We start from the raw sequence: 57,671 nt of genomic DNA, 5'->3' as shown, positions 1-57,671 counted from the left end.
TAGGTTGGTTTATTGAGATTCTGAAACCGCGATTATTGGTATGTATGGATGGATGCCAGTCCGAATATCGCCTTGCCGCAGCTTTCTGTAACGAGAAGCATATTCCTTCTGTTTGTTTGCAATTAGGATGGCCCTCGTATCTCCATACGGGATTTCGTGACTTGCCGTACACCCATTTCCTCACATGGGGTGATAAGTTCAATCCTTTGTGGGAGAAATATAACAAGCATACCTGCTTTGTAGCTGCTGGGTACATGGATGAGGCTATTCGAAACGGTCAGCATCGGGCGATAACATTTTTTCTTCAGGCACCGGTTTACTTAAATACAGAAATATATCTTGACAGGATGAGTGATTTAATTCGGGTTACAGCAACGCATTATCCTGACATTTCTATTTTGGTGCGGGAACACCCCGAGTATAGAGGTAACACTAGATGGTTATCTCGTTTTCTTCAATGTAGTAATGTCAGTATAGTTAATAACGATAAATTGGCGGATGTGTATGCTCGGACTAAAGTGGTAGTCTCTCACTTCTCTTCGGTGCTGATGGAGGGACTAATGTATGGTTGTACCCCCTTGGTGTTTAACCCAACACCGGGTTCAAGCTATTATCCGGATATTGAAGCAGAAGGGATAGGGTTTATTTCTAAAAATGAAGTGGAATTTTTTTCCAAACTGCCTAGTTGTCTCCGACAAGCACCTTTGGAGGAATTGCCACAATGGTTTAAGGCAACAGGAAAAGAAGCCGTAGATCATATAATTAAGATAATTGATGATATATTGGTTGAATATGAACTATAATATAGCGTTTGTGCCTGTTAGAAAAGGCAGTAAGGGAGTTTCAGGGAAAAATACCCGGTTGTTGTGTGGAAAACCTCTGTTATGTTGGATATTAGACACATTGGTACAATCTTCGTTTTTTGATGAAATTTGGCTTGCTACTGACTGTGACGAGACTGAGAAAATAACTATTGGCAGATATGGTGAAGAAGTAAAAATTTATCGTCGATCTGATACTTCCGCTACGGACAAGTCATCAGTGATGGAGGTGATAAAAGAGTTCATTTTTTGGCGTGAACCGGCGGATTCTGATTGGTTTTGCCTTTTTCAGTCCACATCTCCTTTCACTACTTTGGGCGATATAAAGAAAATGTTGGAAATGGCAAATTCTGGAAGGTATGATTCAATAGTGTCCTGTGTAAGGTTGAAGAAGTTTAGGTGGTCTGAGACCGCTACTCCTCTTGATTACTCTTTTGCTAACAAACCACGTAGGCAAGATTATAAAGGTTTCTTGGTGGAGTCCGGAAGTTTTTATTCGGCTTCCGTTCGGATTGTCTTGTCCGAACCTTATATCCTTTCAGGGGAAGTAGGAATCGTGGAAGTAGATTCAGAGTTGGCTATTGATATAGATGAACCGCGCGATTGGATGGAGGCTGAGTACATCGCTGCAAATACGATTCTAAAATTATGAAATTTTCATTGGTTCGCCAACGGGATGCGATGCAGTGTGGTATTGCATGCCTTACCATGATATGTCGCCATTTTGGCAGTAATGTAGATATTTCGCAAGTGGAGCAGTATTGCTGTGCCGCCAAACGGGGAGTAAGCATGCTCAGCCTTGTCCGTGCGGCAAAAATATTGGGACTGGACTCCAAGCCCATGCGTCGTACATTGGACGAGCTGGCACAAGGTCCGTTTCCATGTATATTGCACTGGAATCAGAATCATTTTGTTGTGCTTTATAAAGTGGATCGGAAAGGCTCGCGCTTTTGGATTGCCGATCCGGGTAAAGGGCTGATGAAATATTCTATGGAGGATATGCGGAAACATTGGACGTCAGTTTCCTATAATGGTAAAGAATGCGGTGTGGTTATGTTTTTGGATTCTACAAGGGATTTCAACGAAAATCTTAAGGGTAAGACGAAAGAACAAAAGCAGATATTTCACTTTTTAAAAAGATATATTAAACAATATCATCATCATTTTGGTGTCATTATATTGTGTCTCGTAATCAGCTGTGGATTGCAATTGTTGTTACCGTTTTTGACCCAGTCAATTGTGGATGTAGGCATCGTTCGGAAAAATATTGGATACGTATGGCTCATTTTGCTTGGACAGCTGATGATAGTGACCGGTCGTACGATAACGGATTTTGTGAGGAGAAAAATATTGTTGCACATATCCCTGCGTATTAACATCTCGCTTGTAAGTGACTTCTTTACAAAGTTGCTTAAACTTCCAATGAGCTTCTTTGATATTAAGCTTTTGGGTGATTTGTTGCAACGAATCGGAGATCATAACCGTGTACAGCAATTCCTTACTACACAGGTGCTCAACATTATGTTTACGATGGTCAGCTTTGTGGTGTTTGGGGGGATACTTCTTGTTTACAATCAGTTGATATTTATGGTATTTATATTTGGAAGTGTTATGTGCGGACTTTGGATAGCCACATTCCTTAAACGTCGTCGTATCATTGATTTTGAACTGTTTGAAAAACAAGGAATGAACCAGGACATTACTTACGAATTTATAACTACGATACAGGAAGTTAAACTACAGAATTGTGAACAGCGACGCTGTGATGAATGGGAAGAAAATCAAAATGATCTCTTTGCTATCCAGATGAAGTCTCTCAACCTGCAACAGACACAGGAATCCGGCAGTGTTCTTATCAACGAGGTGAAGAATATCTTCATCACTGTGCTTGCTGCTACGGCGGTGATAAACGGACAAATGACTTTGGGAGCTATGCTTGCTGTACAATATATAATAGGCCAACTCAATTCACCGGTGCAGCAACTCATGAACTTTCTGTATTTTATGCAAGATGTGAAAATATCTCTTGAGCGCATTAATGAAATTCATTGCTCACGGGACGAACAAAAGGTCGCAGGTAAACTTATAGGCTTTGCCAATGCTGACAAATCTATTTCCATATCCAATATGAATTTCAAATACAACCGTCATGCGTTGGAATATACGCTTAAAAATATTTGTCTTGATATTCCGGAAGGAAAAGTTACGGCCATTGTTGGGGCATCGGGCAGTGGAAAAACTACATTGATGAAATTGTTGCTTGGCTATTATGAAGTGCTGGGCGGAGAGATTACCATTGCTGGGTATAATATTAACGACTACAATCTCAAATGGTGGAGGAAGCAGTGTGGCGTGGTGATGCAGGATGGTGTGATTTTTTCGGAATCCATTGCCCGAAATATTGCTGTGGCAGATGGGGAGATAGATGTAGGACGGATGGAGGAAGCTGCTAGAATGTCCAATATATATGATTTTATCATGTCATTGCCTCTACGTTTTTATACTAAAATAGGACGTGATGGCATCAGTCTCAGTCAAGGGCAGCGACAACGTATTCTTGTGGCCAGAGCTATTTATAAGAATCCTGCATTCATCTTCTTGGATGAGGCTACGAATTCTTTGGATGCGAATAATGAGCGTGCTATTGTAGAAGAACTCCATAATTTTTATCGTGGTCGTACCGTGGTGATTGTGGCTCATCGGTTAAGTACTGTGCGCAATGCCGATCAGATAATTGTGCTTGAGCATGGTGAAATATCAGAATGCGGTACTCATTCAGAATTGATAGCAATTCGTGGCAGTTATTTTGAGTTGGTTAAAAATCAATTGGAACTGGCCGTTGAATGACTAAATGCCTAGTTATTGCGGGATTATTTGCCATTCTTTCACTATCTTTGCTGCCTTGAAGAGATGAATCATGAAATGTTGTAAAGGCTATGAACTTATATACTTCCGTTGAGTTGCCTGCCGGTTTGCCCCGGCTGACGCATGCCGACCGACTGCTATTGCTCGGTTCTTGTTTCGCTGCCGAAATGGGGGAGAGGTTACTTTCCGCCAAGTTCCGCTGTGACGTCAACCCTTATGGTGTACTTTACAATCCTCTTTCCATCTCTGTCGCATTGCGGGAAATAGAGGCGGGAAGAAGTTATGGAGCAGAAGACCTTTTCCTGTTTCGCGAACTTTGGCATAGCCCGATGCATCATGGGGACTTTTCTTCTGCCGATAAGGAAAAAGTGTTGGAAACCATCAACACCCGGTTGCAGGAAGCACATGCCGTTTTCTCTCAATTGGACTACCTTTTGCTTACTTTTGGCACGGCATGGGTCTATGAGTCCAAAGAGACGGGGCGGGTGGTATCCAACTGTCACAAACAACCGGAGACAAAGTTCACACGCCGTAAACTTTCTGTCGATGAAATAGTGCTTGACTATAAGGAATTACTGTCGGATGTATTGCTGCGGAATCCTAAACTGAAAGTATTGTTCACCGTCAGTCCCATCCGCCATGTCCGTGACGGGCTGCATGCCAATAACCTTAGCAAAGCAACTTTACTGTTGGCTGTCGAACAACTTCAGATGCTTTTTCCGGGGCATGTCTTTTACTTTCCTGCATACGAATTATTGCTGGACGAGCTGCGCGACTACCGTTTTTATGCCGAAGATATGGTACATCCTTCCAAGCTTGCCGTTGACTATGTGTGGGAGCGGTTTGTGCATTCCTGTATCTCTGCCGATGCGTTACAGATTATGGAGGAAAGTGAAAATATACGTAAATCATTAGCACATAGACCTTTTCATCCGGAATCTGATGAATATAAGCGTTTTTTAGGACAAATTGTGTTAAAAATAGAGCGACTTAACGGAAAATACCCGTACTTAGACTTCAAAAAAGAGAGAGAAATATGTCGTATTCGATTGAAAGCATAACCGAAAGCATGGGTGCACGGCGTGTGGGAAGTGTACCGGCTACCATTGATTGGCTGCTTACCGACAGCCGTTCCTTGAGTTTTCCCGAGGAAACATTATTCTTTGCCTTGACTACCAAACGGAACGACGGTGCCCGCTATATCCCGGACCTGTATGCCCGTGGTGTCCGTAACTTTGTCGTCAGCGAGGAAAGTTATAGGGACATTGAGAGTGGAAAATTGAAGCCGACTGCCAACGACCAGTCGCCGGTTGTCAATTATCTGATAGTGCCTAATCCGCTGAAAGCTTTGCAAAAGCTTGCCGAACAGCACCGGGGGAAGTTCCAGATTCCTGTAATCGGTATAACGGGCAGTAACGGAAAGACTATAGTTAAGGAATGGCTGCACCAGCTTATCAGTCCCGAACGGGCGATTGTACGTTCTCCGCGCAGCTATAATTCCCAAATAGGAGTACCTTTGTCCGTTTGGCAGATGAATGAGCAGTCTGAACTGGCGATATTTGAAGCCGGTATTTCCGAGCCGGGTGAGATGCGTGCCTTGCAGAATATCATCAAACCCACGATCGGTATCTTGACCAATATAGGCGGAGCCCATCAGGAAAACTTCTTTTCCTTGCAAGAAAAATGTATGGAGAAGCTTGTCCTGTTTAAGAATTGTGATGTGGTGATTTACAACGGTGATGATGAATTTATCAGCAACTGTGTGGCAAAGTCCATGCTTTCTGCCCGCGAGATAGCGTGGAGCCGGAAAGACATGGAACGTCCTTTGTATATAAGTAAGGTAGAAAAGAAAGAGGAGTGTACGGTGATCTCCTATCGTTATCTGGATATGGACAATACATTTACCTTGCCTTTCATTGACGATGCTTCCATTGAAAATTCGTTGAACTGCCTTGCCGCCTGTCTGTACCTCATGTTGCCTGCCGAAAAGATTACGGAACGTATGGCCAAGCTGGAACCCGTTGCCATGCGTCTGGAAGTGAAAGAGGGCAAGAACGGCTGCCTGTTGATAAATGACAGTTATAATTCCGACCTGGGCTCATTGGATATTGCACTCAATTTCTTGTATCGCCGTTCGCTTGTCAACGGGCTGAAGCGGACACTGGTACTTTCCGATATTCTTGAAACGGGGCAAAATACTCCTACCCTTTACCGGCAGGTGGCGCAACTGGTGAACAGCCGCGGCATTGAACGTATCATAGGTGTGGGCAATGAAATAGCTACTTGTGCCGCACGTTTCGATGTGGAGAAATCGTTCTATCCTGATACGAACACCTTGATACGGGCCATTGAGCGTGGAGAACTCCGGTTGGAAAACGAGATCATACTTATTAAAGGGGCACGCAAATTCGGCTTTGATGCCTTGACGGAGGTGTTGGAGAAGAAAGTGCATGAAACCATCCTGGAGGTGAATCTCGGTGCCATGATTGCCAATCTGAACAGCTATCGCAGCAGGCTGAAGCCGGAGGCCAAGACTGTATGTATGGTGAAGGCGTCTGCATACGGTGCCGGTTCATACGAAATTGCCAAGACTTTGCAGGAGCATCACGTGGATTATCTGGCTGTAGCTGTGGCTGATGAAGGTTCCGAACTCCGCAAGGCCGGGATTACGGCAAGCATCATCATCATGAATCCGGAAATGACGGCATTCAAGACGATGTTTGACTACAAGCTGGAACCCGAAGTCTATAGTTTCCACTTGTTGGAAGCCTTGATTAAGGAAGCGGAGAAAGAGGGGATTACCAACTTCCCCATTCATGTCAAGGTGGATACCGGTATGCATCGTCTGGGATTCGCTCCCGAAGACATGCCCCGTCTGATTGAACGCTTGAAGGGGCAGAATGCGGTTATCCCACGTTCCGTCTTCTCTCATTTTGTAGGCAGTGACGCACCGCAGTTCGATGCTTTCACACGTCAGCAGATCGTAAACTTTGAAAAGGCATCCATGGAGTTGCAGAATGCTTTCCCGCATAAAATACTTCGCCATATCTGTAATTCCGCAGGAATAGAACGTTTTCCGGGTGCGCAGTTTGATATGGTGCGTCTCGGCATCGGGTTGTATGGAGTCAATCCGGTGGACAATTCTATCATGAACAATGTAAGTACCTTACGTACCACCATTCTGCAGATACGTGATGTGCCCGGAGAAGATACCGTAGGCTATAGCCGGAAGGGACATTTAAGCCGTCCTTCACGTATTGCCGCCATTCCTATCGGGTATGCCGACGGATTGAACCGCCATCTCGGCAACGGCCATGCCTATTGCCTGGTAAACGGGCAGAAAGCACCCTATGTGGGCAATATATGCATGGATGTCTGCATGATTGATGTAACGGACATTGACTGCAAGGAAGGGGACATGGTAGAGATTTTTGGTGACCACCTGCCCATCACGGTGCTTTCCGATATACTCGAAACCATACCTTATGAAATATTGACGAGTGTTTCCACACGGGTGAAGCGAGTGTATTATCAGGATTGAATAAATGCTGAATCATCAGTCTAAAATTATAAATCTTGCTATATTTGCATCAAATTAATTCGATACGACTATGACAAACTTACTTTTATTAGGCTTTCTGCCCAGTGGTTCCGAATGGATTATCATAGCACTGGTTATTCTGTTGCTGTTTGGCGGCAAGAAGATTCCCGAACTGATGCGTGGTTTGGGCAAAGGTGTGAAGAGTTTCAAGGATGGAGTGAACGAAGCCAAGGAAGAAATTGACAAGGCCAAAGAGGATTTGGACAAACCGGCTGAAGAAAAAAAATAAGGCGGTGGATTAATGGCAGAAAAAGAACTTACTTTCTGGGATCATTTGGATGAACTTCGCCGGGTGCTGTTTCGTGTCCTCGGGGTGTGGTTCGTATTGGCGGTAGGTTATTTCGTTGCAATGCCCTATCTGTTTGATAATGTGGTGTTGGCTCCTTGCCATAATGACTTTGTTTTCTATGATTTATTACGCTGGATAGGACGAGAACTGGATTTGCAGGATGAGTTCTTTACGCAGGAATTCCGGGTGAAACTGATTAATATCAATCTGGCTGCCCCGTTTTTTATCCACATGTCCACAGCCTTCTGGATGTCGGTGGTGACGGCTGCCCCTTATCTTTTTTATGAGGTCTGGCGTTTTGTGAGTCCGGCTCTCTATCCCCATGAACGCAAGGGGGTGAAGAAGGCGTTGGGCATCGGTACGGTAATGTTCTTTATCGGGGTGTTGTTGGGCTACTTCATGGTTTATCCGCTTACATTGCGCTTCCTTTCCACCTATCAGTTGAGTGCGACGATTGAGAACCAGATTTCTCTGAACTCATATATAGATAATTTTATGATGCTGGTGCTTTGTATGGGACTGGCATTCGAACTGCCGTTGGTGACTTGGCTGCTGTCCTTGTTGGGAGTGGTGCACAAGTCTTTCTTGCGCAAGTACCGCCGTCATGCTATCGTGGTTATAGTCATTGCTGCCGCTATCATTACACCTACGGGTGATCCGTTCACTCTGACGGTGGTGGCCGTTCCTCTTTATCTGCTCTATGAGTTGAGCATCCTGATGATAAAGGACAAAAAGAACGGTGAAGAAGATACGGAAGAATGAATGAGGTAGAGGAATATTTTGACGTGTTGCTGGCGGTTTGCAAGGAAGGTAATTTGTCCTTGGATATGGCTTACCGCCAGATGCGGGAACTGTTGGAACGTTTATGCCGTACACAGATGGCGGACAGCAGTTTGCAGATGACAGACCTTTCTGCACGAATCAGTTTCGTGGCTTCGAAGGCGGGGCTTTCCATGGTTGAGCAGAATCGCCTGCATACTTTCCGGCTGACTTCCAATGCCATACTGAACCGCCAGGCGGAACCTTCCCGGGAACAGCTGCTGCGTGATGCCAAGACGCTGGCATTTTTCATCAGGCGCCTGACAGGGGAAGACATACCCGCCGGGCTTTATCGCCTGTTGCCGCATGCGGATGCTACCTATGTGGTGTCTCCTCTTGCCAAGGAACGGATACGGCGGATGCGTGTCTGTTTCCAATACGCCGATGATGCCTTTCTATATGTATTGCCGGTAGATAGGCTTGCCGATGAACCGTTGCGCGTCCGTTACAATGTGCCGCAAATCAATGAGGAATTTGCAGAAACCTGTCAACTGCTGTGGCGCCATGCCCAAGTCAATCTGCTTGATGTGGCTGTGGATGACGCCGGTATATTGACTCCTTCTTTTATCATACTCGAACCGGATTACTTGATAGATATCAGTGCGCTGGCAGAATGTTTTAAAGATTACGGACACCATCCCGCCAATTATATGCTGGCGCGTTTGCAGTCACCGGATAATACCCGTCCGCTGTTGCTGGGTAATATAGCCAATCTTTTTCTGGATGAGTGGATTCATTCCGAAGAATCACCCGACTATTTGACGTGCATGAAGAAAGCTTTCCGTTCGTATCCTATCGAACTGGCTGCTTGTGCCGATTTGAGGGACAGGGAGAAAGAAGCGGAGTTCTTTGCCGACTGCAGGCGGCATTTTGATAATATCCGCCAGACCGTGACGGAGACTTTCCGTGCGCCGGGGTATGGGCTGGACAAAACGGATGCGGTGTTGGAACCCTCTTATATCTGTGAGGCTTTGGGCCTGCAGGGACGTTTGGACTATATGCAGCGGGATATGTCTTCGTTTATAGAAATGAAGTCCGGCAAGGCGGATGAATACGCTATCCGCGGCAAAGTGGAACCGAAAGAAAATAACAAGGTGCAGATGCTGCTCTATCAAGCGGTGCTGGAATACTCGATGGGAATGGATCACAGGCGGGTAAAGGCTTATCTGTTTTATACCCGTTATCCATTATTGTATCCGGCACGCCCTTCATGGGCTATGGTAAGGAGGGTGATGGACGTCCGCAACCGGATAGTGGCAAATGAGTATGGCATACAGTTGAGAAATAGTCCTCAATATACGGCGGAACGGCTGAAGGAGATTCATCCGGACATACTGAATGAACGGCAACTGGACAATGTCTTATGGAAGCGTTATCTTTATCCCTCCATTAATGCCGTGACGCAACGTATCCTCGCCCTGTCATCCATAGAGCAGAGCTATTTCTACACGCTCTATAATTTTATAACGAAGGAACTCTACACTTCCAAATCGGGAGATATAGATTACGAAGGACGTGCGGGAGCTGCGGCATTATGGCTTTCCACGTTGGCGGAGAAGTGTGAGGCCGGCGAAATCCTGTACGACCTGGCTATCCGGGAAAACCATGCCGCGGATGCGCATAAGCCGTATTTGCTTCTGCGACGGACAGTATATGGTGAGGCTGTTGAAAACCAGGTACTTCCCAATTTCCGGCAAGGGGATGCCGTAGTACTCTATGAACGGAACAAGGATGGTGACAATGTGACCAATAGAATGGTTTTTAAAGGAAATATAGAGCGCATATCTGATGACGAGGTCTGCATGCGTCTTCGTGCAGCTCAACAGAATGCGGGAGTGTTGCCTGCCGGAAGCCGTTATGCCATAGAGCATGACTATATGGACACTGCCTTTCGCGGAATGTACTTGGGACTTTCTGCCTTTCTTTCCGCAACGAAAAGCCGGCGTGACTTGCTTTTGGGGCAGCGTATGCCGGAATTTGACCTTTCTTTGGATGCCCGTATCGCTGCTGCCCCGGATGCCTTTGCCCGGATTACCTTGAAGGCGCAGGCTGCCGGAGATTATTTCCTGTTGATCGGACCTCCTGGTACCGGCAAAACTTCACGTGCCTTGCGTGGGATGGTAGAGGCCTTTTACCGGGAAGGAAAACAGATTTTGCTGCTTTCCTATACCAACCGTGCGGTAGATGAAATCAGCAAGGCGCTTGCTGCCATTACCCCCGAGATTGATTTTATCCGTATCGGCAGCGAATTATCCTGTGACGAGGCGTATCGCGGGCATCTGATTGAAAATGTGCTGGAAAGCTGCTCTACCCGTCGTGAAGTGCAGGAGCGCATTGCGCGTTGCCGTGTCTTTGTGGGGACGGTTGCCACCTTGTCTGCCAAGACTGACTTTTTCCGGCTGAAAACCTTTGACGTGGCTATTATAGATGAAGCTACCCAGATACTGGAGCCTCAGCTTTTGGGGCTGCTTTGCATCCGGAATGCTGCCGGTGCAGATGCCATCGGTAAATTCATACTGATAGGCGACCATAAACAGCTTCCTGCCGTTGTTCTGCAATCTTCCGAACAGTCGGAGGTCTGTGATGAGGCATTGCAGGCTATCGGCTTGTACAATTTGAAGGATTCTCTTTTTGAACGGTTATACCGGAATATTACCCGGAAGAATCTGCAGGCTTTTACAGGTGCTTCATCATGGGTGCCCGGTCGTTGTTACGATATGCTGTGTCGTCAGGGACGTATGAATGTGGAGGTTGCTTCGTTTCCTAACCATGCCTTCTATGGAGGGTTGCTGGAACCGGTGGGATTGCCGCATCAGCAGGGCGAACTCAGCCTTTCTCCCGGGTTATGCGGTTGTGAGTTTGCCGGACTGCTGACACGTCGTGTGGCGTTTTTGCCTTCTGTTCCCGAAGCATTGTCCCGGTCTGTCAAGATGAACCATTCGGAAGCGCGGATCGTTGCCTGTTTGGCTGAGGCTGTCTATCAGCAGTATGCTGTAAGTTCCGGCTTTAACTCTGCTTTAACGTTAGGGATCATTACTCCTTATCGCAGCCAGATAGCTTTGATCAAGAAAGAAATTGCCGCTTTAGGAATAACGGACTTGAATGATATATTAGTAGATACGGTGGAACGTTTCCAGGGAAGTGAACGTGATGTCATCATCTATTCTTTTTGTGTCAACCGTGTCTATCAGCTGAAATACCTTGCCAATCTGACGGAAGACAATGGAGTGCTGATTGACCGGAAACTGAATGTTGCCCTTACCCGCGCGCGCAGACAAATGTTTATGACGGGAGTACCACAGTTGCTGAAACTTAATCCCATTTATGCCAGACTGTTGGAGTCTGTAGCGGTGAAATAATGAAAAGGAATCGTTCATTACCTCTTGTTTAGTAAATATTAAGCATTTTCTATTTCTTTATAGAGTTTATTAATAGCATAATGTGAGATAAATCAGTATATTTGCAGCACGTTTTTTTCATAGAGATTTAGATTTAAGGTTAGAAGAATTGTGGAAGTCGTGAGACTTCCCTTTTTTTGCCTTAAATTGTTTCCTCCTTACGCTTGATCTTTGCTTAGTGAGGGGGAAAATAAAAAGCGCTTTCGTGAGAAAGAGCTTTTTTTATTGTATGGGGTAGAGGATGCCGTACCCCTGGATTATCATTCCTTAATACAGCGTATGGAGATTACTTTCAGATAGTTTTTTCCGCTGGCTTGGCTGTCGCTGAATACAAATTGGGGAGCATCGGCTGTGAGAAATATAGTTTGTGCGGGGATGACTTTTCCGCCCTCTTCCTCGTCCAGGGTCCAATAGCCTGTCATATAATTATCTATCTTGTGACCGCTTTCTCTCCACATGCCTATGGGATAGGCGTTGAATCCGGTCAAATTAGATACAGCGGCTAATGTCCCTTTTCCTTCCAGCAGTTCCCAGGTACCGGCTTTTAATAATGCGGCTTCGTCTTTTAGATAGGTTTGCATTTTTTTCCAATCCTCGGTTTGAGGCACTCTCCAGCCTTGGGGAGCAAGATTCCCTTTCAACAAGGTTTCGCCATTGTAGAAGTAGAATCCATATTCGTCTGATAGGTAGTAGCCTGTTTCACTGTGGTCGGTCAGTGTTGTTTGGCGTTTGATTTCCGTACCGTCTTGATAGCATGTTGCTTTTAGTTCTTCTCTCATCCAATATTGGGTTCCTATTTTTACCAAGGCATAGGCTTGTGATTTGCTTTGCCGCACATCGTGCAATACATATTTGCTGATGTTGACGCTTTGGGTCTCTTCAAGGTTGGTGGCGGTGATGATTTTTCCGCTTTTACTGATGTAAAACTTTTCGATGGGTGCCGATGTACCGGCTGTGTAGGTTAGTGTGTTGGCTGCCGTGTCCCAAGACGCCGTTCCTCCGTGCAGGTTCCGGGATTCACCGCACAGCTGCAGGACGGTTCCTGCGGTCAGGTCTGTCCTTTCGTTCATTACCGGATAGACAACAATGGCTTGTGAAGCGATAGGGGCATTTTCTGCCTGTAGGTATTCTTTGCATATCTCGGCGATGGCTCTTCCCTGATGGTATATTCTATATATGTTTGAAGTGTTGAATGAGAGTGCGGAGGTGTGTATCTCGTTTGTCTGCAAGTCTCCTTTTCCGTCTTCTTGCGTTGTTTCGGTGCCCCAGGATTCTATTTCTCCTACAATTCCGGCCAATGTATGGTCTGCTTGCGAGATGGCTATTTTAATGACACGCTGGGTGTTGCTTTCCAAATCTATTTTGGATATCGGGCAGGTATAGATTCCGCCATTCCACTCGATGATAATGGATTGGTTGTCCGCGTCGGCGTGTTGTGGAATGACTATTATTTCCTTGCCTACCAGGGTTTCGTCTGCCTGGGCCCATTCTCCTGAAGCTATGATATCGGCGGCTGCGGAAGTATTGCTGATTTCACCGCTGATTAAATCATAGTCGGCCTTTGTAAAGAATCCGCTTGCCACAATTTTGGGAGAAGATTTCAGCATCTCTTCCAGGTTCTCCCCTTCTTGGGGAACCAGTGTGACTTTTAGTTTGGACAGGCGGTGCCGGAAACTGAGTGACACTACTTCATTGCTGCTGGATATATTGTTTTGGGTGGCTACGAGGAAGTCGGATGCTGAATGGTTCTTGGCGGTACTTTGATCTGTCTGTACAGAGATGGGAAGGACTGTGCTTCCTATTTGGAGTCCGTCTTGCTGGTAGGGATAGTAGGCTGTGAAGTCAAGTGCAGCGTTTCCTTCTGGATAGAAGACTGTCTTTTCGGGGACAAGGATTGAGTTGTATTCCAGACTGAGGTTGTCTATGTAGCGTTCTGTACCGAGGCTTGTACCGGTAAGTGTAGCGAACAGTCCGATTTTGTCACCGTTCTCAAATCCTGCGTCGGTAACTCTGGTAGAGACTGCCTGTTTTATTCCGGCGGAGAAGTTGATGGGGATACTGCTTTCTTTTACAATCTCTGTTTCAATCTGGTTGACACAGGCTGAAAATAGTACGGCGATAAGGAAGGATTGGCTGGATAGCGTTTTCAAGTGTTTTTGTTTGTCCATATTCAATTTATATTAAAGCTATAAACGTTATAGCTTGGGTGTGCTCATAACCAGTGTTCTGAATTTATATTGAGGCAGAGCTGTAATTGGTATGGAAAAGTACTGTAACTTTTGAATGCTAATTGACGGTATTCCGCTGAATAATCCGTTGTTCTGTGTTTTTCTTTTCTTTGCACTTGTCTTAAACGGAGGCAAAGGTAATTTGATTTTTTAGAATACAGGTGTAAAACGGGAAAAAGTTAAAAAAAATGTATCTGAAGTAAGCCTTAAGAGTGTTTTACTCGATTTTTAAGGTTCACTTCAGATACAATTTATTTGAAAGTCTTTCGTTTTATCAATCCAAAACAATAGGCTTATATTTCGGAACTAACGCCTTCATGACAATCCAGCCTAATAAGTAGGCTACTGCACAAATACAGAAAATAATAAAGTAACCGGCAGGTTTACCGGAGAATCCCATGAATTCCATTGCGGGACGTGCGTATTGTGCTCCTTGTTGCAACAGTTCTTTGGTCATTTCCACTTCTGTACCGTCTGCCATCGTAGTACCTGCTGCATAAGTAAACAGCATACCGGATCCTTTATTGATAAGGAAAGAACCCACACCACCGGCCATACCTCCGATACCGGTAACGGTAGCGATAGCCGATTTTGGGAACATGTCACCTACGGTAGAGAATATATTGGCAGACCAGGATTGGTGGGCGGCACCGGCAATACCGATGATGATGACCGGGAACCAATACGAATAATTACCTAAAGGTTGTGCGAATAATGCCAGCAACGGGAAGAAAGCGAATATCAACATGGCTCGCATACGTGCTGCGTACGGATTCATGCCGGTTTTGTTGATAATGATGGTTGGCAACTTTCCTCCGTAGATGGACAGCATGGTAATTGCGTAAAGTACAAAGATAAGCAACATGGCTGTGGGGCTGTCGGAAGAGAAGCCATATACATCGCTGATGTAGGCAGGGGTCCAGAAAAGGAAGAACCACCATACACCGTCTGTCATGAACTTACCGAAAACGAATGCCCATGTCTGCTTGTAGCAGAAACTTTGCAGGAAGCCCATTTTCTTTTCTTCTTTGCCTTCTTGGGGAACAGCGGCAGCACCGTCCTCATGCTTGTCCTGTTCAATGTATTCCAGTTCGGCCTGATTGACATGCTTGCTCTTGCGAGGGTCGGTATATAGGAATACCCACATTCCCATCCAGATAAAGCCAAGTGCGCCAATCACGATGAATGCCATTTCCCAACCGTTGCCGACACCTATTTCCTTGAAATACTTGGCAAGCAAAGGAATGGTAACCGGAGCGGCAAGCGCACCTACCGTAGCGCCGGCATTGAAGATACTGGTAGCGTAGGCACGGTCTTTCTTGGGGAAATATTCTGCCGTAACCTTGATGGCTGCCGGGAAGTTGCCGGCTTCACCTAATGCCAGGACGAAACGTGCGGCAATAAAGAAGTAAACGCTGACGGTGGCGATGGTCAGTGCCATTGCAGAGCCGGCTTCTACTGCAATCAGTGCGTCGGAACTGTCCAATCCTACCCATAATTCAGTGGCATAACCGCAGACGGCATGGAGGCAGGCGCCAAGTGACCAGATACCGATAGCCCATAAATATCCTTTTTTCGTACCCATCCAGTCAATGAAACGACCGGCGAATAACATGCTGACGGCATAGATAATGGAGAAAATGGAGGTAATTGTACCGTAATCGTTATCGGTCCAGTGGAATTCAGGAGCGATAAAGTCTTTCCACGTCAGGGAAAGTACTTGCCGGTCAAGGTAATTGACAGTTGTCGCGAAAAATAACATGGCACAAATTGTCCAACGGTAATTGGTCATTTTGCCCAGTGTGTTTTGAAATGTACTCATGATAGTAGATTTATTATTTTGGATGCAAAAATACGGGTTTGTGTTCTGATTAAGGTGTAATATTTGGTGGAAATGCTGTAGAAAGTGATAAAAACAGGCATGGATTAGAACAATCCATGCCTGCTAAATATGGGAAATCTTTTTATTGCATATCAATGTATTTGATTTCGTCCTTGTCGCTGTACTTCAGGTTCTCGCCCGCCATACCCCAGATGAAGGTATAGTTGCTTGTTCCGGCGGCAGCGTGGATGCTCCATTCGGGAGAAGTGATGGCTTGTTCGTTGTGCAGCCATACCAGGCGTTCTTCTTTCGGTTCGCCCATCAAGTGGCAGATAGCATTGCCTTCGGGCAAGTTGAAGTAGAAGTAAGCTTCCATACGGCGTGTGTGAGTGTGGGCAGGCATGGTGTTCCATACAGAACCGGGAGCCAGTTCGGTAAGTCCCATCTGCAACTGGTTGGTACCGCCGTCTTTCACTCTTTCCAGAACGTCTTTCACAATCAACTGGTTTACGATACGGTCGTTGCTGTCTTCCATTTTTCCGTAATGATCGGAAATACCTAAGGCATATTTCTTGGGATTGGCCTTTTGAAGTTTGGCGTCCGTAGTAATCAGCTGAGTGACAAACTGCTTGTAGGCGGGAGCGGAGTTGATGTAAAATTTAGCCGGTTTGGTAGCGTCGTTGCTCTTGAAAGTCACTTCTTTATTGCCGCAACCTACGTACAGGGCTTCCTTGTATTTCATGGGGTATTCCTTGCCATCTACCGTAACTACACCGTCACCGCCAATATTGATGACACCCAATTCACGGCGTTCCAGAAAGTAAGTGATTTCCGGACCCAGTTCGCGGAATGTTTCCAGTTTAAGGGTTTTGTTTACCGGCATGGCGCCTCCGTAAATCAGACGGTCATAAAGGGTATAAGTTACGTTGATTTCGTCCGGAGCCATTACTTTCTCCATCATGAAAGAACTACGCAAGCGTTCTGTGTCATAGTGCTTCACGTCTTGCGGATGGCAAGCGGTCTGTACTTTGTAGTTTACTTGGGCGGAAGCTGTCAATGCAGCTGTACCCAACATTAAGGCAATTGCTAATTTCTTCATTTTTAATATAAACTTTTAAATATAAATATTACATACTAGTCTCTTTTGCTGCTTTTTCACTGCGGATGATGGCACGGCGGTTGATGAGCATCAGTGCGATTGCCACTAAAGTCAGCAGTGCGCCTCCCAGATACGAGAGTTTGATACCTCTATATATAGTCCAGCCAAAGAAAGAGGAAGCAAAATCGAGCGCACCTCCGGAGAACCCCTCGGGAATGCGTGCTGCCGGATCATGAGTTTCGGCATATACATTGTTGGCTGCCAAAGTAAAGTCGGGAGCCATGTCAGTTACGAAGTATAAACCGATGATCAGTGTGACAAGGCCTACTATCAAAGTTTTCAGTACATTACCTTTGGTGAAGGGCAATACCATGGGGAACAGATAAAACATTCCTGCCAGGGAAGCTAACGGAAGGAACTGGTTACCGGGGAGGAACACCGCCAGTGCCAGGCTGACAGGGATCAGGATGACTGATGCTACCAATGTAGTGGGGTGTCCGATGACTAAGGCGGGACTCATTCCGATGTGTACTTTCTTGCCATTGAATTTGGATTTCACCAGTTCGGATGTCTTCTCGGAAATGGGTTTCAATCCTTCGATAAACAGGGAAGTGATGCGGGGGATGAGTTCCATTACAGCTCCCATTGTAATGCCCAGGAAAAGTATCTTCTTGATATCCAGTTGTGCGGCCCATCCAATCAGCATACCTACAATGACACCCAACACCAGCGGTTCGCCGATTACGCCGAACTTCTTTTTCATTCCTTCGGCATCAATGTCCAATTTAGAGAAACCGGGTATCTTGTCCAATACTTTATTGATAATGATGGCGAAAGGCATAAAGCTTTGGCAGAACGGTTGGGGAATGGAAATACCGTTCAAATCGTAGTATTTCTGAAATTTCTCGGCGGTGAGGTCTGCACACACCAAGGTGATGACATAGCAGATGATGGCGGCAAAGTACCCCCAAGCCAGATTCTCACCGGTGACAAAGTAGGCCACGGCTCCGATAAATGCAAAATGCCAGTAGTTCCACAAGTCGATGTTGACTGTCCGGGTAGTCTTGGTGATAAGCATCAGGAGATTGACTCCCAGACATACCGGTATGATTAGTGCACCTACGGCTGTATTGTATGCTACGGCAGCAGCTGCAGGCCATCCCATGTCAAATACGTTCAGTTGCAGATGATACAAGTCGGATATGGCTTTTAAGGGGTTGTCGAAGTTGGTTGTTAACAAGGCTGTAACTACACCCAGACCCACGAAACCTACTCCGACGAAGAGCCCCGATTTTAGTGCCTTGCTAAATTTCATTCCTATACACATGCCAATAATTGTAAAAATAATTGGCATCATTACCGACGCTCCCAAAGCGATGATGTAACTGAAGATTTGTCCCATTCTCTTGTGATTTAATTAGATAATTGATTATGTTTTACAATGGTATGAACTAAAAACCGGGGTCAAAAATAAGACCTTTTCTTTATTAATCAAATTCGAAAAGCATAAATCTTAGTAAAAAGGACGATTTTAGACAAAATTGGTCGTTAGCGTGCACAAAATTGTTCGTTTTCGTACACGAAAATCAAAAAATACACTCTCTCCGTTGAAAAGTACACACTTGTTTGGAAACAAACCGCTACTTTTGTTCCATGAAATAAAGTAGGTCTAATACCCAAAAATGAACGACTTCATGAAAAAAAACTCTATTTGTAAATTTATTGTATCTGGTCTGTTGTTGGCTTTCCCTTTGGGAATGTTTGCGCAACGGGTAAGTTGTGAACAACCCTGGTCTGTGCGCATGGCAGAATCGGAAATGATTCGTTGTCCGGAATCCTGGCAGCTGGACTTCCAACCCAAATTGAAATGGGACTACTGCCATGGCTTGGAACTTCAATCCATGCTTGATGTATATGACCGTTACGGAGACAAGAAATTCTATGATTATGCTTTGGCGTATGCCGATACGATGGTAAATAATGACGGGACCATCAAAATGTACAAACGCGAGGAGTTCAGCCTCGACCGTATCAATTCCGGCAAGTTCATCTTCCGCATTTATGAGCAGACTAAAGATGAAAAGTACAAAAAGGCGTTGGCGCTGATGCGCAGCCAGCTTGATGACCATCCGCGTAATGCCGATGGGGGCTTCTGGCATAAGAAGGTTTATCCGAACCAGGTTTGGTTGGACGGTATCTATATGGGGGCACCTTTCTATGCGGAATATGCTTTCCGTAACAACCGGGTGAACGATTATGCGGATGTCATCAACCAGTTTCTCATGGCAGCACGCCATACATACGATCCGAAAACGGACCTGTTCCGCCATGCATGCGACGTAAGTCGTACGGAGCGCTGGGCCGATCCGGTGACGGGGCAGTCAAAACATAGTTGGGGACGTGCCATGGGATGGTATGCCATGGCATTTGTAGATGCCCTCGATTTCATTCCGGAACACGAGGTCGGACGTGATTCCATGTTGATGGTTCTTAATCAGCTGGCAGCTATGGTGAAGCGTGTACAGGATGCCAAGACGGGCTTGTGGTACCAAGTGTTGGACAAGAGCGGTGAGAAGGGCAATTATCTCGAATCTTCCTGTTCTACCATGTTTGTCTATACTCTGTTCAAGGCTGTACGTAAGGGATATATTGACAGGTCTTATTTAGATGTGGCAATCAAAGGCTATAAAGGTATTCTTGATAATTTCATTGAAGTGGATAAGGATGGGGTAGTTTCCATTACCCGGGCATGCGCAGTGGCCGGATTAGGAGGAAAGAACTATCGTTCGGGCGACTATGATTACTATATCAATGAAACCATTCGTAGCAATGACCCGAAGGCTGTGGGGCCGTTTATCCTGGCATCATTGGAATGGGAACGCCTTCAGGAGGTAAAGAAAAACTCTACACAGACGCAATGGAACCGTAACATTGTCGTGTCACGTGACGGTACAGGTGATTACCGTACACTGACAGAAGCCATGGAAGGTATCCGTGCCTTCATGGATTACAAGGTGACCGTGTTTGTTAAGAATGGCATCTATAAGGAAAAGGTGATTGTCCCTTCCTGGATCGAGAACGTGGAATTTGTTGGCGAAAGCGTGGAGAATACGGTTATTACCTACGATGACCATGCCAATATCAATAAAATGGGTACGTTCCGTACTTATACCGTAAAGGTGGAGGGAAACGGAATCACTTTTAAGAACTTGACGATAGAGAATAATGCTGCCCGTCTGGGGCAGGCTGTAGCCCTCCATACGGAAGGTGACCGCCTGGTATTCATCAACTGTCGTCTTCTGGGTAACCAGGATACAGTTTATACAGGTGTGGCAGATACCCGCCTCTGTTTCTTGAATTGCTACATAGAAGGCACTACGGATTTTATCTTCGGTCCTTCTACGGCTTTGTTTGAGGGTTGCACTATACACAGCAAAACCAATTCTTACGTAACTGCCGCTTCCACTCCTGCGCATATCGCAGTAGGTTATGTATTCAAGAAGTGTAAACTGACGGCAGCTTCCGGTGTGGATAAAGTCTATTTAGGCCGCCCATGGCGTCCTTATGCTGCCACTGTATTCATCGATTGCGAATTGGGTAAGCATATCTGTCCGGCAGGATGGGATAACTGGCGTAATCCCGGAAATGAGAAAACCGCTCGTTATGCTGAATATGGAAGCACGGGAGAAGGTGCTTCCGTGGACGGTCGTGTAAACTGGGCCAGACAGTTGACCAAGAAAGAAGCTGCAAAATACGATGATATGAAATATATCTTCGGCATGTGCAGTGACTGGAGTCCGTTATAAGAAACTCTCTCTCATCGGGCTGAAGCAGTCAATCAGGATTCCTGCTTCCAGACAAGTACATCCGTGCAGTGCATCCGGTTCGATATAAACTCCGTCACCGGCAGAAACAATCTGTTTTTCGCCGTTGACGGTGAATTCGAATTTACCGCTTGCTACGTAAGTGGTTTGTGTATGGTAGTGGGTATGCGGGGTACCTGTGGCACCTTGTTCAAATTTTACCTTGACAAGCATAACCTGTCCGTCATAACCCATGATTTGGCGTACGACTCCTTCGCCTGCCGGTTCCCATTCTTTTTCTTGCTCAAGAATAAAAGTTTTGCTTCTTGTCTTTTCCATGTGGTCTGTTTTTTATCTGATTTCAAGAGGGCAAATATACGATTAAAATTAAATTTTCTACTGATTGCACCTTTTTTTACACTGAAAACGGCAGGCTTTTGGCTAATATTGCAGCCTGAAACTTAAACATATTTTATATACGGAACCATGAAACATAAATTGATTTTACTTTTAGGCTTGTTTTTTCTGTTTTCGGCTTTCAAAGCAGATAAGCCGGTGATTACTGTTTTTATGATCGGAGACTCTACAATGGCTGATAAGAACCTGACCGGAGGGAATCCTGAAAGAGGGTGGGGACAGATGCTTCCCGGTTATTTTTCCGAGGATATCCGGGTTGACAATCATGCCATGAACGGTCGCAGTTCCAAAAGTTTTATTGATGAGGGTCGTTGGGACAAGGTACTTTCTCTGGTTAAGAAAGGTGACTACGTCTTTATCCAGTTCGGTCATAACGATGAAAAACCGAAAGCCGACCGTCATACGGATCCCGGAACAACATTTGATGCGAATCTGCGTAAATTCGTTAACGAGACACGTGCCAAAGGGGGGATTCCGGTATTGTTCAACTCTATTGTCCGTCGTAATTTCGGGGTAGCTGCCGATGCGCAGACAGTGAAAGCTGCCGTCAATCAGGATGATTTTCGCAAGGATGCCAAGCATGAACCGTCTGCTGCGGTGAAACCGGAAGAAGGCAAGAAGCTGATAGATACGCACGGAGCCTATCTGGATTCCCCACGTAATGTAGCCAAGGAGTTGAATGTTCCGTTTGTGGATATGAATAAGATTACCCACGATCTGGTGGAAGGCCTGGGTCCCGATAAATCTAAGGAATTGTTTATGTGGGTGGCTCCCAACACAGTTCCTGCCATGCCTAAGGGCCGTGAAGACAACACACACCTTAATGTATATGGTGGTCGTGTAATAGCGGGGCTGACGGTAGGTGCGATAGCGGAAGTTGTGCCCGGACTGGCAAAATACGTACGCCACTATGATTTTGTGGTAGCCCAGGACGGTAGCGGTGACTTCTTTACCGTTCAGGAGGCTATTGATGCCGTACCGGATTTCCGGAAAAGTGTCCGTACCACCATATTGGTCCGTAAAGGAGTATATAAGGAAAAGATTGTCATTCCCGAAAGTAAGATCAATGTTTCGTTGATAGGGCAGGAGGGAGCTGTCCTTTCTTATGACGATTATGCCAACAAACCCAATTGTTTCGGTGAGAACAAAGGTACCTCCGGTTCTTCTTCCTGCTATATTTATGCTCCCGATTTCTATGCGGAGAATATTACTTTTGAAAATACGTCCGGTCCGGTGGGGCAAGCGGTAGCTTGCTTTGTCAGTGCTGACCGCGTTTACTTCAAGAATTGCAGATTCCTCGGCTTTCAGGATACGCTCTATACTTACGGGAAGGGGTGCCGTCAATATTACGAGGATTGTTACGTAGAGGGGACAGTCGATTTCATCTTCGGATGGTCCACGGCGGTGTTCAATCGTTGCCACATCAACAGTAAGGGAAATGGCTATGTAACCGCTCCCTCAACCGACAAGGGGCAGAAATACGGCTATCTTTTTTATGACTGCCGATTGACAGCCGATGCCGGAGTGAATAATGTGTATCTTTCCCGTCCCTGGCGTCCGTATGCGCAAGCTGTCTTTATACGTTGTAACCTGGGGGAACATATCCTTCCGGCAGGTTGGGACAACTGGGGCAACAAGGACAATGAAAAAACGGCTTTTTATGCGGAATATCAGAGCCAGGGTGAAGGGGCCGATCCTGAGGCGCGTGCTTCTTTCTCTCATCAGTTGAAAGACTTGAAAGGCTATGGAATGGAAACCGTGCTTGCAGGAGAAGACGGCTGGAATCCAGTGAAGAACGGGAATGAATTGCTGACTATAAAGAGATGAAATACTAATTAAACATATTGTCGATGAAAAAGATTTTTTTATTTACGCTGCTGCTTGCCATGGTGTTTCCGTTTTCTGTTTTGGCGGAGAACTATCCCTACAGGAGCGATGTACTTTGGGTAACCGTACCCGATCATGCCAATTGGGTCTATAAAACAGGAGAAAAAGCAACTGTGGAGATCCAATTCTATAAATATGGTATTCCGCAGGACGGGGTTACCGTCAATTATGAACTCGGAGGTGACATGATGCCGGCCGATTCCAAAGGTTCTGTGGTCTTGAAAGATGGAAAAGCCACCATCAAGATAGGCACAATGAAACAGCCCGGTTTCCGGGATTGCCGCATGACGGCTACCGTCAACGGCAAAACCTACAAGCATCATGTGAAGGTAGGGTTTTCTCCAGAGAAGATTCAGCCTTACACCAAGATGCCTGCCGACTTTAAGGAATTCTGGGACAACAACAAGGCCGAACTGGCCAAGTGTCCATTGAAATATACCAAGAAACTGGCTGAGGAATATTGTACGGATAAGGTAGATTGTTATCTTGTGAAACTGCAGGTAAACAGCCGTGGGCAAGCTATTTATGGCTATCTTTTCTATCCGAAAAATGCAAAAAAAGGTTCTTGTCCTGTAGTCCTTTGTCCTCCGGGTGCCGGAATCAAGACCATTAAGGAGCCTTTGCGCCATAAATATTATGCCGAACAGGGCTGTATCCGTTTTGAGATAGAAATCCATGGGCTGAATCCCGAGATGACTGCCGAAGAATTCAAGGAGATCTCCAATGCTTTTAACGGTAGAGAGAACGGGTATTTGAATAACAGCCTCGAAAACCGCGACAACTATTATATGAAGCGTGTCTATCTGGCATGTGTCCGTAGTATCGACCTGCTTACTTCGTTACCCGAATGGGATGGAAAGAACGTGGCTGTGCAAGGTGGCAGCCAAGGTGGTGCTTTGGCCTTGATAACTACCGGACTTGATTCCCGTGTGACGGCTTGTGTTGCCAACCATCCGGCACTCAGCGATATGGCAGGTTATATGGCGGGACGTGCAGGCGGTTATCCTCATTTCTTCCGCGTGCCGGGCATGGATACTCCGGACAAGCTGAAAACCATGGCTTATTATGATGTGGTGAATTTTGCCCGTCAGATTAAAGTTCCTACGTATATAACGTGGGGATACAATGATGACGTGTGCCCTCCTACCACAAGCTATGCCGTTTATAATGTATTGGACTGTCCTAAAGAGGCCTTGATTACTCCTATCAATGAGCACTGGACTTCGGGAGATACGGAATACGGGCAGTTGGCGTGGATATTGAGACATCTGAACAAGTAAAAGCTTTATCCTTCCTTTTTTGAACCTGTACGGTTCGTATGCACAAGATGCCGTCTTGAATATAACAAGATGGCATCTTGTGTTGTATAAGGTAGTATCCTATACATGCCTATGGGAAGAACAGGGCATCGGAGGGAGGGGAAATATATTTTATAATGAGTGGAATAATTATCGCACATTGCCTGTAGAGTACTTTCTGGATGGGGTAAATCTATTTTTGCACTTATTTGAGCATATTTTTCACCTCAAGAAATAATATATTTCCCTCCTTTGCAGTGCGAGGTCGGACCATGAATCCTTGCATTGAGAAACTTTGAATCTTTATTTATTAACCAAATGTAGTGATATGAAAAGCATTTTGAATTTCAATGTCAGAAGTTTATGTTTTGTTCTTGCCATGCTGGTGGTGCAATGTGCCTTTGCACAGAACAAGACTATTACCGGAACGGTGACTGACAACAAGCAAGAACCTTTGATTGGTGTGAATGTGGTTGTAAAGGGGAATACTTCCGTTGGTGCAATTACAGACTTGGACGGTAAGTATTCACTATCGGTGCCTGAGGGAAAATCTACCCTTGTGTTCTCTTATATAGGATATGTTACACAGGAAGTTCCTGTGGAACAACAACCTGTTGTCAATGTAATTTTGAAAGAAGATGCACAGGCATTGGATGAAGTAGTGGTTATTGGTTATGGTACTGTAAAGCGCCGTGACTTGACCGGTGCTATCGCTTCAGTAAAAGGAGATGAAGTGGCAGCTAATCCCGTATCGAATGTTGCGCAGGCTTTGCAAGGGCGTTTGCCAGGTGTAAATGTGGTGTCCCAAGATGGACGTCCGGGAGCTTCAGTTACAGTGCGTGTTCGTGGAGGAGGTTCTATTACTCAGTCTAATGATCCACTTTATGTAGTTGATGGTTTTCCTGTGGGCAATATTAGCGATATACCGGCATCTGAGATTGAGTCGATTGATGTATTGAAAGATGCGTCTTCCACTGCTATTTATGGCGCACGTGGTGCAAATGGTGTAATTCTGGTTACAACAAAGGGAGCCAAGGAAGGTAAAATCAAAGTGTCATACGATGGCTATGTTCAAGCAAAACATGTATCAAAGACTCTTGAAACCCTTTCTGCTCAAGAGTATATTCTTCATAACTGGAGTTATGCCGCTTCTCGAGGAACAGCTAATAAAGATGCAGTTGAGAAATATTTTGGGTTAGGAAGTAAATATGGTAATCATTATGCAGAATATGGAAACATTGCGGCGCACGATTACACAGACGATATTTTGCGTACTGCATTGGCCCATAACCATAATTTAAATATTTCAGGTGGTACGGACAAGACAAGAGTCGTATTTACTTTAGGATATATTAATGATGAAGGTATTAAGATAAATTCTGATTACCACCGTATGAATGCTTCATTTAAACTTAAGCAGAAAATAACGAAGAGACTTGATTTGGATTTAGATGTTCGTTATACAGAATCAAATCTGAATGGTAATGAAGGGGTAACAAATGGTAAAGGTTCCAATGTATCTGGAGCTTATCGTTATCGTCCGATAGATAATCCGTTGGGCGGTGTTTCCTATTCAGAAGTTGCTTCGGGATTTAGCTTTGGTGTTGCTAATATTGACGATAAACACAATCCAGTAGAGTTGATAAACGATATTAAGAATGAGTCGTACAGTCGTTCATTGAGAGGCTCAGCTGCATTGTCTTGGGAGATTATAAAAGGGATGACTGCTCGTTCTGAGATTTCTTTAACTCGTGGAACTTCCAAAAATTCTTACTATGAGAATGGGTATACCAATGGTGATAAACGTGCTACGCTTTCACGAGGTATGAGTGACGGTGTCCGTTCGGTAACTACTGTAAATTATTTGTTTGATTTGGGAAAGCATCACTCATTCAATGTACTGTTGGGTAATGAAATCTTGACATCTGATTCGGAATCTTCTTCTTTGTCCGGCCGTGGTTATCCTGATACATTCGACTATGACCGCACAATGGGAATGATTCATACGGCTACTACTACAAGCTCCATGTCCAATTCAATCGGTGTGCCTAATCGTACAGTTTCTTTCTTTGGGCGGTTAAACTATACATTGATGGATCGATATCTATTTACAGGAACATTCCGTTCCGATGGCTCGTCCAAGTTCTCACCTGATCATCGTTGGGGATATTTTCCAGCGGGAGCTTTTGCTTGGCGGGTATCCGAGGAACCATTCATGGAAAATACTAAAGATTGGCTTTCTAATTTGAAATTGCGTTTATCTTATGGTACCTCTGGTAGTGATAATATCAGTTCTAATCTTTGGCGCGAAACATGGTCTAGCCAAGGTTCTGGCAATAATCATACTCCTATTAACGGTATAACAGGTTCCTTTTATCGCCCTGATGGTTTGCTTGCAAACAATAAACTGAAATGGGAAACGACTATCTCCCGTAATCTAGGTATTGATTTTGGTGTATTTGATAATCGTTTTAATGGTAGTGTAGAGGTTTATTGGAATACAACGAAAGACTTGTTGATGGCTGTACCCGTAGACAACACTACTGGCTATTCCCATCAATTCCAAAATTTTGGAAAAACTTCCAACCGCGGTGTTGAACTTTCGTTGAATGTAGATGTCATTAATAAAGGTGATTTTCGTTTTAGTATAGGAGCAGTTTACAACTACAATCGTAATAAACTGGATCAACTTGCTAATGCAGAGCAATATCTCTATTCTTCGTATTGGGCATCTTCGGCCCTAGTTCCTTCTATGGACTATATGCTTCAAGAAGGGCGAGCTATTGGTTTGGTGCGGGGATTTATTAGCGAAGGTCATTATGGTGTGAACGATTTTGATTATCAAGATGGAAAATATATTCTGAAGAAAGGTATTCCTGATTTGACTAAGGCTCTTACTGCCACTTATATGCATCCATTTGATTTGCCTGAAGGCCAGACTGCCTTTCCTGGTGCGCCTAAGTTCCGTGATGTAGATGAAAGTGGTACGGTTGATTTGGATGATGCTACATGCTTGGGTGAAGTAATGCCCCGCCATACAGGTGGTTTCCAGTTTAACTTTGGATATAAGGATTTTGACCTTTCTGCAAACTTCAATTGGACAGCCGGTGGAAAGGTATATAATGTAAATTCGATGATTAATGCTTCAGGTCAGGAATTTGATGGTATCGGTGCACAACGTTCGGCTTGGGTGGCAGATGCTTTCAAAGTATACAATGTAGATGCTTCCGGGAATCTTTACGCAGTTACTGATCCTACAGAACTGAGTACTTTGAATGCTCATGCTAAATACCATCTTCCTTATCACCAGAGTGGCATTACTTCTTCCGAATGGTTAGAAGATGGTTCCTATCTTCGTTTACAAACGCTGACTTTAGGATATACTATACCTAAGAAGTTGACATCCAGAGCAAATATTGAAAGAGTACGGTTCTATTTGACAGCAACCAACCTCTTTACCATAACTGGTTATTCTGGCATTGATCCTGAAGTAAACTCCAATCCTACTGGTAGTACTGGATTCACTAGTGGATTACGTATCTTTCCGACATTGAATATGGACTTTGGTGCTTATCCACGTGCGCGTTCCTTCACTTTAGGAGCTAATATTACTTTTTAATTGGAACTTGATGTTTAACAAATAATAAATAAGATATGAATAAGGTATTAAATATAACTCTTGCATCCGTTATGGCTTTTACTTTGGCTGGTTGTCAAGATTTTTTGGATACATCTTCCTCTAGTGTAACAGATCGTGACTTTGTCTTTTCAAGTGAAGAGTCTGCTCGTGGTGCTCTATACTATGGATATGAAACGCTACGTGCTAACGGAAGTTTACATTCTGTAGGTTTCTTCTGGCATCCGGTATGGGGATCAGATATAGAAGATTCTCAAGATATTTATAATGAAGGTAGTGCAGGCATACAGGAGAAGTGGTTTTATCCATCAGGTACTAGTAATTACAATATTAATACTGGTGAAGGGACCGAAGTGTTCAGTAAGGTTTATGAAACGATTGCTGTGGCCAATTCCTTAATTAACAGTTTTGAGAAGCTTCCTAATTTTCAGGAACTGATGACAGGAGAACCTAATAATCTTTCGGATATTTATGGTCAGGCAGTAGCTTTGCGTGCTACTTGCTATTGGGAGTTGTGCCGTTGGTACGGTGATGTGCCTCATGTCTTGAATGCAGGTGAGGCCGCACAGGGACTTAATTCCCGTTATGCTATTTATGATTATCATATTCGTAAACTTATGGAGGTAGAGCCACACATGTTCCGTCCTGGTGAAGGCACTACTCGTGCTGATGTAATGAACCGTACATATGTACAAGGACTCATTGGGCGTCTTTGTCTTTATAATGGAGGATATGCTACTCGTCGCACAGATTTAGGGGCTGATTTCTACGTGGATGGTGACGGCAACAAACTTTCCTTTGATGATTGGAGCGTGGAGAAGAATAATGCTATTTATGGCCGTCGCAGCGATTGGAAAGAAGTTTTTCAGATAGCTGTAGAATATCTTGAAGCGTGTTTATATAATTCAGGTTCAGTGGGGTTACGTTTTACAGACCCACGCACTAAGGGAGCAAATGGTGAAGAATATGGCAATCCTTACCAATATATTTTTCATCAGATGCATGCTAATAATAGTATTGCTTTGGCTGACGAATCCATTTATGAAATTCCTTTTGAATATAACGGTGGTTCACAACGTCCTGCTTATATAGGCCGTCCTTCGACAGGAGGAAATGGACAGGCTCCTTGTGTAGCTTGTGGGCAAGATCGTATTCAAGTGCATTTCTATTATGGCTGGTTTGACAATAATGACTTGCGTCGTGATGCATCGGTTTCTGTAACAGGAAGTACCGGTGGTGGACAAGAACAGATACAGTCTTTTGATCGTAGTGCATGGGGCAAGGGTTGCGGTCCGGGTACTAATAAATGGGATTGGAACCGTATAGAGAATCCGGATACGAAGACTTACGGAAACTCTGCCATTAACGTTTCTTATATGCGTATATCAGATATTTATCTGATGTTGGCCGAGATATACGCTGCATTAGGACAGGATGGTAAAGCTAAGCCTCATCTGGCTACTGTGCACAACCGTGCTTTTCCTGGAGGAGTGGATCCTAATTTTGATAAATATATTGCAGATTGCGGTTCAGTATATGATGCAGTGTTAAAAGAACGTGCGTTGGAGTTTAGTGGTGAAGGGGTACGCCGGTTTGATATTATCCGTACAGGAATCTTGCCAAAGGTAGCTGTAGAGACACGCCGGACAATGAATGCTATTATTGATGGAGTAGTAACAAAAGGTTATTATACTTTTGAGAACGGTAATCAGCTTCCCGCTTATATCTGGACCAAAATGGTAGATGCGAAGAAAGAATATGGTTATCGTCTGACTACCGAGACACCTGCTGATAAGAAAGAAGATCCGGTTCTTTTTCCTGGATGGCGTGGACAGCATAATGATTGGGGAAGTGTGGTTCCTGCCTATGCCGATCAGAATTTGACAAATGTTGCTATTAAAGGATTGTTTAAGTATATAGCTCCGGGAAGTCCTGAAGCAAAAGCATTGGAGGCTGAAGGGTATATAAAGACTAATTGGGCTGTAGACATGGATGCTTATAGGGATTCTTATGCAACTAAATTATTTGCGGGTTATACTGATGAAGATTATGTCGCCAAGAATCCGCCTATTCATCTGTTGCCAAATACTTATCAAGTGCTTCTGAATACCGGTATTACTAATGGTTATGGTTTCAAACAACAATAAATGCTACTTAAAAGAATGCTAAAAAAAATATTTCTTTGTATGTTAGGGCTGGTCACTTCGGTGACCGCCCTTTCCCAGTCTGTAAAAGGCTATGAGTTGGAACGGGAAATGCCTGTTTTTCTGGATGAGTTGAAAAAAGAACTTACTTATCCCATGGCTTGGGGGAATAGTCCCATAAAAGAGTTTGATGAATGGCGCACACAAGCGCGTGCCACAGTATTGGATGCCATGTTGGCTCCCCCGCCTTATACTGCTGACTATAAGACAGAAGTATTGGCTGAGGAACAACGAAACGGTTATCGCGCCCGGAAAATCCAGTTCAACCTTTCGGGATATTCGCGGGTAAATGCCTATATGCTGGTACCCGACGGGGAAGGTCCTTTTCCGGCTGTAGTGCTCCTTCATGATCACGGAGGGCATTATTCTATCGGTAAGGAAAAGATGATACGTCCTTTTGGAGTGGAATCTGCCGTGCTTGAAGATGCTGATGCGTGGGCAAAGCAATGTTACGGTGGTCAGTATGTAGGCGACTATCTGGCAGCCCATGGTTATGTCGTGATTTCTATAGACGCCATTTTTTGGGGAGAACGCGGACGTAAAGAGGGTATAGACGGAGAAAAACACATGTGGATAGCCGGACATTTTCAGATGTTGGGACGTTGCTGGAGTGCTTTCATGAATTATGAGGATGTATATACGACTGATTTCCTGGCAAGTCAACCCGAAGTGGATGTAAACCGTATCGGCTGTATGGGATTCTCTATGGGGGCATATCGCACTTGGATGTTGGCTGCCCTTTCAGATAAGATAAAGGCGGGGGCGGCTGTCTGCTGGATGGTGACTACAGATTGCCAGTTCTCCTGGAAGTATGGTAGGGAAAACGGTGGTTTTGCGAATACATTGCCCGGGCTTCGCCGTTATCTCGATTATCCGCATATTGCTTCGATAGCCTGTCCCAAACCGATGTTCTTTCTGAACGGAAGATTTGACAAATTGTTTCCACCGGAGGGTGTCAATGATGCCTTTTCAATAATGCATAATGTATGGAAGAGTCAGAATGCAGATGATAGATTGAAAACTGAAATCTGGGAGATGCCGCACGATTGTGGTCCGAAGGTCCAGGAGGCTGTACTGCAATTTTTGGATAGATGGCTATAGAGAGATAACATCTCGCCTTCTCGGAAGGTAGCCGGTTATAGCTGCTGTATAAAAACATCAAACTTATCAGTAATCATTAAGCCAAACTTCTGTTTCAACCGTTGTTTGGCTTTTATTACTGATTGAGTGGTGATATTGAAGAGAATGGCAATTGAGTTATTCTTGATTCGGGCACGTATCAGGTAGCATACCTTTAGTTCTTGAAGTGTAAATGTATATTTCTGAAGAGAAGCAGCAAGAGAATTCCCATAAAGCGCATCAATCATTGCAAACAGATTGTTCCATTCCTGCTCATCTCTGATAATGCCATAAGCAGGGGATGTCTGTATTCTATATAGCTGGCTCATGGCTAAAAGTTGTGCAGACGAGCAACCGGTGATAGTAGAAACTGTACGGAACTCTTTTAATTCTTTTGTCAGTTGCTTGTTTCGGGACACTAAGTAAGCATTCCACTCTTTCTGAGCCGGATTTGTGTTTTCAATGATTGGTTTACTCATACTTTCCTTGTTTGTGATTACGCAATTTCTTTATTTCTTCCCGCATCTGCCGTACTGCTGTAGAATTTACTTTCGGTTCTTTCGTCAATACTATGCGCTTCATTTCTTCGAACTTGTCCGGTTGCCTGAATTCCTGTTCCGCATAAAGCTTCGCAAGGAGATAATAGGGATAAATACGTCCCGGCAATCTATGAGTGGAACGGATGAACCACTCCTCCGCCGACAGGTAATCACCCGCCTGCCAGTAGTTCTTGCCTATGACATTCAGTATCATCGGATCATTGCTCCGTCGCAAAGCCTCCTTCAGGATGCGGTTGGAGTCCTTGGCTTTTTGCTGTCTGTGCAGGGCATGCCCGTATTCAAACAGGAAGGAGGCACGGTCTTTCAGCAACGGATAAAGCCGTCCGTAATCCTTTTCCGCAGATTCGTAGGCTCCGGCATTATACAGTACCTTGGCATTCATCCATTCCCGGCAGGCGTGTTCCGTTTTCAAGTCATTCTCCAGACGAAGACCACCGACGCTTCCCGCCAATACTGCCAAGGCCAGCCATTCCCTGCGGCTGCCCTCGGAAACACAGGCCAGCAACAGTCCCCCGAAAGTTACCATGAACACAGGAAGCTGCAAGGGATAAGACGAAAAGGAGAAAACCATCAATGAAAGGACGGCACCGCAAACGCCATACCGCCTTTTTCTGATTCCTATGTGCAGGCATGCCATGACAACCGCCAACAGGCATAAGGCCAAAGGAACCCCAAGTTCAACCGCCGCCTGCAAGTATTCATTAAAGGCATACTCGGGACTTCCCGCCACGCGCTCTTCCCATGGTTCATAGTCACCCGCAGCAAAATAGGTTTCCTGCGCGTCGCCGTATGCTGCTGCAAAGTTGCCTGTGCCATGTCCTTCCCAAGGCTTCCCCGCAATGGCATTGCAAGTAATCTTCCACATGAACAGACGCCCCCTTGCAGAATCCGGCTTCAGTGCAAACAACAATCCGCCGGCCAGTAATAAAAGGCATGACATGCCGATGGCAATCACCGCTGTCCGTCGTCTATGCAGCCGCCACTGTCCGCGAATACGATTTCCCCATCCGGCATAGCAACCATATACCCATAGGCAAGAGATACCCGCAGCCAGCCAGGCCGAACGGCTCATGCCGGCAGGAAGCACACAGAGGACAAGCAGCATGGCCAAACTTGTTGCCGCATACCCCGCCTCCCGTACAATCGCCTCCCGGGACCACCGGTCTTGTCGGGGCTGCCGAAGCGTCCGCCTTTTCTGCCTGCAAAGCAGCCATTGATACAGGCATACGGGAAGCGTCATCGCCAAATATCCCGAATAAGGACCGGGATTGAAGAAAGAGCCTGTCAAGGCATAGAGCGGATGATTGGATGATGTGAAACCATAAAGTTGACGCAACCCCCAAACAGCTTCCGCACTTCCCTGGACTATCAGTACCCATGAAATGGCACTAACGTAAGATAAGGCAACTTTGTTTGAGGAAACCAGCAAACTTAACAGAATGCCGATCGGAACCACAATAGCCGCCTTGTCAAACCATCCCCATTGTCCTACGGTTTCACCCATTGGAAGAGTGGAATGTGAAATGCAAACAAGTGACAGCGGCACAGCGACGGCAGTCCATTGCAGAACAACAGCAATTCCGCATCTTATCTTATTTATCCTATCTTTTTCCATATTCTTTCCCAACGAGTGGTTCCGGTACTTTTATCTATGGACTTCCATATTCTCCAAACCTTGCCTACGATATATTCTTCGGGTAACAATCCCCAATATCGGGAATCTCTGGAGTTTTCCGTTTTATCTCCCCCCATGAAATAGTAATTCTTTTGAAAGGTATAGTTTGTAATTTCATTCCCGCCCAATTGATAGCATCCTTTCTGTTCTGTTAATTTAGCCCCTTGTTCCCATTCTATCAGTTGCCTGTAAAGTACTACAGAAGAATGCTCCAGATGTATCTGGTCACCTGCACGGGGAATATAAAGCGGACCTAACTCTTTAATATTCCAGTTCAACAGAGAATCAAAAGGATAGGCATAGTAGCAATTCTGCTTTATCAACCATTGCACCCCCTGCTCTGTACTCATTATGCGTGCCAGCTCATCCTGAGATTCTATATTCCCGAGGCTGCCGCCGTAGCCGCTCACCCGATAATGTCCATTCTTTATTTCCAGTGTATCACCCGGTAGAGCTATGCAACGTTTGGCATAATAGAGCATCACATCAAAACCAATGCTGTCCCAACGCTCGGGGTAAGGGAAGTTGAATATTACCACATCATTATGGAGAATATCACTTGTACCGGGCATCCGTCTTATATGCAGTGGCTTATGATCTATCGCGTCTTCCAAGCTGAAAAGACGTGCGCCTGCGTAGCACTTATTTACCAGCACATTGTCTCCAGGCTGCAAGAGCGGACACATCGAGTCACTGGGGATGGAAAAGGATGTAAAAAGAAATATCTGTGTAAGGACATAAAACACAAACAGAAGCGCCGTACCGACAAGAAAACGCCACGACCATTTGAGCATCATATCCAAACAGTATTTCCCATTCTTATTTAGCCGTCCGGTCATTCCCGTATCCCCTCCGTTACGTTGCCAAGACTGTCTAAATAGAGCACTCCTGTCAAAAAATTAAGATTCGCCCCGTCTCTACATTCTGCTATAATGAAGTTATTGTCTCCTACGACATTCTTCACTATACACTCTCTGCCCTTGCGTTCTCCCAAAGCCAATACTTGATAATTGTTCGTACCTGAACCGCACAGATAGATATACGAATCCTTTTCTCCTGCTTCCAAAGGCAAGGTCACCCTCAAATCAAAGAAAGGATTGTAATACGAATCCGTTACATCCTGATAATACGGATTTTTCAGGAATGTGCGATAGCCATCATCTTCCATCACAATATCGGGACGTTGGATGTCAAATGTTCTGCGGTACACTTTGGGAGGAATGAGTTTACGGCGTTTAGAGAACACAATTCTAAATGTTTCAAAATCAGAATCTCCACCGCTAAAAGTTTGAAATATATGGTTTTCATCCAACATCGCACACCAGGCATGCCCATCTGTCGATTTGGCCCACACCGTACGATCTACAACGGTCGGGATTCCTACCGCCCGTAAAAGAAATGCGTAAAAAATGGCCAGTCCTTCGCAATTGCTCCTGCCGTTTTTATTCATTTCCTCAATTGAAGGATAAGTGGGGGAGAATCCGGCATAGGTATAACGCTTTTTCAGCATGCCGTTCAAGAAAAGGCAAGCTTCACCGGGTGTAGTGAATCCTGCCGAATCAAGGTAATGCAGATAGCGTTGCTGCATTTCCCTGCGCAGGGAGCAGAGCGGTTCGTTCATAATCCGATAAGGTAGGATATAACGGCAAAAATCATCAAAGGAGAAGCTGCGCGACCAGGGTTTCTGCCACACTTCAAAAGCAAGATCTATGTTTTCTATCAGATAGTCGGCGGAGACCACCTCAATATCGCGGTGTTTTTCTGTACGTATCTTGTATCCGCATGCGGACAAGGAATCCATCCGTGACATTAGGATTTCGTCATATATACCAATCTCTAAATCAAATTCATAAGATTGACCCTGAGGGTCTTCTATCCATTCATGTACACCAATATGATAAGGCATGTTGCGTATAAGGAATTCAGCAGCCTTCAGTTTTAGGGAGTCACTGCGATAATATTCCAATACACGTTCCAACTCAGCACGGTTGTCACCGGCAAGGCGCAACGCCCGTTCTAACGCCGTTTCCTGACGGCAAGATGGAAAGAAGAAAAAAACCAGACATACACATACAGTGAAATAAGGATATACATTATTCTGTGCTTTCATTTATTTTTCATTTTTATTTCGCAGTTCCACTGATTTTCAACCTCAATGGCGAAGATTCTGCGTTGCAATACACGATGATGGTTTTATTGAAATGCTCAGGGTGGTCGGCTTTGTAGGTAACCTGCAAGGAGATACTGTCCCTAGGACGAACAGGCTCTTCAGGATAGTCTACGGTAGTGCAGCCGCAGGAAGTATTCACATGCTCGATAACCAACGGATGATTGCCGGTGTTTTTCAATATGAAAGTGGCCTTTTGTTCCTTTTTCCAATCGAAGCTTCCTAAAGAAACAGCCATTTGCCCGATACCTACTTTAGTCTTTATCACTTTTATGTTTTTCTTATATTCGACTTCCTCTCCTTGAAGAACCTTTAAATATAATTCTTTCACTTTGGGATTTAATACAGGATTACCAATTGCTATTATTTTATTAGTTTTATCAAGCAAGAAAGTTTGAAAAGCCATATCTTTAGGAAAATTATTCAGCCTATTTAAACTATCTTCTACATCAATACAAATAGGATGATGAAAATGGTCTGTGCGCAATGTATGGCGTATATCTCTTCTGTCTTTAGTATTTAGAAAGAACAAAAACTGTACAGAACGAGATGTTACAGAATCTACAACAGACATAAATCTTTTCCATTCAGGAAGCCTTAGCTTGCAACTTGTACATCCTGTAGAATCCACATAAGTTAAGATTTTATATCCTACGTGAATATCATAATCTATTGTGTCCTCATCTAAAATAGTAAAAACAGGATTTAAAGGAAATTGTATCATTTTTCCATCCCATGCTTGTACCAAATCCTCCATTTCTGTCATTTTAGAATTTTTACAAGAAAACAAGGCTAGCCCAGCAAAAGCAAACAATAACAAAATTTTCATACCTAAACAATTGATTGCAAAAAATACTTCTCTATTTTTTCTCTGTAAGATTGAACAACTCAAAAGTCATATAATCTTCCGAATTGCCATAAAGCATCTGATAATCACGGCTGATATACAATCCATCCTTATGGACAAAAAACACATAAGAATTGTAAATGGCTTCCGGAAACAATGTCTCTCCTATAACATGGAAATCCTTGTCTAAAATGATTACTGAAAATTTCTTCCTGCCATAAACGGATTTTCCCCACCATTGGATATTATCTTCCAATTCTGTTTTAGGATAAGCAAAACGATAGTACACGTCCCTATACGAATCATATATCAAATCGCCATAGCGTGCCAGTTCAAGATTAAGTTTCGGTCCTTTTTCCGATAATTCCTGCTTTTCCGTTGGAGAGTCAATATAGCGGCTTTTCACTTTCACTCTTTTTACATCGGAGTGATCCACTGACGCTACTACTATATCCTCACTTGCATAAAAAGAATAAATAAATTCCTTGCCGTTAAATATGCGACTAAAACGAGTGTCATTGGCTTCCAGTTCCTCTTTAGTCAGAATGCTGTAAGTCAACGGAAGTCCCTCACACTTTTTCAAGACAGAGTCAACAGTCACGCTAAGAGGCGTTTTATCCAAAGCATGGAAACGCTCTACAGCAGGTTGGGTAATATACATTTTATCATCAATCAGAACCGGAGCGATATAGGGATGGGAAGAGGGGGTATAAGATGGAAGCACCTGGTATCCTTCGCTTGTAGTCCCATAAGGTATTTTTTGAACGACACGGCAAGTTGTATCGACCTTTATCAATCCTGCATAGGCATAAGAAGAAACATAGATATTATCCAAATCCTTAATATAAAGTCCTGTAGGTTGGACCACACCATCGGGGCCTTCGGATTCTATATTCAGCTTAAAAAGGAATTCACTTTTCGTAAAGTCATAAAACAGGATCTGATTAGTACGATAATTAAGGAAAGCAAGATATTCCTTCCCCCCATCATTAAACACATACAGATAGAATGCGTTATACCGGACATCAGAGTCCAATGCTATTGTTTTGTTTTTTTCCGTTGTCTCCAAATCATATACATACGAATTTGTATTCTTTTTCTCATTACCGCATGAGAAAAAAAGGCAAGACAATAAAGATACAAATAAATACTTCATCTTGTGCTTAGTTATTGAGAATGTTTAAAGTTCATTTTATTATAACTTTAAACATTCTCGTATTAATAATTTACAACCTATAAATTAAAATCCGCAAGGACAGACTGCCCCATTGTCATAGTAATTACAGATTGCTGAATAATCAGCATTAGTATGACATTGATCCGAAGTTTCTCCGCTCGCCAACGCCTCTACATTTGCCAACATCAAATCGGACATTGTTTCTGATTTCTGGTTGGTATAAACACCATATCCCGCTACTACTGCAAATACAGCGACAAAAGCTATCTTAATTAATTTTTTCATATTAGTCTTTTTTTTTAAGTGAATAAAATAATGGTTTTCATTAGGTGCAAACACAAAGTCCACATCCCATTATCAGGATTGAAGCGTCCTGAAGAGTCTGTTTTCACCAATCTATTGAAATAGTTAAAAACAGGCTACAATTTCAATTCTATTTCCTATCTTTGCCTAGACCTCCTTTAGGTGGGTTATGGAACGGACGGCACGCCTGTACCATCAAAACGTTCACCGTTCGTTCCTCTCCATTCCTATTCTTCCTTTATTTCATTTTATACTTTATTATCGGCTCATCCTTATTCACGTCCGTAGCAAGAATGATTCCTTCCCGTTCATTTACGGATATGCCACAGACATGGTGGTCGAGCACATATCTGCGTAATGGTTCACCCGTCAGGCTGAATACATAAATGTATTTTCCTCCATCCACATGGATGCCTCTCCGTGCATTTTGAGCGATTTCTTTAAAAGAACGTCCGTGAAAGACAGCATAAACAGCACTATCCGTAACCTGTACGTCGCTGAACCCCATGATACCCGTAGGGATGCCATAACCTTGCGAAACTTGAAACTTCGGCTCGCCGTGCGGGCCGATCCGTACCACGTGCGTACTGTCCTGCAGATTATAGATTTCGAGTATTTCGCCCAACTGGGTGACTGCCGCAAGCACTCCGTTCTCCGGATTGTAGTCGATAAAGCTACGCCATGCTTGCGCCAATGCGGGACGGGCATTCTTCAATGCGTCTTCATTGGAAGAAGGAATTTTGCCCATCTTGCGCAATAACTTTCCTTCACGGTTTACCCAACAAAAACGGCTGTCGCCCGAATAATCAGGAATGATGAAAGTACTGTCACCGTACGTTACAAAGTCCAATGCCCGAAGAATATCTTTATCCAAACCCACCGTCTCCTGACGAAGCAATGAATCACCGGATGAGTCAAACCCAAACCGGGTTAATTCGGACTTGTTGGCGTCAAGAGTCCATAAGGATTGCCCGTTCCAACGGATATTTTCTGCTGAAAGCATCTCTTCGGGAGAATCACCCAACTTACCGAAAGAAGACAGATAACTGAAATCAGGATAATGGAACAGATGAAAAAAAGTCTCTTGTCCATGCAAATCCATAACTACAGCCCTATCACCTTGTACCCGAATACGAAAGGGATAACGGAATAAAGCCGTATACAATACCTGCGTTGAAGCGGATAGTTCTTTCGTTTCCGGAAAGTCGGTATAGAGCATTCCCTTTTCGTGTGTCGCAGTAGCACATGCGGCAAGCAGGGTAAGCAACAGCAATATGTTAATTAAAGGCTTCAAGGTGATAGTCTTCTATTACGTACTCCACCTTTGCATGGTTTTTAGGGCAGTCTACAGAACCTGTACCAATGCACATGGCATTTGGCCCCCATTCACCAGAGGCCAAAGCATCTATATTCTCCAGCATCAGCCCCTCTAAATTACCTTTCTTGGAATTAAGCTGAAAGCAAACAGCAGCCATTGCAACTAAAACCAAACCAATAAATAAAGCTTTCTTTTTCATGTTTTTCATATTAATTATGTTCTTGTAATGATGATAACAAAGGTAGAGGGAAACTTGAATTTTATCCAAATTTTAAGTCTGACAAAGTCTGACAGAACCTTCTTTTTAACAATGTCAGACTTTGTCAGACTATACTGTCAAGCCCTGCAATTCGGACTTTTCTTCGATGAAATGGCCTTTTTTCAACTGATAAGCAAGCCTCTCATTTTCTATCGTCCAATCGGTATTTTGAGACAAATACTCACGCAGCCTTTTGATATTAGTATGTACTTTCTCTGATGTTCCTGTACCATCCGGCCACAACAACTCCATTATCTCATCATTAGACAGCCTGCAATCTTTCGCATCCAAAAAGCCTCGCAACAATTTGGCAGACATAGGTGACAATATCACCCTGCCATTGGTATTTTTCAGTTCTCTTAAGCTTGTGTCAAAAAACAAATCATCTTCCAGTTGATAGATACACGACCCACTTTTGTCGGTAACAACCACCGAAACTTTCCTCTCTGCAACCATTGATGTCCTATTGAAGAAAAATCGGTGACAGCCCCTAACCACATAGTTCTGAATCAAGGGCAAGCAAAAGCAACTGACAACCAGAATGCACAACCAAAGTATATCCATTAAGGAATAAACCTTCCACAAAGGAAAATATGTATATCCGGTCACACCAAACTCACATCTGTATCCCAGATAATAAGACACAAGGCTATCCGATTTTGCCACATAAAATGAATCATCCGAATAAGTGTAAGTTTCATGTTCCTGCCAATCTGTTACAGAGACCCGCACCGCCGTTTTCCCGGGATAACCCATTTTTGCCAATAAGCCCTCCCACACCAAATTTAAAGAATCAGCTCTCAATGGATATTTATTAAGCATAACCGAACGTAATCCTCTCAAATAAGAAGCCCGTTCTATATTATGAATGTGCCTTTCATAAGGAATGACTATCTTCTTTATGCCATGTTCACTTTCTATAGACACCGTTATAGGTCTTTTCTCCCGGTCATTGGACTCTGCTACAGACGCATCTACATAGCCATCTGAATGAAAATAAATATCCTTTTCATTTCGCTTCCGTAATTCATCCTCCAAAGCCTGCCGGAAAGTTCTATGAGCCTGGACTTTCCAATACTCCGTCTTGTTCTGATAAAGAAACCAGGCTGTAATGCAAGCTGATACAAGCCCTATAGCCACACATACCAACAGCAATTTTGTATTCTCGCACATGACCTGTTTCCATTTCCTCCCCCCGCTATTCATTACAAATATTATATTGACATAAAAAAATAAAAGTAAACACCTATTACATGCTAACAATGCAATGATTGTAGCAGCCAACAAAGGTAATAAGATTTCAATGAAATATAAAAAAACGACTTGGTTATCCCGAATAATCTTTAAATAGACATCTTGTTTGAGAATTATGGACAGGATTGCCTATAGCAACAACCTTATTTTCACTATTTATTAAAAATGTCTGAAATTCATCTTTGTTGGGAAAATTGTTTAATAAATTGAAGGATCAGCTTTGTCTATATATACTGGGTCTGAAAATTGTGTATGTTTTAAATATTCTTTCAAATGGGACACATCACCTTTTTTAGGATTGAAAATAAACATACAAGGCACATCTAAAGAATCTAAAATAGAAAACAAATCAGTCCATTTTTTTAACTCAATCTACAGCTAACACACCCTACAGAATCAACATAATTCACTATAGCATATCTATAATGTTCAAACCTGTATTTATCCAAGGTATTTTCTACATAATTTCTTGGCTCCCATTTTTCAGGGAATTTAATAACCTTACCGTTCCACTCTTTAATAATATCAACAGTAGTTTGCTTCTTTTCGCTTGAACATGACATACACATTACAAACAATACACAATATAAGTATTTCATTTCATCAAATAATATTTGATAACAACTGGATTGTCTTCATCTTTCACTTCTTCCAATCTCCGCAATGTTTTCTCAGACATATACATTCTGCTTTCCTCATTCACATATTTCTCTAATTCATAAGGAAACAAGATTGTAGCCAAAACATTGTCTTGTAGAGCATAACATCTATGCATATTCACCGGAGCTTCCGGAGACAAAAAATAAGTTTTTTTTGTTTTCCTGTTATAAATCAGATGATAAGTTTTCTTGTTTCGGATGCAACAAGCATACACAAATGAATCATCAATCATCCGAATAATTGGCAATAAATATTCGGACGCTAACAAATATTCACATTTCTTCCAAAAAAATTCTTTTGAGCCTATTTGGTCCTTTAATTTTTCATCCAATTCTTTCTTTGTCACCTTATCTCCTAAATCCAATTCGTAAATAGGTTTAAAATTTCTTTGTACCAAATTATATTCATAAAAATGATAATCCATATAATAAGGAGCATAATATAACGCAGCATCACATTGCGAAAAAGCTTTCTGCATCATTGTTAGAGTTGAAACATACCCTTCCTCTATAAGAGAGACGTCCTTTGAATGAGAGGTCTTATCCGTAGAAAAATCACATAACCGTATCGTAAGGTTTTCTTCTTCATTCCGGACAGGTTCAAAAGCATATATATTCTCGTCTAAAAGATCCATTTTCATAGCAGCAAAATTGTCACTATTTGGCAAACGGCTGTTTTCTACCCAATTAAAAGAAAGGTCATAGCGGTGAATGATTCCCTGTCCTACCGGACTGTAAATCTCTATCATATTAGAATAACGGTTATAAACTGCATCAACCGCCATCAAGTAGTCATGGGGACCTTCACCTCTGCAGGTATTAGAACTGCTTATATAATCACCGTTCTCATCAAATAAAAAGATATATTGCCTACTGTCCATAATCATATACATCTTTTGTTCCTTCAAATATTGGAAACTACTAAACTCCTTCATCAAGGTGTGGTCTTTACTCTCTAAAGGAATAATTTCAATACTGTCTAAAAAAGACATATCATCCTTTATTGCATTTTCAACAGATATTATCTCCGTATCCATAAACACTTCATGCTTAATAGTTCCCGAAGTGCAGGAAGATATCAAATACAGTAAACAAAACAATATAATATTCTTCATACAATTCTTAATATAGTCATGGGGCAAGTCAAGATACTTCATTGACTTTAACTTTACTGCCAACCTTTTTCTGCGATTAGCATTAAAGCGGATTAGTATCTGACATGCCTCTGACATTAATCATTAATAACAAACATCACAATAATTCGACGTGTTTGACGTGCGTACACAAGCCGGTCCTGTATATTTGTTTTTCTCTAATAAATTTCCATATCTGGCCCAACAACGTCCAGGGTAGAAATATGTTAATGACGATCTTCGCCAAGACTCCCGCCTTCAATTACATATTCAACTTTAATTCCTTTTTTCGGACAATCCACACTCCCCTTTCCAACGCAATCTATTGGAACGTAACTTTCACCGAAGGCTAGCCTTCTATATTCATCAAGAGTAGATCATCCATTTCTTTTTTAGTGTTCAGACCTATGAAAGCACTGATTGCACATACCATGCATAAGGCAACTGCAAAAAAACTTTTTTTCATTTCGAGCATATTTATATAAGATTAGTTATTTCATATGGAGCATTGCTGCTTTTATATGCACGCAAAGGTATGTGAAAAGTTGCAGATATTCCATTTTACTCTGTAACCATTAGTAACCAAGTTTCTATCCATCTGATTCTGTTTCGTTTAGTTGGATTTGGTTACACTTGGTTAGTTTGCGCTGACATCTCTTGAAGAATTGTCTTTTTTTTCGATGGAATGGGCTTTTTTTTAGTTGATAGGTCTTGTTGCCGTCATAAACGACAGTTATATCAGAAATTCCTTCCAATGTTTTGAACATCACGATACAAGGTTACAGAATATCCTCCTGTAATCAGGATACAGAAAAACGTGGCTATACTTAGGGCTATTATGTTTTGTTTCATTTAGCAAGGTTGGATATCGCCTGCAAATATACATTATATGATTGGATATGGAGTTTCTTTTGCCATAGTAATTGCAATCCTCACTTTTATATAAGGTTTATAATACGGTTATGCACTTAATTACCAGCGTATTCTGTTTACGCATGAGTTGCATGCTGATGTAAAAGGCTTTACTCAAGTATGTAACGGTTGTTACCTCTTAGTGTAACGGTCGTTACCCAATAATGTAAACACTTTTATGCCTTGATGTAAAAGATGTGATGCAATGAAGCAAGGAATGCAATACTTTCTGCTGATGAAAAGGAGTCCTATTTCCAACAATATGTTTCTTTATAGGCATCAAAGTACTCCTGCTGCTTCAGTCCTAATTCTTTGGCTAATGCAATAACCTGTCTTTGTTCGGCGGGTGACAACAGTGTTTCGCCTTTCCGCTTCTGGTAGTATCTTCTGAATCCCCAACTGCCTATCAGTCTGTAACGGAAGATAGGAGATACACGTACTGGAAGTGATTCTGTTGTACATAAAAAGCCTTTGGCATAACGGACTTTCTTGTTGGAACAATAGTATTCACATTTGCCCGGTGTCATTTCTGCAATCTTCCGGGGATTCAAGGTAGATAGGAAAGGAGAACTGGCAGGGGCAAAGTTGTAGGATATCTGCCGCAAACAGGTGGCACTTTGGGGACAGTCCCGGGCGGCACATAGGCCGAATTGTCTGGGAACTTCTGAATAATCAAATGGTTGTTCTTCCATTGTTTCTTTAAATATTAATGTCTTGGTATTTTTCCGACATGAATTTATAGTGTACAAAAGTAACTTATTCTCATCGGATAAACAAAGAACCTTAAATAATTTTTATGTCTTCCGCCTGTCCGCCTGCCTCTGATTGACCTTGTATTCCGTAGGAGTGATACCGTACTGCTGTTTGAAGCATTTACTGAAATAGTGAGAATCGTTAATCCCCACCATATAAGCAATCTGTGCCATATTATACTCTTCTGTCTCTATTAGCTGCGCAGCACGTTTCATGCGTATTTCTCTGAGGAATTCGACAGGTGATAAGCCGGTTAATGTCTTCAGTTTCTTGAAGAATACGGAACGGCTCATGTTCACTTCCGACGCGATGTCTTCTACCATAAGTTCGCCATTGTCCATGTTCTTTTCAATGGTTCCCAATACCTTGTCCATGAACTTGCGGTCGTTGGCAGAAAGGAAAGGTTCCGGAACTCTTTCGGGCTGTTGTGCCTTGAAGTGCTCTGCGGGCGGTTGCTCGGAGCGGGCAGGCAGCAGACTGGCGCAGTACAATGCTTGCAGTTTCTTTCTTTGTTCGAGCAGGTTGAAGATGCGGGCTTTGAGATAGGCGGCACTGAAGGGTTTCGTAATGTAATCGTCTGCTCCCTGTTTCATGCCTTCTATCTTGCTTTCTGTATTCGATTTGGCGGTCAGCAATACGATAGGTATGTGGCTGGTAGTTATATCTTCACGAAGGGCACGCACCATTTCTATTCCATCCATTCCGGGCATCATCACGTCGCTGACAATGATATCGGGCTGACAGTTCTTGCTTTTTTCCAAACCGGACTTTCCATTCTCGGCTTCTATCACATTGAAGTGCTGGATGAAGATGGTTTTCAGGAAAAAACGCAGTTCCTGGTTGTCTTCAACGATAAGAATACTCTCTTTTTCCTTATCCATGTATTCTTGCCCGCTTTCGGCAAGGAGGGGGAGCTGTGAGGTTTGGAATACCTGCCCGGTGTCTGTTATTACCTGGTCGGACAGGATAAATTCTGTAGTTTCGTCAAAGTGACTCTTGCCTTTGGGAAGTCTGATGGTAAACCGGCTCCCTTCACCCGGGTGGCTGTGCAGGCTGATGTGCCCATGATGCATTTCGACAAGTTCTTTCACCAGTGATAGCCCGATGCCGGTACTCGACTGATTGAACAGGTTCTTGTCCATCAGGTTCTCGAAACGGACGAATAATGATTTTTGTTTGTCTTCTGCTATGCCGATGCCTTGGTCTTCTACCGTAACGGCTACTTCCGTTTCCGTTTCTGTAATCACTGTTTTTATCTGTTTGCCCTGCGGAGTATATTTGAAGGCATTGGACAACAGGTTGAACAGAATCTTTTCCAGTTTGTCCGTATCTGCCCAGATGTGGAGGGAGGCAAGCTCCGTCTTCAGCCCGAAGTCTATTTGGTGTTCGTCGGCCAGATAGTTGAAGCTTTCCATAATGTGTCGGGTAAAGGGAATCAAATCTATCTGCTGCACCCGCATCTTCATTTTGTTGTTTTGTATTTTACGGAAGTCCAGTATTTGGTTCACAAGACGGAGCATGCGGCTGGTATTCCTTTCTACCAATGACAGTTGTTCCTTTTCTTCGTGATTTAAATGCCCGTTCTGCAGAATCTGTTCTATGGGGCCTGCAATTAAGGTAAGCGGAGTACGCAACTCATGGGATACGTTGGTAAAGAAACGTAGCTTGATGTCTGATATTTGCTGTTCCACCGACACTTTGTGTTTCAGGCGAAAGATGGTGAACAGTATATAGGAGGCGGTAAGGATGACGAGGACAATGAACAGGGTATAGAGCAGATATGCCCAGGGTGTTTCCCAGAAAGAGGGAAGCACGGTAAATTGCATGGTACGGACATTTTCCACCCATACTCCGTCGCTGTTGGTTGATTTCACCTTGAGGGTATAGGTGCCTTTGGGGAGGTTGGTGTAAGTGGCTGTCCGCTGGTTGCCTATGTAATTCCAGTTCTTTTCAAAACCTTCCAATTGGTATGCATACGAAATGCTGTTGGGGTATCTCATGTCCAGGGCGGCAAACTGGATGCTGAAGCTGTTCCGGTTATGGGGCAGTTTTATCAGCCGGGTGTCGTCGATATCGGTAGTCAGGATTCCGCCTGTCCTGGGAGTTACCGTTTGTTCCGCCTGCCGGAAATTGGTAAAGATGATAGGAGGGACATAGCGGTTGGTATTGATGGAATCCGGTGAAAAGTAAAGAATCCCTTTTACGGTATTGAACATGAGTTGCCCGTCCTGCGTTTTCAATGCGGCGCCTTCATTGAAGTTGATATGTTGCGGGAATACTTTGGAGGGGTAATTCTCTATATCTCCGGTTGAAGGGGTAAACTTGCATAATTCTTCTTCTGTAGCGAACCATAGATTCCCTTTTCGGTCTTCGGCGACGGAAAGAAGGATATCAGAGGAGAGTCCTTCTTTCATTGTGTAAGGCCGGAACGTGGCTTTGTCGTCATCAAGCGAGATCAGTTTGTTGAATCCTCCTCCGAAAGTGGATATGTACATTTCACCGTTTCGGGTAAAAAAGATGCTGTGCACATCGTTGTTGCTGAGGCTGCTCATGTCCGAAGGTATGCGGCTGAATTGGCGGAAGCTGACTCTTTCCGGTTCACTGAAATTTCCGTCACACATCAGCAGGCCGGTAGTGCTGCCGATCCAGATGTTTCCTTTGGGGTCGCTGGTCACGAAGCGTGTGCGGTAGCATTGGCTGATAGGGTAATTTTTCAGCCGGTTCCTGTAGTTGATAAACTGGGGGGATTGGGAGCCTGCATCGAGGTTCAGGAAGTTGATGCCTCCTTCGAATGTGGCAATCCATAGCCGGTGCTGCTTGTCTTCATACAGGCTGTAAATATTGTTGCCGCTTATGCTGTATATGTTGTCTGTCTTCGCCGTGTATTGCTGTAACCGGAAAGATTTGGAATCTCCGTTGGGAGTGGCGGCTATCAGCCCGTTTCCTTTGGTTCCTATCCAGATGGTGCCGGTATGGTCCTGTGTAAAAGAATAGGCTATCCCCAGTTCATCCGTACCGTTTGGAGATATTTTACCCTGGGCGGTAAGATTGCCTATATATTTCAAGTCCTTGTCATAAATACGTATGATTTTGTCTTTGTTGCCTGCCCATATATTTCCGCTTCTGTCCTGATAGACGGCACGGGTGTTGTTTCCGGGAAATTCAGAGTCCTCCGGATGTGCGGCAAGCAGATGGAAGTGGCTTGTGTTGAATGTGACCTTTTCCAGCCCGTTGCCATAGGAGCAGAGCCAGAGGTTGCCCTGCCGGTCTGTAAACAACCCGGTCACTTTGTTGTCGGAACTCCAGCCGGATTGCAGGGCGGGATTGTAAAAGGGACGTATCCGGTTGTTTTTCCGGTCATACCAGGCGAGCCCTCCACCGGAAGGATGGAGCCATAACGAGCCGTTGATGTCTTCGTAGATATACATCTCGGGCCGGGAATCCACGATGTCTTTGCCGTATTTGTCTTGGAGGATAAAGTAGTCAATGCATGCTGTCCGGGGATTGAAATGAGTGACTCCCGTGATGTTATGCCTGAGCCATACCTCCTGGTGCGAATCTATGTAAACTTCCTTGATGTGGTTGTCTTTCAGATTTTTAGAAACGGTGGTGTTGTAATGGACCGATTGGCCTTTTTCCGGACTATATACAAAGAAACCGTCACTGGCCGTACCTATGAATAGTTGCTTGTCTTGGAGTGGCCGGATGAATTTGACGGATGAGTGGGTCGGGAAATCTTTCAGGATAAACTGTTCGTTGGCAAACTGCCAGACACATCCTTTGCTGGAGGTGAAATAGATGGTTTGCCCCTCTTCCAGCGCTTCGTAGAATGGTTGCTTTTCCGATTTGGGAGGTGCCACGAAAAAGGGGGACAGTTGTTCTCCTTTTTCGTCCCGGCTTAGTTTATACATGCCGTTTTCGGTCAGCAGCCATTGGTTCCGTTGCCGGTCCAGGAAGATTTGGTTTACTCTTTCTTGATAGGGTATTTGATGTGCTTTGAAAAAATTATCGGCAACCATCTCATGGGTATCGGGGTGGGTTGTGATATGAATCAGTTCTTTTTGGCTGGTGGTTATCCATACGTCCCCCGTAGGCAGTACGTACAGTTCCTGTGAGAGGTAATTGTCGTATGGAATGGCCTGGAATTTCTCTGTTCTCGGGTCAAAGCGGAAGACACGCTGGTCATAGCTCTGTAGCCAGATATAGCCATACGGGTCTTCTTTGATATTGTCCATCCGGTTATTGCTCAGACCGATATGGTCTCCCGGATGGGCTTTGTAGTTTTTGAATGTATATCCGTCGAATTTGTATAATCCGTCCCATGTGGCAAACCACATGAGCCCTTTATGGTCTTGTATAATGCTTTGTACCGTCTTCTGGGACAGGCCGTTCTCCGATGTATATTGGGTGAAGATATGAGGAAGTTGGGCATGGCACAGGCAGATAGCCCATAAGCATGAAATGAAACAAAGGAAATTCTTTCTCATAGTCGTATTTTCTTGATATTGGCCCGGCTATTTTAGCCATTTATTGAAGAATTCCAAAGTCTCTTTCTGCATCTCCCTGTTGAAGAAATGTTTCTCGTTCCAGATTTTAGTGACAAGGCGGTCTGCCGCATGCTGGCTTTTCCAGACAGATTGCATGGTGGCGTATGCATCTTTCACTCCCGCTACCGGAAACAGTTTGTCTTGTGTTCCGTTGAAAAAGAGGGTGGGCTTGGGACAGGCAATGCTGGCAGTGTGCGGATAGTCCAGGTACCGGCGCAGGTTGGGGACAATCATGGAGTAGGCCGAGCCGCCTTTATTCTGATTGTTAGCCAGGCTCATGAGGTAGCCGGTAGTATTCATCCAGCAGATGGAAGCAGATGCTTTGACGCAGTCGGTGATGGCGGAAAGCATCCAGGAGCGGTAAGCTCCCATGGAGAATCCCAGGCATCCTATTTTTCCCTTGTCTACAAAAGGAAGGGAAGAGAGGAATTCAGCGCTGCGTACATCGTCCATATTGATAAAGGCTCCCCAGGAACTGCCCATTTGCAGGAAATTGGAAGCCAAAGCCTGTTGCCCGTCATAACTGATCCCCTCTTTACGTCCCCGTTCTCCCCAGAACAAGGCATCTATGGACAGTACGACATAGCCGTTGGCCGCAAAGTAATCTCCGGTATATTGACTGTCGTAACAACGCATGACCCAGTCATCCGCATCTGCCAGGACTTCGGGCTTTACATGGAAGGGACGTACCATTTTTTCTTTCCCGATAGAGAAGTGTGCCCCGTGGTCGTGCAGCATCACGATGGCAGGAAAAGGGCCTTTCCCTTCCGGCACAAGCAGATAGGCGGGGATACGGCACCATTCCGATACGTTGAACAGGATTTTACGTGCCTCGTATCCGTTCCTGTGTTCCGTATCCACTACTTCCATTTCATGACTTTCCGGGGCAGGGGCAAGGTTCTGCATGCATTCCGTCAGAACTGCGCGTGCTTCCGTACGCCATTGGCTGAATATTTTTGTTGGAGAGTTTCCCCATGCCATGGGATAGGTGAGTTGCTGTTTCAGCTGCTCGTAAAAGACCGGCATGTTCTTTACTACTTCATAGGATGTGGTGTCGGTCTGCGCTATGGCTGTGAAGTGCAGGGAAAAAGACAGAATGGAAAAGAGAAGAATGTGTTTCATGGTTTGTCTATCTGTTGCGGTTATTAAATTAGAAGCAAAGATACAAGAATTTTCAATGAAATATGTATCTTTACCGCACAGAATGGACTGAATATGATGAAAAGAATCTTATACCTGATAGCAGGCTTGATTTGTGTGATGGCGGCAAAGGCACAGCCGGATTGTTTTTTTACTCATTATTCATCGGAGGACGGATTGTCCCAGAATACGGTTATGGGTATCCTGCAGGATTACAAAGGGAATATGTGGTTTGCCACCTGGAATGGTTTGAATAAGTTCGATGGATATTCTTTCAAGGTCTATAAGGCGAAGCTTGGAAGCCAGATTGCTTTGACGAATGACCGTATGGACCAGATTTGCGAAGATAAATTCGGCTTCCTCTGGTTGCAGACCTATGATAACCATGCCTATCGTTTTGACCCGAGTACAGAACGTTTTGAACGGGTGCCTGCGGAAAATGAACCGGGCAGTGGTGTGGCGGTCACCTCTATACATGTCCTGCCGGGCGGCTCGGTATGGCTGTTTACGGAAAAAGAAGGAGCCATTCGCGTGACTACCGACAGTATTACGCATCGGTGTGCCACGACATGGTATTCGGGCAAGTCCGGAGTTTTTCCGGTAAATCATGTGCATGGAATAAGTGAAGACGCTTCAGGGAATGAGTGGATACTCACTGATAACGGGCTGGGCTTGTTGTCTCCGGAGGCCGAAGAGCCTGTCTCTTTTTTTGTGGAAACGGCAAGGCAGGAAGAAAATAAGAGGATTTCCTTTTATACCAGCCAGGAACAGGGAGAGGAGATCTTCTTCGGCTCGGATCACGGAAGAATTTGGTGTTACCGGAAACAGAACGGGCAGTTCCGGCTGCTTCAGCTGAACGTACCTTCACGGGTGGTTGCGCTCAAGAAACTCAACGAACAGGAAATGTTGGCGGTAACTGCCACTGACGGTGTCTTTATTTATCGGTTCCGTTCCAAGGAATTGGAGCATTACACGACTTCCGGCTTGGCCGAAGCTCCTGTGCATTCTGTGTATGTGGATAAGAACTCGGAGGTATGGTTTGAACAATATGTGTCGGGTTCCATCATTCATTTCAATGCCCGGAACAAGACTTTCAAGACGGAAACCGTCGCGGTGGAGCCTACCAGTACAGACCGTTCCCGCCCGGCTTTCCATGTGCATGAGGATGTTTACGGCACTGTATGGGTACACCCGTACGGAGGGGGCTTCTCTTACTTTGACAAAGAAAATAATTGCCTGCGTCCTTTCCATAATAGTTTGACGGGGAATGGCTGGAAGTTTTCCAACAAGATACATTCCGCCTTTTCCGACAGGCAGGGGAATTTATGGATGTGTACTCACTCCAAGGGGCTGGAGAAGGTGACTTTCCGTCCTTCGCTGTTTTCGCTCGTTACTCCTGTACCCCATCGGTATGAATCATTGAGCAATGAAGTCCGTGGGCTTTGTGAAGATGACGAACATAACCTTTGGGTAGGCTTAAAGGACGGCAAGCTCCGGGTATATGACAAGAACCGTGAGGAGCGGGGCTATCTGACTGAGGCAGGGGTGATAGCGCGGACGGGTACTCCCATGCGCGGCAATGTATATTTTATCATGCAGGATAGTAAGCGCAATCTATGGATTGCCACGAAAGGTGCAGGCTTGGTGAAGGCCGAGCCTCTGGGAAATGGACGATACAGGCTTACCCGTTACCAGTATAGTAAGGATGACATTTACAGTTTGAGTGACAATAACGTCTATTGCGTCTATGAAGACGCTCGTGGACGCATTTGGGTGGCGACTTTTGCTGGGGGCATAAACTATCTGGCACGCAGCCAGGATGGCAGGGAGATTTTCGTCAGCCATCGGAATAACCTGAAAGGCTATCCTATCAATGATTGCTATAAGGCGCGGTTCATAACCGGTGACGGACAAGGGCATATCTGGATAGGGACCACTGTAGGGGCATTGATGGTGGACGAAGGTTTCGAAAGCCCGGAAGATGCAAAGTTCCATCATTTTATCCGTGTTCCCGAAGATTTGCACAGCTTGAGCAATAACGATGTGCACTGGATTGTTTCTACCCGTGAAAAGGAGCTTTACCTGGCTACCTTCGGAGGCGGACTGAATAAGCTGGTGTCACTTGACAAAGAGGGGAATGCCAGGTTCAGATGCTATTCCGTTGAGGACGGGTTGCCCTCTGATGTCCTGCTCTCGGTGCGTGAGGATGGAAAAGGCAACCTTTGGATGAGTACGGAAAACGGTATCAGCAAGTTTATACCTTCTGTCGGGAAATTTGAAAATTATAATGATAAGGACATTTCTTACCGGGTGCGGTTCAGCGAGGCTGCGTCTGCCGGCACTTCTTTAGGGAATATCCTGTTCGGAACAAGCGACGGTATCTTTATATTCAATCCGGATTCTACGCGTAAAAGCAGCTATGTTCCTTCCATTGTGCTATCCAAGTTGCTGATAGCCAATGAAGATGTGATGCCGGGAGATGATTCTGTATTGAAACGGGGACTGGATGATGTCAGTAAGCTGGTCTTGTCACACCGGGAGAATATTTTTACGATTCAATACGCTGCCCTTGACTATTCGGCGCCTGCCGAGATTCAGTATGCCTATATCCTGGACGGTTTTGAGAAAGCCTGGAATTATGTAGGCAAGCAGAGAATGGCTACTTATACCAATCTGCCAAAGGGGCATTACGTTTTCAAGGTGCGTTCCACAAATGCCGACGGTGTCTGGACTGATAATGTCCGTACGCTTGAGATAGAGATTCTCCCTTCATTCTGGGAGACTCCTTTTGCTTATTTCCTTTATGTCCTGTTTGTCTTGCTGATCATTGTAACGGCCGTGTATATCTTGTTCACAATCTACAGATTGAAGCATGAGGTGGCTGTGGAACAGCAGATGACGGATATGAAACTGCGCTTCTTCACGGATATTTCTCATGAGTTGCGCACACCGCTGACTTTGATTTCCGGTCCTGTGGAATATGTGCTGGAAAATACCTCTCTTCCGGCAGATGCCCGCGAGCAGTTGCAGGTAGTGGAGCGTAACACAAGCCGTATGCTGCGCCTTATCAATCAGATTCTGGATTTCCGTAAGATACAGAACAAAAAGATGAAGATGCAGGTTCAGCGCATAGACGTGGTGGCTTTCACCCGCAAGGTCATGGAAAGTTTTGACTCCGTGGCCGAAGAACATCGCATTGATTTTCTTTTTGAAACGGAAAAGGAAGAACTGTATCTGTGGGTGGATGTGGACAAGTATGAGAAGATTGTATTCAATCTGCTTTCCAATGCCTTTAAATATACGCCGAACGACAAGATGATCAAGGTTTTCATTCATGAAGACGAGAAATCTGTTTCTGTCGGGGTGCAGGATCAAGGTATAGGTATTGCCGAAAACAAGAAGAAATCCATTTTTGTCCGTTTTGAGAATCTGGTGGACCGTAACTTGTTCAACCAATCCAGTACGGGCATCGGACTCTCGTTGGTGAAGGAACTGGTGGAAATGCATAAGGCCGTTATCACAGTAGATAGCAAGGTGGGAGAAGGCAGTTGCTTCCATGTCGATTTCTTGAAGGGCAAGGAGCATTATGACAGTTCCGTGGAATTCCTGCAGGATGATGCTGCCGCAGGGCTGGAGGCGGCAGAACATGCCGTGAATATAAACAGCGTATCTGTATCACAGGCGGATGAAGGGCAGACCATGGAAAATAGGGATGCGGAAAAGCAGCAGGAGACAATGCTTTTGGTGGAGGACAATTCGGAATTACGTTTGTTCCTGCGCAGCATCTTTGCACCGGAATATCGTATTGTGGAGGCGGCGGATGGCATGCAGGGATGGAGCAAGGCGCTGAAATTCTTGCCGGATATCATTGTCAGTGATGTGATGATGCCGGAGAAAGACGGTATATCCATGATGCGTGAGTTGCGTGCGGATATGACCACCAGTCATATTCCGATCGTGCTGCTTACGGCCAAGACTTCTATTGAAAGTAAACTGGAAGGTTTGGAGTATGGCGCCGATGATTATATTACGAAACCTTTTAGTGCCACTTATTTGAAAGCACGTGTCAGGAACTTGCTGGTGCAACGGCAGAAGTTGCAGGAATTGTACCGGGAAAATCTGATGTCGCCGGGTGCTGCCGCTTCCGGAGAATGCAAGGGACAGGCTCTGCAGGAACAAACTCCTGAAATGTCTCCCAACGACCGTAAGTTTATGGACAAACTGGTGGAACTGATGGAAAAGAATATGGATAACGGTGATTTGGTGGTAGATGACTTGGTACAGGAATTGGCCGTCAGCCGTTCCGTATTCTTCAAGAAGCTGAAAACCCTGACCGGACTGGCGCCGGTTGAATTTATAAAGGAGATGCGCATTAACCGTGCCGTCCAGCTGATCGGCACCGGAGAATATTCGATGACGCAGATTGCCTATATGGTAGGTATCAATGATCCGCGCTATTTCAGCAAATGTTTCAAGCAGAAAATGGGGATGACGCCGACGGAGTATAGGGACAGGGAAATGAGAAAGTAACGGAAGGGGAAAGGATAACTGAACTTAAATGCCGTTGAGCGTGTTATTAAAACAATAAAAACTAAACTGAAACTATGATTGTATTTTTGATATTCGTGTTGCTGATAGCTCTGGCTATAGGCTGGAGCTTGTGGAAGGCCCCGTCCGACGTTGATTTGTGGGGAAAAGATTTGGATGAATGATAAATAACAGAGGGGGCACTTCAGTTTTTGCGGTGTCCCCTCTTCCTTGCAAAGAATGTCTATTTTAAAATCTCCCGATCTTACTCATAGACCTGTTGTTTTATTCAATAATCTATGAGAATCCTTACCAACCTTCATTTTGGTGTCCTTCTAGAGCAGGGTTCAGCTCAATGGCTGACAATGGAATAGGACGTAAATAGAATTTGTCGGTTACCTGCCCGGCTGATATGTCCGGATTATGTGCTTCTACATATTCGGCAAGTTTACCGGTACGTGCCAAATCGGCCCAACGATGGTATTCACCGGCAAGTTCACGGGCACGCTCGTTCAAGATGTAATCAATGTTCATTTCTGCTTCTGTGGCCGGAGTTGCCTTGGCACGGTTACGTACAATATTGACAAATGCAACAGCTCCGGCTGGATCATTTGCCTTGATGCAAGCTTCTGCGGCAATCAGGTTGGTTTCACCTAAACGTGCCAGGTAGATGTCACGCATGGAAGACTGGGTGTTGAAATAGGTCTTTCCGTTCTCTGTATCATCAAACTTGCGGAAAGAGGCTACGCCATATACATCTTCCGTCATTTTGGCGTCATAGCTTGTTTGGATGCCGGAGATGTTAGTCCCTTCCGGAAGCATTTCCACTACCTGTGCATTGGCGCGGGCGTCGGGATATTCGGCGCGCCATGCATCTATGTTGGCTATTTCCCAGGAGGGACAGTAGTAATAGGTGACAGGACTTGTGTTTTTCTTGTCCTCGTCATAGTAATCCCAATAACTTTTCCGTAATTCTGTCATGAAGGTGCCTTCATAACGTTCGTCTTGTGCCGGATTGGTGGTATTGGTATTGAATACTTCATGCATCCATAAAGTTGGAGTCAGAGTGGAAGATGTATATTTATGCCCCTTTTCTTGTCCATCCAGATAAGAGCAGAAATGGGCTTGTTGCTTGTTGCCGTCATCCTTGGGATCGTCCACCGTTTCTGCGCTATAGCCTACATAAAACAGGACCTCTGCATTGCCTTCACCTGCATTGCTGAACAGGGTCGCAAAAGGTGTGGTCAAGGCTTGCCCGGCTCCGGCTGCCTTTGCTGCTGTAATGGCTGCCTGGAAATCAGAAGTGGAATTTGTTAAATATCCTCTTGACAGATAGGCTTTTGCCAGATAATGGTAAGCCGCTTTCTGGTTGAAACGCCCGTCTGTAGCGTTTGATGCTAAATTGGAAGATGTGCTCAGCTCTGTTAATTCGTTGATGATGAAGTTATATACCTCTTCTGCGGAGACACGTTCGGCACTTGTCATAGTGCCCGAAACACGTTCCTTGACTAAAGGCACACCACCGAATTGTTGTACCAAGTTCAAATAGTAAAGTGCGCGCAAGCCGCGTGCTTCGGCTATTCTGCCAGCTCTTGAAGTATTGTTTTCACCCCAATAGATTGTTTCATTGGCTAATGATATGGCTTTGTAGTGATCCGTATAGAAGGTGGCTACGGCGTCATTGGCACTGGTGAACGCATTGCCGTATAGGTCGCATACGTTCACCGTGGTACGTCCGGTGGCAAACAAGTCTGTACCTCCTTCAAACAGCCAGGGGTCACCGCCATAGATGGTTCGCAGTGAACTGTAGGCTGCATTGGCAAGGCTTTCGTAACCATTTTCGGTAGCATAATAATCTGGTCCCGGAACATTGGATTTCAGTTCTTGATCCAGAAAATCGGAACATCCGGTCAATGCGGCGAAAGAGAATACTGCCGCAAGTATATATATCTTTTTCATAATCATATTCATTTTTATATTAGAATTTCACGTTAAGACCAATCTGGTAGCTGATGGAACTCGGACCACCGGTACCATCGGAAATGCCTGCATCCGCCCATTCCGGATCAAACCCTTTGTAGTCGGTGAATGTGAATGGATTCAGTACATTTGCATAGATACGAAGGCTTTCTATCCCCACTTTTTTTATCAGATTCTTGGAGAAGGTATAACCTACAGTGATATTTTTGATTTTCCAGTAAGAAGCATCTACATAGTTGTTGGCTTTGAATTCGGTATTCTTGCCTGTGTACCAGCCGTTACCGCCACCATGATTGTAGTTGGCGTCATTGAACGGATAAGGGTAAGACCCTACGATGGTATGATCGGCGACTACAGTACGGTCTGAGGTTAACGAGGAGTAATCTTTACCGTCCCAGCTGTAGTTGAATACAGGTGCCCCTTCGGGAATATAGAAATCCATACTTAGCTTGGTACGGCCACGGTCTGAATAATCTGTAAATTCTTGCATGAATGGGCTATAGAGCGTATGGCCTTGTTTAGTATTGATGGTCATGGAGAAATCCCAATTTTTGTAAGAGAGCGAAGTAGACAGATTACCAGTCCATTTTGGTAGTGCCTGGCCGATAATCTGACGATCAGAGTCATCAATCTTGCCGTCTTTGTTAATATCTTCATAGGTCATACATCCCTCAAAATATCCATACCATTCACTCTTTGTTTTGGTGACACCGTTTATGGTCACTTGTTCGTTCGCCGTGGCTTGCGTGCAGATACCGGTTTGTTTCAGGTCGTAGGCTACGTCAATGGGTTGGCCTATGAACCATCTTTGGGCACGCATATCCTTTTTTTGTCCTTGCAGTTCCAGAATTTCATTTTTGTTCTTTGCAAAGCTGGCTGTGACGTCCCAATAGAAATCTTTTGTTTGAAACAAAACTCCCTTCAACATTAATTCAATACCTTGGTTGCGGACTTTACCGACATTGGCTGTCATTTTTCCGTCGGGTGTGCCTTGTTCAAGCAGTAGTTTCTGATCCATCAACAAGTCTTTTGAAGTTTTTGTGTACCAGTCTAGGCTACCGGAGATTCTTCCATCCAAGAAACCGAAGTCCAAGCCTGCATTGAATTCTGTTGTTTTTTCCCAACTCAGTAACTCATTTACCACATCAGGTCC

The 57,671-nt window shown here is 44.4% G+C and carries 36 protein-coding genes (2 of these 36 cut by a window edge); 15 read left to right on the top strand and 21 right to left on the bottom strand.

Features of this window, described 5'->3' with window-relative positions:
- From HMPREF9446_RS09150 to HMPREF9446_RS09115, 8 genes are all read left to right on the top strand, one after another.
- Positions 1-803: the 3' portion of a glycosyltransferase family protein gene (locus HMPREF9446_RS09150; protein ID WP_009125323.1), read on the top strand. Its footprint begins 541 nt before the window's first position; the window shows 803 of its 1,344 coding nt (coding positions 542-1,344); its start codon lies off the left edge, out of view; the stop codon is at positions 801-803.
- The gene (locus HMPREF9446_RS09145; protein WP_009125322.1) at positions 793-1,473 is read left to right on the top strand and encodes an acylneuraminate cytidylyltransferase family protein; all 681 of its coding nucleotides are present in this window, start codon (positions 793-795) and stop codon (positions 1,471-1,473) included. The genes HMPREF9446_RS09150 and HMPREF9446_RS09145 overlap by 11 nt, the downstream gene beginning before the upstream one ends.
- Entirely contained in the window at positions 1,470-3,668 is a 2,199-nt protein-coding gene (locus HMPREF9446_RS09140) for a peptidase domain-containing ABC transporter (protein WP_009125321.1), read from the top strand. The genes HMPREF9446_RS09145 and HMPREF9446_RS09140 overlap by 4 nt, the downstream gene beginning before the upstream one ends.
- Before the next feature lie 89 nt (positions 3,669-3,757).
- Positions 3,758-4,747, top strand: coding sequence for a GSCFA domain-containing protein (locus HMPREF9446_RS09135; protein ID WP_009125320.1), 990 nt, complete (start codon positions 3,758-3,760; stop codon positions 4,745-4,747).
- A complete protein-coding gene (locus HMPREF9446_RS09130) occupies positions 4,723-7,227 on the top strand; it encodes a bifunctional UDP-N-acetylmuramoyl-tripeptide:D-alanyl-D-alanine ligase/alanine racemase (RefSeq protein ID WP_009125319.1) in 2,505 nt (834 codons plus the stop codon). Before HMPREF9446_RS09135 ends, HMPREF9446_RS09130 begins: the two co-directional genes overlap by 25 nt.
- A gap of 70 nt (positions 7,228-7,297) precedes the next feature.
- Positions 7,298-7,516, top strand: coding sequence for a Sec-independent protein translocase subunit TatA/TatB (locus HMPREF9446_RS09125; protein ID WP_009125318.1), 219 nt, complete (start codon positions 7,298-7,300; stop codon positions 7,514-7,516).
- A gap of 12 nt (positions 7,517-7,528) precedes the next feature.
- Positions 7,529-8,338: a twin-arginine translocase subunit TatC gene (gene tatC / locus HMPREF9446_RS09120; RefSeq protein WP_009125317.1), complete on the top strand. Its 810-nt coding sequence runs from the start codon at positions 7,529-7,531 to the stop codon at positions 8,336-8,338.
- Positions 8,335-11,754: a DEAD/DEAH box helicase gene (locus HMPREF9446_RS09115; protein WP_009125316.1), complete on the top strand. Its 3,420-nt coding sequence runs from the start codon at positions 8,335-8,337 to the stop codon at positions 11,752-11,754. The genes tatC and HMPREF9446_RS09115 overlap by 4 nt, the downstream gene beginning before the upstream one ends.
- 299 nt (positions 11,755-12,053) lie before the next feature.
- On the opposite strand, the gene HMPREF9446_RS09110 is transcribed toward HMPREF9446_RS09115, so the two are convergent.
- The 4 genes from HMPREF9446_RS09110 to HMPREF9446_RS09095 all read right to left on the bottom strand — a co-directional run bounded on the left by HMPREF9446_RS09110 (position 12,054) and on the right by HMPREF9446_RS09095 (position 18,344).
- Complete coding sequence (locus HMPREF9446_RS09110) at positions 12,054-13,961, bottom strand: fimbrillin family protein (RefSeq protein WP_009125315.1); 1,908 nt, start codon at positions 13,959-13,961, stop codon at positions 12,054-12,056.
- A gap of 334 nt (positions 13,962-14,295) precedes the next feature.
- A complete protein-coding gene (locus tag HMPREF9446_RS09105; RefSeq protein ID WP_009125314.1) occupies positions 14,296-15,843 on the bottom strand; it encodes an MFS transporter in 1,548 nt (515 codons plus the stop codon).
- A gap of 142 nt (positions 15,844-15,985) precedes the next feature.
- The gene (gene kduI / locus HMPREF9446_RS09100; protein WP_009125313.1) at positions 15,986-16,942 is read right to left on the bottom strand and encodes a 5-dehydro-4-deoxy-D-glucuronate isomerase; all 957 of its coding nucleotides are present in this window, start codon (positions 16,940-16,942) and stop codon (positions 15,986-15,988) included.
- 28 nt (positions 16,943-16,970) lie between these two features.
- Positions 16,971-18,344 carry a PTS galactitol transporter subunit IIC gene (locus HMPREF9446_RS09095; RefSeq protein ID WP_009125312.1) on the bottom strand — a complete coding sequence of 458 codons (1,374 nt, stop codon included), beginning with the start codon at positions 18,342-18,344 and terminating at the stop codon, positions 16,971-16,973.
- Between the two features lie 292 nt (positions 18,345-18,636).
- Here HMPREF9446_RS09095 and HMPREF9446_RS19435 point away from each other — a divergent pair, with 292 nt between their 5' ends.
- A complete protein-coding gene (locus HMPREF9446_RS19435; RefSeq protein WP_087943559.1) occupies positions 18,637-20,748 on the top strand; it encodes a pectinesterase family protein in 2,112 nt (703 codons plus the stop codon).
- Here the strand turns inward: HMPREF9446_RS19435 and HMPREF9446_RS09085 are convergent.
- Complete coding sequence (locus HMPREF9446_RS09085; RefSeq protein WP_009125310.1) at positions 20,743-21,084, bottom strand: cupin domain-containing protein; 342 nt, start codon at positions 21,082-21,084, stop codon at positions 20,743-20,745. The genes HMPREF9446_RS19435 and HMPREF9446_RS09085 overlap by 6 nt on opposite strands.
- A 147-nt stretch (positions 21,085-21,231) precedes the next feature.
- Between HMPREF9446_RS09085 and HMPREF9446_RS09080 the strand changes: the two genes are divergently transcribed.
- The 5 genes from HMPREF9446_RS09080 (at position 21,232) to HMPREF9446_RS09060 (ending at position 31,289) form a co-directional block, all read left to right on the top strand.
- Positions 21,232-22,989, top strand: a complete 1,758-nt coding sequence (locus HMPREF9446_RS09080; RefSeq protein ID WP_009125309.1) for a pectinesterase family protein — start codon at positions 21,232-21,234, stop codon at positions 22,987-22,989.
- A 23-nt stretch (positions 22,990-23,012) separates the two neighbouring features.
- Positions 23,013-24,329: an acetylxylan esterase gene (locus tag HMPREF9446_RS09075; RefSeq protein WP_009125308.1), complete on the top strand. Its 1,317-nt coding sequence runs from the start codon at positions 23,013-23,015 to the stop codon at positions 24,327-24,329.
- 346 nt (positions 24,330-24,675) lie between these two features.
- Positions 24,676-27,966 carry a SusC/RagA family TonB-linked outer membrane protein gene (locus tag HMPREF9446_RS09070; RefSeq protein ID WP_009125306.1) on the top strand — a complete coding sequence of 1,097 codons (3,291 nt, stop codon included), beginning with the start codon at positions 24,676-24,678 and terminating at the stop codon, positions 27,964-27,966.
- 35 nt (positions 27,967-28,001) lie between these two features.
- Positions 28,002-30,131: a RagB/SusD family nutrient uptake outer membrane protein gene (locus HMPREF9446_RS09065; protein ID WP_009125305.1), complete on the top strand. Its 2,130-nt coding sequence runs from the start codon at positions 28,002-28,004 to the stop codon at positions 30,129-30,131.
- Between the two features lie 15 nt (positions 30,132-30,146).
- On the top strand, positions 30,147-31,289 hold the full coding sequence (locus HMPREF9446_RS09060) for a dienelactone hydrolase family protein (protein WP_039968883.1): 1,143 nt from the start codon (positions 30,147-30,149) through the stop codon (positions 31,287-31,289).
- 35 nt (positions 31,290-31,324) lie between these two features.
- Here HMPREF9446_RS09060 and HMPREF9446_RS09055 read toward each other — a convergent pair whose 3' ends face one another.
- The 14 genes from HMPREF9446_RS09055 to HMPREF9446_RS08990 form a co-directional block, all read right to left on the bottom strand.
- The gene (locus HMPREF9446_RS09055; RefSeq protein ID WP_009125303.1) at positions 31,325-31,786 is read right to left on the bottom strand and encodes a helix-turn-helix transcriptional regulator; all 462 of its coding nucleotides are present in this window, start codon (positions 31,784-31,786) and stop codon (positions 31,325-31,327) included.
- Positions 31,779-33,482, bottom strand: coding sequence for an O-antigen ligase family protein (locus HMPREF9446_RS09050; protein WP_009125302.1), 1,704 nt, complete (start codon positions 33,480-33,482; stop codon positions 31,779-31,781). The genes HMPREF9446_RS09055 and HMPREF9446_RS09050 overlap by 8 nt, the downstream gene beginning before the upstream one ends.
- Complete coding sequence (lepB, locus tag HMPREF9446_RS09045) at positions 33,464-34,339, bottom strand: signal peptidase I (RefSeq protein ID WP_039968912.1); 876 nt, start codon at positions 34,337-34,339, stop codon at positions 33,464-33,466. The genes HMPREF9446_RS09050 and lepB overlap by 19 nt, the downstream gene beginning before the upstream one ends.
- Before the next feature lie 38 nt (positions 34,340-34,377).
- A complete protein-coding gene (locus HMPREF9446_RS09040) occupies positions 34,378-35,652 on the bottom strand; it encodes a transglutaminase-like domain-containing protein (RefSeq protein WP_009125300.1) in 1,275 nt (424 codons plus the stop codon).
- A gap of 13 nt (positions 35,653-35,665) precedes the next feature.
- A complete protein-coding gene (locus HMPREF9446_RS09035) occupies positions 35,666-36,538 on the bottom strand; it encodes a DUF1573 domain-containing protein (protein WP_009125299.1) in 873 nt (290 codons plus the stop codon).
- Positions 36,539-36,569: 31 nt separating this feature from the next.
- On the bottom strand, positions 36,570-37,712 hold the full coding sequence (locus HMPREF9446_RS09030; protein ID WP_009125298.1) for a DUF4221 family protein: 1,143 nt from the start codon (positions 37,710-37,712) through the stop codon (positions 36,570-36,572).
- 84 nt (positions 37,713-37,796) lie between these two features.
- Entirely contained in the window at positions 37,797-38,018 is a 222-nt protein-coding gene (locus HMPREF9446_RS09025) for an NVEALA domain-containing protein (RefSeq protein ID WP_039968879.1), read from the bottom strand.
- Between the two features lie 256 nt (positions 38,019-38,274).
- Positions 38,275-39,309, bottom strand: coding sequence for a BF3164 family lipoprotein (locus tag HMPREF9446_RS09020; RefSeq protein ID WP_410510779.1), 1,035 nt, complete (start codon positions 39,307-39,309; stop codon positions 38,275-38,277).
- A 4-nt stretch (positions 39,310-39,313) separates the two neighbouring features.
- Complete coding sequence (locus tag HMPREF9446_RS09015) at positions 39,314-39,562, bottom strand: NVEALA domain-containing protein (protein WP_009125295.1); 249 nt, start codon at positions 39,560-39,562, stop codon at positions 39,314-39,316.
- A gap of 120 nt (positions 39,563-39,682) precedes the next feature.
- Positions 39,683-40,786, bottom strand: coding sequence for a winged helix-turn-helix domain-containing protein (locus tag HMPREF9446_RS09010; RefSeq protein WP_245532261.1), 1,104 nt, complete (start codon positions 40,784-40,786; stop codon positions 39,683-39,685).
- A gap of 676 nt (positions 40,787-41,462) precedes the next feature.
- A complete protein-coding gene (locus HMPREF9446_RS09005; protein ID WP_222859819.1) occupies positions 41,463-42,563 on the bottom strand; it encodes a 6-bladed beta-propeller in 1,101 nt (366 codons plus the stop codon).
- 1,256 nt (positions 42,564-43,819) lie between these two features.
- Entirely contained in the window at positions 43,820-44,263 is a 444-nt protein-coding gene (locus HMPREF9446_RS09000; RefSeq protein ID WP_009125286.1) for a DUF6078 family protein, read from the bottom strand.
- A 102-nt stretch (positions 44,264-44,365) separates the two neighbouring features.
- Positions 44,366-48,811 (bottom strand): hybrid sensor histidine kinase/response regulator transcription factor, encoded by a 4,446-nt coding sequence (locus HMPREF9446_RS08995; RefSeq protein ID WP_009125285.1) that lies wholly within the window; start codon positions 48,809-48,811, stop codon positions 44,366-44,368.
- A 27-nt stretch (positions 48,812-48,838) separates the two neighbouring features.
- Positions 48,839-49,993: a dienelactone hydrolase family protein gene (locus tag HMPREF9446_RS08990; RefSeq protein WP_009125284.1), complete on the bottom strand. Its 1,155-nt coding sequence runs from the start codon at positions 49,991-49,993 to the stop codon at positions 48,839-48,841.
- 96 nt (positions 49,994-50,089) lie between these two features.
- Between HMPREF9446_RS08990 and HMPREF9446_RS08985 the strand changes: the two genes are divergently transcribed.
- Complete coding sequence (locus tag HMPREF9446_RS08985; RefSeq protein ID WP_039968907.1) at positions 50,090-54,541, top strand: hybrid sensor histidine kinase/response regulator transcription factor; 4,452 nt, start codon at positions 50,090-50,092, stop codon at positions 54,539-54,541.
- Positions 54,542-54,847: 306 nt separating this feature from the next.
- Here the strand turns inward: HMPREF9446_RS08985 and HMPREF9446_RS08980 are convergent, their stop codons facing one another.
- Both HMPREF9446_RS08980 and HMPREF9446_RS08975 read right to left on the bottom strand, forming a co-directional pair.
- The gene (locus HMPREF9446_RS08980) at positions 54,848-56,497 is read right to left on the bottom strand and encodes a RagB/SusD family nutrient uptake outer membrane protein (protein WP_039968905.1); all 1,650 of its coding nucleotides are present in this window, start codon (positions 56,495-56,497) and stop codon (positions 54,848-54,850) included.
- Between the two features lie 19 nt (positions 56,498-56,516).
- Positions 56,517-57,671 carry the end of a SusC/RagA family TonB-linked outer membrane protein gene (locus HMPREF9446_RS08975; protein ID WP_009125281.1) on the bottom strand. It continues 2,103 nt past the right edge of the window, so only the last 1,155 of its 3,258 coding nucleotides appear in the window; the start codon falls outside the window, past its right edge; its stop codon occupies positions 56,517-56,519.

Origin of the sequence: Bacteroides fluxus YIT 12057 (genome assembly GCF_000195635.1) — a bacterium.
In the GTDB taxonomy this organism is placed as follows: Bacteria; Bacteroidota; Bacteroidia; order Bacteroidales; family Bacteroidaceae; genus Bacteroides; species Bacteroides fluxus.
The sequence above is the reverse complement of the archived record's forward strand: the minus strand, read 5'-3'. Positions and strand labels throughout refer to the sequence as shown.

Coding starts and splice junctions, on each gene's coding strand:
- HMPREF9446_RS09040 (WP_009125300.1), bottom strand. CDS start 35,652: ATGAAAGCACAGAATAATGTATATCCTTATTTCACTGTATGTGTATGT.
- HMPREF9446_RS09145 (WP_009125322.1), top strand. CDS start 793: ATGAACTATAATATAGCGTTTGTGCCTGTTAGAAAAGGCAGTAAGGGA.
- HMPREF9446_RS09015 (WP_009125295.1), bottom strand. CDS start 39,562: ATGAAAAACATGAAAAAGAAAGCTTTATTTATTGGTTTGGTTTTAGTT.
- HMPREF9446_RS09005 (WP_222859819.1), bottom strand. CDS start 42,563: ATGGATACGGAGATAATATCTGTTGAAAATGCAATAAAGGATGATATG.
- HMPREF9446_RS09125 (WP_009125318.1), top strand. CDS start 7,298: ATGACAAACTTACTTTTATTAGGCTTTCTGCCCAGTGGTTCCGAATGG.
- HMPREF9446_RS09065 (WP_009125305.1), top strand. CDS start 28,002: ATGAATAAGGTATTAAATATAACTCTTGCATCCGTTATGGCTTTTACT.
- HMPREF9446_RS09035 (WP_009125299.1), bottom strand. CDS start 36,538: ATGAAAATTTTGTTATTGTTTGCTTTTGCTGGGCTAGCCTTGTTTTCT.
- HMPREF9446_RS09050 (WP_009125302.1), bottom strand. CDS start 33,482: ATGGAAAAAGATAGGATAAATAAGATAAGATGCGGAATTGCTGTTGTT.
- HMPREF9446_RS08985 (WP_039968907.1), top strand. CDS start 50,090: ATGAAAAGAATCTTATACCTGATAGCAGGCTTGATTTGTGTGATGGCG.
- HMPREF9446_RS09110 (WP_009125315.1), bottom strand. CDS start 13,961: ATGGACAAACAAAAACACTTGAAAACGCTATCCAGCCAATCCTTCCTT.
- HMPREF9446_RS08990 (WP_009125284.1), bottom strand. CDS start 49,993: ATGAAACACATTCTTCTCTTTTCCATTCTGTCTTTTTCCCTGCACTTC.
- HMPREF9446_RS08980 (WP_039968905.1), bottom strand. CDS start 56,497: ATGAAAAAGATATATATACTTGCGGCAGTATTCTCTTTCGCCGCATTG.
- HMPREF9446_RS09135 (WP_009125320.1), top strand. CDS start 3,758: ATGAACTTATATACTTCCGTTGAGTTGCCTGCCGGTTTGCCCCGGCTG.
- kduI (WP_009125313.1), bottom strand. CDS start 16,942: ATGAAGAAATTAGCAATTGCCTTAATGTTGGGTACAGCTGCATTGACA.
- HMPREF9446_RS09060 (WP_039968883.1), top strand. CDS start 30,147: ATGCTAAAAAAAATATTTCTTTGTATGTTAGGGCTGGTCACTTCGGTG.
- HMPREF9446_RS09095 (WP_009125312.1), bottom strand. CDS start 18,344: ATGGGACAAATCTTCAGTTACATCATCGCTTTGGGAGCGTCGGTAATG.
- HMPREF9446_RS09070 (WP_009125306.1), top strand. CDS start 24,676: ATGAAAAGCATTTTGAATTTCAATGTCAGAAGTTTATGTTTTGTTCTT.
- HMPREF9446_RS09130 (WP_009125319.1), top strand. CDS start 4,723: ATGTCGTATTCGATTGAAAGCATAACCGAAAGCATGGGTGCACGGCGT.
- HMPREF9446_RS19435 (WP_087943559.1), top strand. CDS start 18,637: ATGAAAAAAAACTCTATTTGTAAATTTATTGTATCTGGTCTGTTGTTG.
- HMPREF9446_RS09055 (WP_009125303.1), bottom strand. CDS start 31,786: ATGAGTAAACCAATCATTGAAAACACAAATCCGGCTCAGAAAGAGTGG.
- lepB (WP_039968912.1), bottom strand. CDS start 34,339: ATGATGCTCAAATGGTCGTGGCGTTTTCTTGTCGGTACGGCGCTTCTG.
- HMPREF9446_RS08995 (WP_009125285.1), bottom strand. CDS start 48,811: ATGAGAAAGAATTTCCTTTGTTTCATTTCATGCTTATGGGCTATCTGC.
- HMPREF9446_RS09000 (WP_009125286.1), bottom strand. CDS start 44,263: ATGGAAGAACAACCATTTGATTATTCAGAAGTTCCCAGACAATTCGGC.
- HMPREF9446_RS09075 (WP_009125308.1), top strand. CDS start 23,013: ATGAAAAAGATTTTTTTATTTACGCTGCTGCTTGCCATGGTGTTTCCG.
- HMPREF9446_RS09080 (WP_009125309.1), top strand. CDS start 21,232: ATGAAACATAAATTGATTTTACTTTTAGGCTTGTTTTTTCTGTTTTCG.
- HMPREF9446_RS09105 (WP_009125314.1), bottom strand. CDS start 15,843: ATGAGTACATTTCAAAACACACTGGGCAAAATGACCAATTACCGTTGG.
- HMPREF9446_RS09010 (WP_245532261.1), bottom strand. CDS start 40,786: ATGTGCGAGAATACAAAATTGCTGTTGGTATGTGTGGCTATAGGGCTT.
- HMPREF9446_RS09030 (WP_009125298.1), bottom strand. CDS start 37,712: ATGAAGTATTTATTTGTATCTTTATTGTCTTGCCTTTTTTTCTCATGC.
- HMPREF9446_RS09140 (WP_009125321.1), top strand. CDS start 1,470: ATGAAATTTTCATTGGTTCGCCAACGGGATGCGATGCAGTGTGGTATT.
- HMPREF9446_RS09115 (WP_009125316.1), top strand. CDS start 8,335: ATGAATGAGGTAGAGGAATATTTTGACGTGTTGCTGGCGGTTTGCAAG.
- HMPREF9446_RS09085 (WP_009125310.1), bottom strand. CDS start 21,084: ATGGAAAAGACAAGAAGCAAAACTTTTATTCTTGAGCAAGAAAAAGAA.
- tatC (WP_009125317.1), top strand. CDS start 7,529: ATGGCAGAAAAAGAACTTACTTTCTGGGATCATTTGGATGAACTTCGC.
- HMPREF9446_RS09025 (WP_039968879.1), bottom strand. CDS start 38,018: ATGAAAAAATTAATTAAGATAGCTTTTGTCGCTGTATTTGCAGTAGTA.